Below are 57,671 nucleotides of genomic sequence, written 5' to 3'. Positions count from 1 at the left end.
CCGTCGTCAACGAATTGCTGACGGCCACGCGCTATGTCGATATTATTATTCCGCGAGGGTCCGATTCGTTGATTCAGTACGTCCGGCAAAATTCACTCGTGCCCACCATCGAAACCGGTGCGGGCGTTTGTCATACCTACGTTGAACGGACGGCTGATCTGGAAAAAGCGCGTGATATGGTTGTGAATGCCAAGGTGTCGCGCCCGTCGGTTTGCAACTCGCTGGATTGCGTGCTGGTCGATCAGGCCATTGCGGGGGCATTTCTGCCGATGCTGGTGGCGGATTTTACGAAATGGAACGTGGAGGTTTTTGCGGATGAGGAGGCTTATCGTATCTTAGCGTCAGCCGGTTACCCGGCCCTTCAACCGGCTCAGTTGAGCGATTTTGGGCGGGAATTTCTGGATTATAAATGTGCCATTAAAGTGGTCGGCGGTTTAGAAGAGGCTTTGTCGCACATTCAGACCTATTCGTCCCGCCATTCCGAAGCGATTGTGTCCCGCGATCCGGCGGCTATCGACCGGTTTCTAAATGAAGTGGACGCGGCTGCCGTGTATGCCAATGCCTCGACTCGTTTCACCGACGGCGGGGTATTTGGGCTGGGAGCCGAAATCGGAATTTCGACGCAGAAATTACATGCCCGGGGCCCGTTCGCCCTCGAAAAACTCGTGACGGAAAAGTGGGTAGTGGTGGGTGATGGTCAGGTGCGCTGGTAGGGAAAAACCGCTTTTTTAGTTCGAAATGAGGAGGTTCATTTTTAATGAATTTCTAATCAAAGTACAATTATAAATGTAGTTCGATGCCGTAACTTGCGACGTATTCGTCGTAACACTTAAAAATGATTGGATTTCGGGAGTCTTTGCTATTCATGCTCTCCACACCGCTGTATGTGCTTATTATTGGCGCAGAGATGGTGTTGAGCTATTGCCAGCATCGACCTTATTACTCCATTAAAGGCATTCTTCAGAATTGTTACCTGACCCTGCTCAACATGGGCCTCGATTTGCTGGTTCGGGGGTTCTATGTTGGCGTTTTGGTCTGGGTTTACCAGTATCGTATTACGGAAATAACAACGCCCTGGCTGTACTGGCTGACGCTCCTGATCCTGGAAGATTTTGCCTTCTACTGGCTGCACCGCGTCGATCATTTCTGCCGCCTGTTCTGGGCCATTCACGTGACGCACCACTCGTCTGAGGAGTTTAATCTGACGGTTGGTTTCCGTTCCTCCGTCCTTCAACCGCTCTACCGGTTTATCTATTTTGTGCCGATTGCGTTGCTGGGGTTCCGGGCCGAGGACATTGTGTTTATGTATTCCGCCACGCAGATTTACGGCATTATCGTTCATACTCAGTACGTTGGCCGTCTTGGTTTTCTGGAATGGTTTCTGGTGACGCCGTCGCACCACCGCGTTCACCACGCGTCCAACGTCCGTTACCTCGACCGGAACATGGGCATGATGCTCATCATCTGGGATCGTCTGTTTGGCACTTTTGCGGAAGAAGAACCAACCGACCCCGTCCGCTATGGCCTAACCACCAACATCACCGACCACTCGCCGGGAAATCTGGTTTTTCACGAGTGGAAAAAACTAATGTCAGACCTTCGTATACCGGGGCCGTTCGGTCAGAAAATCAGATACCTGCTGGCTCCTCCTGGCTGGAGCCACGATGGCCGAAGCCAAACCGCCGACGAAATGCGGCAGGAATTCGGTATCGGGACGGAGTCGGAAATGGAATTCCAGATGGTCGGTGAGTTGCCGGAACGGCCGGGTGTTGGGAATCATCCGTCGATTTCTACGGAATCGCCAGCGAAGTGACAAAATAGATTGGTTGTCGTCTAGGTATTGAACGATAATCCCTATTTCTGCGATGTCACATTCCAAAACCAAAATCTGGATTCACGCCGTTTTCTCGACTAAAAACCGCCAGCCGCTTATTCAGAAAACCGTTCGGGATTTCTTATACCGCCATATCCGTCAGGAATTAACCGATGCCGACTGTATCGTCGATAGCATCAACGGCATTGAAGACCATGTTCACATCCTGTTTCTATTACAACCGCAACTAGCGGTTTCGGATGTCATGAAGCAGATCAAGGGCAGCAGTTCCCATCACATCAACGGGCTGGATATTATTCCGGACAAATTTGCCTGGCAAACGGGGTATGGTGCTTTTTCGGTGAGTGAATCCCAGGTTGAACGGGTTCGGCAGTACATTGCCAGTCAGGAACACCACCACCAGAAAATGACGTTTGCCGAAGAATACCAACGGTTTATGAAACAATATGGGTTGCTGAACAGCGGGGATGACGGGTTTCAAAACCGTTAAAACGGTTTTTGGAATTGAGGGAAACCGGTTCGTGGACCCACGGTTGAAACCGTTGGCTGGTGTTGACGTACTATTCAATCAGCCTGCGTTTTTATTCAGGGTTTGAATATTTTGCCATTCTGACCAACAAACTGGTTTGCTGCACCGGTATTTTACCAGCCCACGGTTTTAACAGTGGGTAAATCGGTCAATATCCCCATTTCCAAAACCGTTTTAACGGTTTCATATTCTGAAATACCATTAAACCACGGTAAAAAAACCGTTTCAACGGTTTGAAAACGCGGCCAACTCCATTGCCAGAAACTTCCCGGTATAGCTTCCTTTCGTTTTGGCGACTTTCTCCGGCGTTCCCTCGGCGATGATATAACCGCCCTTATTACCCCCTTCCGGACCCAAATCGATGACATGGTCGGAGACTTTAATCACATCCAGATTGTGTTCGATGATCAAAACCGTGTTGCCCTTGTCCGCCAGTTTGTTCAGCACGTCGAGCAAATGGGAAATATCCTGAAAATGAAGGCCGGTGGTCGGTTCATCGAGGATGTACATGGTTTTGCCGGTGTCCTTCTTCGACAATTCTTCCGCCAGTTTTACCCGTTGGGCTTCCCCGCCCGAGAGCGTCGTGGCGTGTTGGCCGAGGGTGATATAACCCAATCCAACATCGTTCAACGTTTGTACTTTTCGCAGGATCTTCGGCTGGCTGGCAAAGAACTCGAGCGACTGTTCAACGGTCATATCCAGCACGTCGGCGATGGATTTTCCCTTGAACCGTACCTCCAGCGTTTCGCGGTTGAAGCGTTTGCCTTTGCAGGTTTCACACATGACGTGAACGTCCGGCAAAAACTCCATTTCGATTTTCTTCATCCCCGCACCCTCGCATTCCTCACACCGACCGCCTTTGACGTTGAACGAAAACCGCCCCGGTTTATAGCCCCGGATTTTGGCTTCGGGCAGTTCGGCAAACAGACTGCGGATGTCGGAAAACATGCCGGTATACGTCGCCGGATTCGAACGGGGTGTCCGCCCAATTGGCGATTGGTCCACCTCGATTACCTTGTCCAACTGATCCAGCCCTTCGACCGATTTGAACGGCAGAGCCTCGCGTTTTGACTTGTAAAAATGCTTGTTCAACACCGGAAACAGGGTTTCGTGAATCAGCGACGACTTTCCGCTCCCCGACACACCCGTGATGCAAACCATCTGGCCCAAAGGCAGTTTGAGGGTTACGTTCTTCAGGTTATGTCCCGTAGCGCCCTTGATTACCAATTGATTTCCATTGCCTTTTCGGCGTTCTTTCGGAACTTCAATCGCCCGGCGACCGCTCAGGTAAGCCGCCGTCGTGCTGCCGTTTTTCAGGAATTGCTCCGGTGTTCCGGCACCAACGACCTGACCGCCGTGCCGACCGGCTCCCGGACCAATGTCCAGAATGTAGTCCGACTCCAGCATCATGTCCTTGTCGTGTTCCACCACCAAAACCGTATTGCCCAGATCGCGCAGGTTTTTCAGCGAGTCGATCAATTTGACGTTATCGCGCTGGTGCAAACCGATGCTGGGTTCGTCCATAATATACAGAACACCAACGAGTTGGGTGCCAATCTGCGTGGCCAGCCGGATGCGTTGGGCTTCACCACCGGAGAGCGTGCGCAGCGGCCGGTCGAGCATCAGGTAGTCCAACCCGATGTCCAGCAAAAAGCCGATCCGTTTGCGGATTTCCTTCAGAATCTCTTTGGCAATCACATTCTGGCGGTTCGACAGGCGGCTTTCCACATCCGTCATCCAGACGGCCAGTTCCGAAATGTCCATGCGGGCCAGTTCGGAGATGTTTTTGGTGTCCAGCCGAAAGTACAGCGATTCTTTTTTCAAGCGCGCCCCCTCGCATTCCGGGCAGGTTTTGATCACCGTAAAATCCTTTAGCCACTCCTGAATTTTATCGGAACGACCCGCCGAATCAGCGTTTTCCTGCTGGCGTTTCAGAAAGGTAATGACGCCTTCAAACTTGAAATTGTAATAGTCCTGGCCCGGATGTTTTTTCGACGGCATGGTCGACTCGTCCTCGGTTCCATAGAGCAGGGCATGTAGCAAATCAGGTGGGTATTTTTCAACCGGTGTCGTCAAGCTGAGTTTGTATTTTTTCAGGATGACTTCGATCTCCCGGAAAAACCAGAGTTCGCGGTATTCGCCGAGGGGAGCAATGGCACCCCGGCTGATGCTGAGCGATTTATTTGGAATTACCGACTCTTCTGTAATTTCTTCGATACTTCCCAACCCGTTACAAACCGGGCAGGCTCCGTAGGGCGAATTGAACGAAAACGTATTGGGCGACGGTTCATCGTAGCTGATGCCCGATTCCGGGTCCATCAGGTTTTGGGAAAAATACGTCAGGTGGTTTTTCTCATCCAGAATCTGCATGGCCCCCTTTCCCTGTTTCAAAGCCGTTTGCACCGACTGGCTGAGCCGGTAGCGGTCCTCCGGTTTGGGAACAATCCGGTCGATCACAATTTCGACATCGTGGACTTTGTAGCGGTCGAGTTGCATCTTTGGAACGATGTCCTGCACCTCGCCATCGACGCGAACTTTGGCGTAGCCCAACTTGGCAATCTGTACGAATAATTCGCGGTAATGCCCTTTCCGACCCCGCACGATGGGTGCCAGCAGGGTCAGCTTTTTATTGGCATAATGCGTCAGAATGGTGTCGATGATCTGATCCTGCGATTGCCGCTCCATTTTCCGCCCTGTGACGTACGAAAAGGCTTCACCGGCGCGGGCATACAGCAGCCGCAGAAAGTCGTAGATTTCGGTGGTCGTGCCGACGGTAGAACGGGGGTTTTTCGACGTCGTTTTCTGCTCGATGGAAATAACCGGACTCAAGCCGTTGATTTTGTCGACGTCGGGCCGTTCCATGTTGCCAAGAAACGAGCGGGCGTAGGCAGAAAAACTCTCCATGTACCGGCGTTGACCCTCGGCATAAATGGTATCGAAGGCCAGCGACGATTTGCCGCTTCCGCTGATGCCGGTTACCACCACCAGTTTGTTGCGGGGAATCGTAACATCAATGTTTTTCAGATTGTGTTCGCGGGCACCCAATACCTCAATCTGCTCGTAGCCCGTCAGGTCAATGTCTGTAAGCCCGGAATGCCGGGTAGTAGCGTTGTTTTCTGTCACGTTGTGATAGCCTTATTCTTCTAGCCTTACGCTTGCCGCCCCTAAATCCCCTAAAGGGGACTTTTGGAATCCGGATTGATCGTGTCCGAGTCCCCTTTAGGGGATTTAGGGGCGGCAAGCGTAAGGCCTATTCTTAAATCTAACAGAAAATTCAGGGATGAAGTTTCTAACGGGTAAAAGTAAAAGGAGTGGTTTGGTGCTGGAGGCCTAACCCTGTCAGCGGTCGAAGACCCTGACAGCGGTTAGGCTTCCAGCACCAAACCTTCCGACGCCGGATAGCCCGTGCAAGTCAGCACCCAGCCGTTGGCCAGGTCGCGTTCCGTCAGCACATCGTTGATCGTCATGTGCACTTCACCGGCTTTCATCCGGGCCGCGCAACTCGAACACCGGCCGCCTTTGCAGCTATATGGCAACGGAATGCCGTGATCCAGAGCTGCTTGCAATATGGATTTGTACGCCGGTACGTCGATGTCGTAGTCTGTTCCGCGATACCGCAGCAACATCCGGTGATCGCGCGCCAGCTCGGGCGGTGGCGTTCTCGTAACGGGTTCGATTACAAAATTTTCTTTCTTGATGTGATCGAGCCGAATGCCCGCATACACCAGCGTAAACTGCACCATCCGCATGAACGCAAACGGCCCGCAAACGTACCAATGGGCCTTGTCGCGCTGAAAACGTACCAGCTCGGGCAGCATGGTTTCCAGCAACCAGTTGTTCAACCGGCCCCGCCGGATGTTGCCCGCTTTCCGCCAATCGTCCGACGGCTGGCTGAGCAGGTGAATCAACTGAAACCGGTTCGGGTACTTTTTCCGCAAGGCTTCCAGTTGGTGGTAGAAAATGATACTCCGTTCGCTGCTGTTGCAATACAGCAGCGTAATGTGGCTTTTCGGTTCATCATGCAGGGCCTGTTTCAAAATACCGTACAGGGGCGAAATACCGCTTCCGGCCCCAATCAGCACCAGGTCCCGTTGCTGATCGGGATCGGTTTCGAGCGTAAACCGGCCCGTTGGCGGCAAACTGGTGAGCGTATCGCCTACCCGCAGATGATCAAGCAGATACCGGGAGATTTCGCCGTTTTCCACCCGTTTGATCGTTAGGCTCAACGGTTCTGCCGGATCACCACCGGGTGTTGAACTCAATGAATACGACCGCCGGACTTCGTGGCCGAGGTGGTGGAAGAGAAGCGTCAGAAACTGCCCCGCCCGATACGGAACAGGTTGCCCGTCGGTGGGTTGTAAAAGAAGCGTTTTCGTGTCGGGCGTTTCCGGAATTATTTCGGATACCTGAAGATGAATCAATTCCTCGTTCATGCGAGCGTGTTAACTTTGTACCAGGGTCTGCAAACTTTCCGTTATAGTTAGCGAACTTTGCATTTCGAAAACGGTTATCGTTTTACCCCTAAATCCCCTGAAGGGGACTTCCGGACCCGGAGGTTTTGCGTCCAAGTCTCTTTCAGGAGATTTAAGGGTAAAATGCAAAGTTCGTCAACCCAATCGGAAAGAACACCAAGTTTTGAAGTTGAACCACACATGCATGAATAAATTTACGTTGTTGAGTATCGTTTTGGGAGTCGTTGGGATCTTGACCCTTGGCGCGTCGGGAGTGGAACAACGAACTCGCCAATCCCAGGCTGTTGCCGATACCCTGATTGAAATCCGGAAGGACACGCTGATTGAAAAATACCTGAAAGACAGTCTGTATAAAGCCATTTTTCAGCGCGATACCACCATGCGCATCGACTCGGCGGCTATGCGTGCCCAGGCCGACAGCCACAAAGTGGCGCTGCCGGAAGTGATAACGGGTGACCTGAACGGCCTGGCGGTTTGTGCCGGATCGCCGGTTTCGGTGCCGTATACCTCGTCGGGTGGGCGGTTTTCGCCGGATAATCAATTTGTTCTCCAACTGGTCGATGCAACCGGAAAAGTGACCAACCTGAGCGAACCCGCCAAAGCCGGGCCGTTTGGCAACGGAACGCTGGCGGGCGTGATTCCGGTCACGACCGCAGCCGGAAGTCGCTACAGTTTGCGGGTCGCTTCCACCAATCCAGTCGTTAATGGCACGGTGCAGGCACTTCGGGTGTTGCCCGCGCCGGGTGCGCGCATCGAATTGGCCGACGGAAGCAATGCCGTAACGGTTTTGCCGGGTCAACCCGCTACGTTCCGCATCGCCCTGAGCGGCCATGGGCCGTGGTCGTTTATGCTCTCGGACGGAACCAAAGTGCAAAATACCACCACGACACCTTACGAAGTGACGGTAACACCCGATAAACCAACGATTTACAAAGTGGTAAACGTCAGTGGCCCCTGCGGAAGCGGAACGGTCTCGGGAGAAATCATTATCAATGTGAACGAAAATCCGAACCCGGAGATTGCCATTAAAGCCCCGAATGGCGGTTTTCGGATTTGTACGGGAACGCCTTTTCAGGTCGCTTTTACGGCCACCGGGAAATACCAGACCGGGAACGGTTTTGTGGCCCAACTCGCCGATTCCACCAACAACTGGACTACCATTTCGGCTTCCGGCACGGCCAGTCCGCTGATGGCGCGGTTGCCCTACGGGATTTCGCCCAGGGGAGCTTATAAAATCCGAGTGGTGGCAACACAACCTGCCATCAGCAGTAACGCCGAAAATCTGATTGTGGCGGCTCAGGCCGTGGCGGTTTTGCGGAACGATACCGTGAAGATCGAAGAAGGGAAAACCGCCGAACTGACCGTGGATTTTGGCGGAGGTGGGCCGTGGTTCGTTCTGTTGACGGATGGCACCTACGAAAACAACATTGCCAAAAGTCCGCACACCATCCGCGTGACGCCGAACAATCCGACACCTTACGCCATTACCTCGGCGGGTGGTGCCTGCGGGGTAGGCGAGTACAGCGGGCGGGCGTTTGTGAAAGTCAACATTCCACCCTCCACCATCACTACCGGCAATCTGTCGGCCCGGACGATTTGCCACGGTGCCGAAATTACGGTTCCGTTTACGACGGCGGGGCGGTTTTATGCCAACAACAAGTACATTGTGCAGGTGGCCGACACCAGCGGGCGGTTTGTCAATCTGGCGACCACCTACAAAGACGGAGTTTTGAAAGCAGCCATCAGTCCGGCTTATCTGAAAGACACGCTCAACACCGTTCGGCTGCGGGTGGCGTCGACCAGCCCGGCGGTGGCGGGTTCCGAAACGACGGTTAAAATCCTGGCACCCAATGTCAGTCAGGCCATCGTAGCGGGCGAGGGAACCATCCGGCCCGGCCAGACTTCCAAAGTGCGGGTAGCTTTCAAAAATGGATTGCCACCCTGGTCCTTTGTACTCTCCGACGGCACCCAGGTGAACGGCACCTTCCTCAATCCGTATGTGCTGACGGTGGCCCCCACGGCTTCGACAGAGTATACCATTACGTCCTTAAAAAGCTCCTGCGGGGCAGGAATTCCAGCGGGAAGCGCCCGGGTAACCGTGGAGCGGAATTAATAAAACAGCCGGATTCATATTTGGCTTATCAGCCCACTGCTTTAGCTGTGGGTAAATTGTCATGAAATCGAATCATTCCGGAACCGTTTTAACGGTTTCATCGTCCGGCAAACCGTTAAAACGGTTCGGTTAGCAGGGGGTTACTCTTCGCTTTACCCACAGCTAAAGCAGTGGGCTGATAAAAATTTACTTCGGCGGTCATTTGATTTAAACCAATGAACCGGGGCTATTTTTATTTTTCAAATTCACTTGCACGTAATTACGAAATATTCGTAGATTTACGAAAAAATCGTAGAAGTGAATAAGCTGACCGTACAGGAAGAAGAAGCCATGCTGGTGATCTGGAAAAGCCAGGGCGGTTTTGTCAAAGATTTTCTGGATCAACTGCCGGAACCCCGCCCGCCCTACACGACCCTGGCGTCCACGATTCGGAATCTGGAGCGGAAAGGGTTTCTGGAGAGTAAAAAATGGGGCAATACGTATCGCTACGAGCCGCTGATTAGCGAAGAGGAGTATAAGAAACGTTTCATGAGCGGTTTTGTGAGTGATTATTTCAGGAATTCCTTCAAAGAGCTGGTGGCGTTTTTTGCCGAAGACCAGAAAATCAGTGCCGATGAGCTGAAGGAGATTATCGATATGATTGAAAAACGCAAACCCGATTGATATGCCCCTGGTTTTGATATACCTGCTTCAGGCCAACACGGCTTTACTGCTGTTCTTTCTGGCATATTATCTGGTCCTTCGTCGGCTGACTTTTTATGGTCTGAATCGTCTGTCTCTGCTGTTCGGGATGGTTTTTTCCGTCATTTATCCTGTTATCGACTTTCCGGATTTAAGCAGCAGCAAGCCGGTGTTGGTTAGTTCGATTCAACGGATGGTAAGTTGGACGGTGCTGGAAACCATTCCGCAACAAACCGCTGACGGGAGTCAGTGGACGTGGCTGGTGGTTGTGTTCTGGTCCGGTGTTGGCGTGATGGCAGTCCGGCTGGCAGTGCAGTTGCTATCGCTCCACCGCATTCACCGGAGTGCGCAGCCGACAACGTACAAGGGGTTCCGTTTTCGGGCGGTTCATGAAAATTTCAATCCGTTTTCGTTCGGGCAAACGATCTACCTGAATCCGTCCCGACATTCGGAAGAAGAACTCGCGCCGATTCTGCAACACGAGCGGGTTCACGTTCGGGAATGGCACACGTTGGATGTCCTGCTGGCGGAATTGAGTACAATATTTTTCTGGTTTAATCCCGTAAGCTGGTTGCTAAAACGGGCCGTCAAAGAAAATCTGGAATTCAGCGTCGATCGGCAAATGCTGCAAACCGGTTTTGACGCTAGAAACTATCAATATATGCTGGTACGCATCGGCGGTTTGCGGGCGACTCTAGCCACTAATTTCACCGAACTGACCATCAAAAAGCGCATCGGGATGATGAACCGTAAACCGTCATCACGGCGATTGATGGCCAGTTATAGCCTTTTGTTGATGATTTTGGTCACGCTGAGTCTGCCAAAAATTCCGGGAGCATCAGTGAACCGGGAGCGAGGAATAACAACGGATGCCGGAAACTTTTCAATCGATCCGAAAAACGCATTTGCGGTAATTGATACGCCCAATGGAACGCTGAATCTGATCCGTAACATCCAGCTTAAACACCGAAAAGCCGGGTCGGAACCGCCAACTGAACTGATTCTTTTTTCGAAAAATAGCGAAGGCCGAGGCATGGACGTCTACGTGAAAATAAAGGACGATCAGATTGAACAGATAAAAATTCTGGCGCTGGCTTCTCCCCATTTTTCCGCAAACAACTTCTCCAAAAAACCGCTGGCTAGCTTGAAGTAACCTTTTCCAACACGTCTAAATTTCTCCATAATCTTCCTTCCTCCCTACTGCGATGAAATCATTGATTTTCAGTGGCATTCTTATGCCCTTTTTTCTGGTAATTACAACCCAAACGCCCGGTTTTGCGCAGTCTGGAACCGTTTCGGCGGAGGATGTACTTCGTAAAACTTCGCAAAAACTGAACAGCCTCGAAGGGCTCCATTACCGCTATCACCGGGAGCTGAATTATGTTTCGGAAGGCATCCACAACGAGATGAGCGGAGCGTGCTTTCTGGATTTTAGCAGTGTAAACCCGGTTTTGGACTTTCGCTACCAGTTCAGCAACGCGGATATACTGGCGGTTTTTAATGGTACCGAAAAGTTTGAATGTGACCGAAAAAGCAAGACGTTGCGGGTTACCGGCCAACCGGCCCGCCGGAATTTTGAGTCGCTTTCGTTCTTCTACGATTCGCCGGTCACGTATCGAAATGCGTTGCCAATACTTCTCACGGATGCGTCGGTTCCTAAAACCGTGCTGGATACCGCGGTGGACGCGAAGCCTTTTTATGCAGTGACCTTCACCCTGAAACAGAAAGTGATCGATTATCTGGGCGCTTACCGTCCCATTACGGCAGACCGATCGATCCGATACCGTTTGCTGATCGATAAGGCGACGCATTTGCCCGTTGAAGTGATACAGTCCAACAACCGCAACCAAGATTTTACAAAAACCCGCTTTCAATACCTCGATGCGACAGCTTCGCCGGTTGATTCGTCCTGGTATTTTTCCAGTTACCGGAATGAGTACAAGCTGGTGAACCCGGAAGATGAAAAGCTGCAAATCATTCCACGCGGCCAAACCGCCCCGGATTGGACCTTGCCGGTTTTTGACCGCACGACCGAACTTACGCTGAGTCAGTTGAAAGGGAAGGTCGTTTTGCTGGAATTCTGGATTCGGAATTGCGGCTACTGTGTGGCGTCTGTCCCCGACTTAAATGCCCTTTATAACCACTACAAAGCCAACGGTTTCGAACTTTTGGGCATCAATCCGCATGATTCGAAGAAGATTATTGCGGTTTTTAAACAGAAAATCCAGCCGGAGTACCCGCTGCTATACGATGCGCAGGACGTGGCGAAACACTACGGGGTCGGTATGTTTCCGATGGTTGTATTGCTTGATAAAACCGGAAAAGTGCTCTATTCCGGCGAGTTCAAGCGGGAAAACGTGGCGAAACTGATTGAGGAGAATTTGTAATGGGTTGGGTGGTTGTTAGTAGTGTAAAGCACTACTAACAACCACTATGTTCTGAGAGAAAGACGGTTTATTACTCCCCAGCCGCGTCCCGATCCACCCAAACATACCCCTTCGGATGCGTTTGCATGATGCTGGCTGGAAACTCTTCCGTCACCGGGCCTTCCAGGGCGGTTTTGATCACCGGGGCTTTTTTGCTGCCGCTGGCAATCAGAATGGCTTCCCGGGCGTCCATCAATTGCTGCAGGCCGGTCGTGACGCCCAGCGTCAGGGGTGTTGGCGTCGTGAAATATTTTTGCCCGACGGTGATGGTCGTTTCGGCCAGTTCGGAAACGTGGGCTTTGAGGGTAAAGGGTGTTCCGGGTTCGTTCAAGGCAATGTGGCCGTTCAGACCGACGCCCACCAGAATGAGGTCAAAACCGCCCCGGTCATCCACAAACTGCGTCATCGACGCACATTCAGCTTCCAGATCATCGGCTTTGGCATCGAACAGGCGGTATTGATCGGACGGAATGTTGAGGGGTCCGAAGAGTTCGCGCTGGAGGTAATTCGCGCAACTTCCTTCACTTTCCGGTCCTAAACCGACCCATTCATCCAGACCTACAAACGTGCAGCGGTCGACGCTGGTTTTTCCTTCTTTGACCAGTTGAACCAGCGCCCGGTAGGTGCCCACGGGCGTGTCGCCGGAAGCGGCACAAATCAGGGCATCGGGTTTGCGGTTCAGTAAGTCGGCAATGTGTTGGGCAGTATGACGGGAAAGCGTTTCGTAGTCGGCGAAAATCTGGAAGTTCATGAGCGGGGTTTAGCAGTTTGGCCGCTAAAATACGGCGAAGCGGTCTATTTCCCTGCAAAGGGCTCAAAATCTATTTCCGAAAGTCATTCATCCGGATGGCCAACCCGCTCAAAACCCCTTTTTTCAGGAGTTCACTAAACCGCCAGCATCGTCTGCAAATTCGTCACCTGGTTCCGATGGCGGTCGATATGAAACCGCAGAAATTCAAACCGCTGTCCGATATCCAGCGGTCCCGAAATCGGGTGCGGGTGAATAATCGCTTCAAAATCTTCGTCGGCCAACTCCTGACTCAGCTGCGTCAAGGGCTGTTGCAGACTTTCCAGAGCCGCCAGCCAGAAAGCCACGGAACCACCCATGCGGGGCGCAGCAATGGGCGGCACTTTCTCCTTCGGCTGCCAGGTTCGCGCGATGATTTCTTCAATCGACAGTCCCCGGTGGATGAGTTCCCCTGCGTAAACGGGCGGTTTTCCGTCTCGTTTGGCCTGCAAAATCTTCCACATGCCCCAGATGCCGCCGTGTTCGGCCCAATACAGATGCTCGGTATTTTCTACGGCGCTCCACGTTTCCGGATCGGGTTTCCAATGCGCCTGCTCTTCCGTCAGTTGCTGCACGCAATGAATGTAGCGGTTTCGGGCGGTTCCGACCGACTGGAGTAGTTCTTCGAGGGCCATGCGGTTTAGGTTTTACGAGTAAGGGTCAGCGAAAGTAACAAAACCCCAGTGGTTTTCTACCGTTACTTCAAGTCGTGCAGGTATAAATAAATGGCTTTCAGTTCGTCGTCGGTGTACACGGTGGCGAAATACTTCCAGGGCATAAAATCGTTGATCACGCGCCCATCGGGGGTTTTACCTGTCCGGATGGCAGTAACAAAATTTTCCGACGTCCATTTTCCGACTTTGCCTGTTTGGGTCAGGTCCGCAATGTGCGGTTCGCCGGGACCGTGGCCAGGCCCCCCTTTGAAACTAGCACCGTGGCAGCCGGAGCAGGTAGCGGCCAGGTATTTTCCGTAGACTGCATCCACAGCAGCCGGTACATTTTCGGCGGGTTGGGCTTCGTGGTCAATGACTTCAGCCGGAAAAAGCGGCAACTCGCCGGTAAACGCTAAAAACCGCCCCAAAGGTTTCACTTCTTTGGCCGGGTGGATTTTATCGACGGGTGGCTGACTTTTCAGGTAATGAATCAACGCACCCATATCCCGGTTCGACAGCGGAGCACTGACTTCCGGTGCCGGCATGAACCACAACGTTTTGTTGTCTTTTCCCAAACCATGCCGCAAGGCGCGAACCCAGTCCTGATTCGTATAGGAAATGCCGCCTTTTCCGGTAGTCAGGTTAGACGTATACAAAATACCGATTGGTGTGCTTGCGTCGAAGAACGGTCTGCCACTGAAATCGGCACCGTGGCATTCCGCGCACCCCCGAATGCCGGCAATGTGTTTGCCCAGCGCGTAAGAAGCCGAGTCGTTCGGAATGGTGAGCGGCTGCAATTTGACAGCATACACCTTGTTGGCGCGTGACTCGGTCTGAAAATAAACGACCACGTAAAAAACCAGAAGTAAAGCTACCACAGCGCCAATGACAATGCCGGCCCATTTTAAGACTTTCCTGAACATGATGAATTGTGCGTTAAGAGGGAGTGAGTTGTGTGATCCATAACCCCGGTTTTCGAAAAACCGGCCTTCCAGTGCTGGCTGAAAAGCGTTATCTGACAATAAGTTAGAATCGAATGGGTTTGGTACTCACAACTATTGAGCAAGTGGTAGAAAGAGCCTTTTTAATTGATTATTCGGTTACAGTATACGGTATACGGTTTTCAGTTTACGGTGGCTGACGCGTTAGCCTAAATGCGCTAGCCACCGTAAACCGTAAACTGAAAACCGTAAACCTATTTGTGCTGAAGGTCAATCAATTCCAGAAACATCCGGGCCGCGGGTTCGATCAACTCATCGTTAAAATCGTAGTCGTCGTTGTGCAGAGCCGGGGTGTTTTCGCCCGCGCCGATCCCGAACATGGCGCCCTGGAAATGTTGTGTGAAAAGACCGAAATCTTCGCCCCATTTAAACGGTTCCTGTTTTTCCACGAACGAGTACCCCAATTTCAGTGCGCTGTTTTTGACCTGGTCAAACGCATCGGCATCGTTTTGGCTGGCAAAAAAGACCTCCGTGATGGCGGTTTCTATGTCAACACCGGTTCCGACGCTGAGGATCGACAAGACGCTCAGCAATTGCTTGGTCAGCCGTTCCATGTTCTGGCTGGTTCGGGTTCGGAGCGTCAGATGCACTTCGCCGTAACCTGCCGAGATACCGTACGATTTTTCGCCCAGCGTGGTGTAAACCGGGGTGACCAGTGCAAAGTCGTCGGATCGGCTGTCGGGGTGCATCAACTGCCTGGTTTTTAGTACAAAATCTGCCATCAGATACGCCGGATTGATGCCATTTTCGGGTTCTGCCGAATGCGACACTTTGCCCCTAAACGTCACGATCAGGCTTTGAACGGCTGACGTAAACGGGCCGGGTTTGCAGACAATCGTGCCTGAACTGAAACCGGGCAGATTGTGCAGGGCAAACACCCGGTCGGGGCGAATCGCGGCAAAGGCGGGGTCGTCCAGAACGGCTTTGGCACCTTCACCGGTTTCTTCAGCGGGTTGAAAAAGCAGATACACCCGGCCTTTCAGCGACGGTTTTTCGGCCAGATGAGCCGCCAGCCGGGCGAGAATGGCCGCGTGGCCGTCGTGGCCGCACTGGTGGGAAACCCCTTCGATCCCGGATTTGTGTGCAAACTCGTTGACTTCCTGAATCGGTAAAGCGTCGATGTCCGCCCGGATCAGGGTGACCGGCCCCGTAACATCCGCTCCGTATTGCAGCAGCAGCCCGGTTTTTCCTACTTCGATCAGGCTAACCGGATTAAACCGGCTCACAAATTCCTGAATCCGTCGCTGAGTTTCAAATTCCTGCCCGGAAACCTCCGGGAAACGGTGAAGTTCCCGTCTGAATTCGGTGAAGCGGCTGGTTTTTTCTGAAGACATAGGTTGCTGAAAGGAATTTACAACGAAATTCGGGAGCGATAAAAGTAAGCGAAATTTGCAGTAGGTTGCACCCCAATCCATAAAAATACGATGATTCATTTCAAGCGGTTAGACCACATTCTGATTTCCATTCCGGAAGGGAAAAAAGCAGAAGCGAGAACATTTTATGGCGATGTGCTGGGCCTGGAAGAAGTCCCGGGTGAGCATCCCGGTGGTGCGCTCTGGTTTTCGATTGCCGATATTCAACTGCATTTTCGCGAAGAAGCCGCCGGGCCGTATTCCAAACGGCACCCGGCTTTTGAAATTGCGAACCTGGAGGAAGCCAAACAGCAACTGGAAAACCACGGCATCGCGATCACCTATTCGTCCGAGATCGACGGACGGCAGCGGTTTTTCTTCCACGATCCGTTCGATAACCGCATCGAGTTATTGCAATTTGCTGATTAGAAGCTTCCTGTTAAATTTCTATATTTGCTATCGAAAAGATACCAGACTCCAAACGGATACCGGTATTTCTAAACAGTTTCGGACGGTTATGGTCAAGCAAAAAGATAAGGTCATTCATACCAAAAGCGCCTGCGACCGCAGCTTAGCCGGGGTGCGGGATGCGCTTTATGTCCTCAATGGCAAATGGAAATTGCCCATCATCATTGCCCTGTCCGAAGGCCCGTCGCGGTTCAAGGACCTGCAACGGCGGGTGGAAGGCATCACGCCCAAATTGCTCTCGAAAGAGCTAAAAGAACTGGAGCAAAACGAGTTTGTCGTGCGCCATGTTTATCCGCAAACCCCGGTTTTGGTCGAATACGAATTAACGGAATACAGCCGTTCGCTGGACGACATCATTCAGGCGATGGCAGACTGGGGTTTTCAACACCGGGCGCGCATTCAGTCCCGGTAATGAAAGACCTTGCCCCGTTCCCTAAAGGCCGGGCTGTTGATTTCTTCGACTTTTGCCCTCCAGCTCCCTAAAGGGGGAGTTTTCCCGCGTTCCAGGCTCCCCATTTAGGGGGTTGGGGGGCAAAAGCGGAAGAACCCAACAGGCCTGCCCTTCAGGGGCAAGTTATCAGAACTGAAAGTAAATGAACGAGTTGCTGCTTTTCTGAGTCAGAATCAGTAAAATCAGCATGACCGCCCAGACCAGGCTGAGCAGCCACCACGGCAGTCGCGCCCCAAGTTTCACCAGCGACGAATTGCGCATGGCCCAGTGACAGGCAATCAAAATCACCGTGACGGAACTGACTTTCAGGATGTCGAGAGACGTGAGCAGGGCCGCTCCGTTGGGAATGACGCCAAACATCGACAGCAGAATTCGCATCGCGCTGCCAAAATCGGGGGCGCGGAAAAACACCCAGGTGATATCGACCAGAAACAGAGTCAACAACGCTAGACCGAAGTTGCCGAGCCTTCCGTTCCACGAAATTGGTACCATCGACGCCTGCGCAACGGTTCCGGACAGCACCTGGTCGGAGCGGTTTTGTTCGGCAAAACTCCGCTGCCGCTTGCCGGACCAATCCCGGATCAGTCGCTCGGCGCACAGAAAAATGCCGTGCAAACCGCCCCAGATCACGAAGTTCCAGGACGCTCCGTGCCACAAGCCGCCCAGCAACATTGTGATCATCAGGTTGATATAGGTCCGGGCAGCGCCCTTGCGGTTTCCGCCCAGCGGAATATAGAGGTAGTCGCGTAGCCAGGTTGAGAGCGTGATGTGCCACCGGCGCCAGAAATCCGAAAAACCGATGGCCGCGTAGGGGTACCGGAAATTGTCGGGCAGCACGAAGCCCAGACACAGCGAAATGCCGATGGCGCAGGTCGAATAGCCCGCAAAATCACAGAAAATCTGCCCCGAAAACGCCATCACACCCATCCAGGCATCCAGTGGTTGCACCGGAAAGGGCACCCCAAAAACCGTATCGGCCGAGTCGGCCAGCAGCGTATCGGCAACAACCACTTTCATGAACAGGCCGAGTGACAGCAGAAAAAGCCCCCAGGTCATCTGTTGGGTCGTGGCGCGGTGGGGTTCCTTAAACTGCGGAATCAGGTCTTCGGGCCGGACAATCGGTCCCGCAACCAGGTGCGGAAAAAACGTAACAAACAGCGCAAAATTCAGAAAAGACGGTTCGGGTTCGGCTTTCCGACGGTAGACATCCAGCGTGTACGAAAGCGTTACGAAGGTGTAAAACGAAATACCGACCGGTAGGATTATATCGGGTTTGGCGGCCTGGAAGGCAATGCCCATCGCCGACAGCAAAGCCGTAAAGTTTTCCAGTAAAAAACCGCCGTATTTAAAGTAGCTCAACATGCCCAGATTCAGCAGCAGGCTGACGGTCAGGAGGAGTTTTCGGGGTGCCGACCGTTGCTCGCGGGCAATCAGCCGGGCCATGTAAAAATCCACCACCGTCGAAAGCCAGAGCAGCAAAATGAAGGGCGGATTCCAGAGAGCGTAAAATAAGTAACTGGCCAGCAGCAAGTTGATCTTTTTTGCCTTCCAGGGCAGAGGAAGGTTGTGCAGCACCAGCAGCAGAACGAAGAAGAGGGCGAAACTGTAGGAGTTGAAAACCATGATCGTCAGGAGCTATTGGTGGGGAGGAAGGGAAGCCGTAAGGGCGGGCTTTTGAGTAGGCCGGATCGGGATGGGCCAGCCGGTTTTCTGCTTCAGAATCGGGATAAAATCCTGCGTGAACGTGACCGCATCCTTCGGTGCCAGGTGCGACCATTCCGGACAGCGGTATTTGGACAATGCCGGGTAATCCGCAAAATAAATACCGGGCGTCCGGGTATGCGCCAGCAGCCGATCCCAGTATTTTTCCCGCGGGTGGCTCATTTTTTCGGCTTCGTAGAAAGGGCCGTCCGAAGGCATCCGGACAAAAACCACCTGGCCACCCCGCGCCCGAATCTGGTCTACCGACTTCTTGACCGAATCCAGAATGCCCGTAACCATCGCATCCGGCATGGTTTGCTTCGGGCTGTGGGCGCCAATGTCCAGCCAAACCGCCTGCACTTGGTGCTGAATGGCGGTGTCGGCCACCATCGCGTCTGTCATCACATCCTGCCGGTCGAACTGGATGATCGAAAACTCTTTTGGGAATTTCGGTCCACCCCAGGTGCCGGGCCGGGGCGGAATCGGCAGGTTGGTCAGCAGGGGACGCAGGGCCAGCCGTTCTTCATCCAGAAAATACAGCCAGGGTTCCAGCACCCGGTTGATGTGGAAGCTGATCTGCTGGGAAAGCGACCACCTGGGATAAAAATTGACCCGTTTCGTGGCCTCCCGTTCGGGAAAAGAACCGTCGGGCGCGAAGAAAAGGCCTTCGGTGACGCCAATGATGAGTGTTCCTTTGAAGTTCGGATCTTTGGCCAGATCCGTCAGCAAAGGCCGGGGGGCCGTACCGACCAGCGCCAGTTGGATCGGTTTTTCGCCGGTTGTAGCCTCCCAGGTCGCCAGATCGAGGTCGAACTTGACGCGCGACGAGCCAATGATCACGGGCCTCGACGGGCTGCTCCGGTAAATTTCTTTCCGGGTGTGGGCCCACAGGCTTTCGTCGTCGTTGTAGGAAAGCCCGAGGTTCTGACTGCGCCAGTACCATTCCCAACCAACGACAAACGTCAGAACCAGGACCAGCGTCAATAGGCTCGATTTTAGAAGTGGGGTCATTTGTGTAAAGGTTATCGTATTGTGTATCAGTTTGTTCGGTATAATCTACAAAAGCTGGATCTGAAAACCGGCGGGTTATTTATTAATTGGTCGAACATCGAAGAATTTTACCAGATTTTGTCTCAGAAATGATGTTTTGAAGAGAATCGGTCATTTTTGCGGTTTTTTGCTTCGGCCAATAGCCCATCTGATTTTCTTTTCGTAGTTATCTGGAACAAATCGACGGATGATGAAAAAGACGACGGGGTATGCGGGTGAAATACGGACGGGCGTGCTGTTGACAGCGGCCTTGTTTGCGCTTTTCCTCTATTTCAATGGGCAACTTCCACCCGCCGAACTCCTGCTGGCGAGTCCGTATTTCATCGGGTTGTATTTCCTGACGTTCACCCTGGGGCAACCGGCTCTTTTCGAATCACTCCGTCGGACCGTGAGCACCAGCCTGGAGCGGGCCCTTGTGTTTCCGGTGTTGCTGATTGTTATTCTGTATTCGTATCTGGGATTCCACGGGCATTCGCCGTTCAAAGGGTCGGCTGCGCTGTTTCCTTTCTATTTACTGTTTCCGGTCCTCGTTTTTTTAGCCTACCCAAAGGGCTACCAACCGATCAAATGGACGGATTTTGCGGTTTATTTTCTCTTTCTGATTCCGGCCACGTCCATTTCCTTCGGCGTTAAAACCAACTTGCCTTTCAACGGCGCGGGCTTCAGCAATGTGTTGCGGTTTGTGCTGATTCTGACGGCGGTCTACGGTTTTGGCACCATCCGAAAGCTGCCCGACATCGGTTTTTTCCCGACTTTTAACTGGCGTTATCTTAAAACCGCCGTCTGGGTTTGGCTGGCTTTTATTGCCTTAACCGCCTTGATTGCGTACGTCAGCGGTTTTCTGAAAACCAGCGGTTACGAACCGCTTTCGATGGCGTTGATTCCCCTGGCCGTTGGCGAGATGGTGCGGATTTTTTTTGGTACGGCCTTATTCGAAGAACTCTTTCTGCGGGGCATTTTGCAAAACATGCTGGCCCGGAAAATTACGGAATCGGGTGTCTGGAAGACGTACTGGACGTGGGGATTTGCGGTTTTTCTGCTGCTCTCGCTGCTCACCGGGTATCTGATGCACGCGGCCCTTCTGTGGGTTCCGGTTCTGATCACGGTTCTTTTATTCCTTGCCGCTTACTGGATTGAGAAGAAATCGATCGAGTTGAATGGTCCGTATACGGCCCTGGCGATCACAAGTATCTTTTTTGGCCTGGTTCATTTTCACGCGGGTTCGCTGGTCTTTGTGGGCCTGGCCAGCATTGCGGGCTGGGGCTATGGCTACACGTACATGAAAACGAAAAATGTCTTTTACGCGGCTCTGGTTCACACGCTCGTCAATTCATCGGAGTTTCTGTTCAATCTGGAAACGCTGAAGTGAGGAGCGATTTAGACAAGAGAGGATAGACAAGAGAGTAAAGACTAGTGCTCAGAAAACAGTCTATCCTCTCTTGTCTATCCTCTCTTGTCTCTTTAAACACCCAATTGTTGCTGGAAGCTGGCGTGATCCCAGTCGATGGCCACTGCCACGATCTTGTCGTCTTCGTTGAAACGAAAAATGAAGATATGGTCGCTGTTAAAGTGCAAACCTTTGTTCGTAATGCCGGCAAAATCAGCGGTTTGGGTTCCGAACAATGCCACATTACAAATGATTTTGTCGCCATCGGCCGTCACTTTATCGACGGTATTGTCGATGTCCGGGAAAGCGCCGATGACGCCCGTCCAGAAATTCCGACCTAAATCGCCAATGGTTCCCTGCGGATCGGGGCCGAGTGGCATGAGCCAGAATTCGCCGGCGGGGTCGAAGAGGGCCATCATCCGCTCAATATCCCGTTCCTGGTAGGCTGAGAAAAATTCAATGCTGGTGCCTTTGCGGGTCAGGTCGGTCAGGGAGTCTGTTTGTGTCGTTTTCATGAAAAATCGTGGTTATATGATACACCAAAAGTACCTGACCCCCGGGCGGCTTTATTGTACAAATGCGACATTTTGCAAGAGACTCATAAACCGTCATTCACGATCGGAGAAAATTCGCCAGCTCGACGTTATCCCGTACGTACAGCGATGGAATCCGGCCCGTAAAACCGGTAAACTCACGGATGAAATGCGACTGGTCGTAATACCCCGCCCGGTAAATGACGTCGTGCCAATCGTCCACGTTCCAGTGTTTGCTGGCCAGTTGAGCACACAAGTAACCAATGCGCCGGATGCGGGCGTAATATTTTGGACTCACCCCGACTTTGGTCAGAAATTTTCGTTCAAACTGCCGTCGGCAAACGTACAGTTCGTCCATTAATTCATTGATGTTGATGATGCCCCGCTGGTCTACGATCAGGTTGGCAACGTAGTCCGTGCGGTCGGTTACAGCATTGGTGCGGGTCATCTGATTGCTCAAAAAGGCTTCCAGCAGCCGAATCCGACCGGTGGCACTGTTGGGTTCGACGATGCGTTCCTGAACGGTTCGGATGCCATCGCCCAGAACGGCGGTCAGATCGATGCGTTCATCGGCAAATTCATACATCGGTAACCCAAACAGACTGTTCAGGCCCGCCGGACGAAAAACCGCCCCGACCATGCCGATTTGTCCCTGCAACTGCAATTGGTAGCTGCGGGTCGACTGCCCGCTCAGGAAGGACGCGGGCACCACTTTCGTTCCGTTTTTCTGCGTTTGAAGCCGGTACGGATCACCATAATTGAACACCAGCGAGCCGTAGCCGTTCGGGGGCGACTCGACGGTCATCGGCTGGGCCAGCGACAGCCCGTTTTCCCAAACGTAGTAGCACTCGACAAACGGGCGCAGATGGGGAGCCGGTTGATACTTTTGGTAGAGCATGGGACAAGCAGGGAAACAAAGCAAGATATGCTTTTTTCCCTGTAAAGCGGCCCAACGATTTAGCGAAAGGTAAGTCGGGGCCTACTTTCGCTCCGGCACCAGCAACAACTTGATAAAATTCTTGCCAAAATACTGATTGGCAGCCTGTTTCGTACTTTCGGGCGTCACCTGTTTCAGAAAATCCGCTTCGTGCAGGATTTCGTTCGGGTCGTCCTGGTTGAAATACTGGTTGGACAGATACCCCAGCCAGAAATTGTTCTGCTTCAACTGAACTTCCGTTTCGCGCCGGGTTTCAGCTTTGAACTTGTCGATGTCTTTGGAATCGGCACCGTTCTGCTTCAGTTTTTCGATCTCGGCCAGGGTTCGCGCGATCAGTTTATCGACGTTTTCGGGGGCGCAACTGAAACCGACGCGGAACGTATACCGCTGCGCCGGAATTTTGGCATAAGCTCCGTTGACGCCCACACCGTAGACCCCGCTTTCTTCTTCCCGCAGCGTTTCGGTCAGTTTGATCTCCAGCACTTCGGCCAGTGCGTCGACCTGAGTGGCATTTTCGGCATTCCAGACAAAATCACCGCTGAAAATCAACTGCACCGTACTCCGGGGTTCCAGGCCCTTGGTGACGGATTTCTCGATTTTCCCGGCCGGAATCCGGATGCCCAGGTCGCGGTAGGTTTCCTTGCGGTTGGTGGAAGGTAAACCGCCCAAATATTTCTCAATCAGCGGTTTAATATCCTTTTCTTTGAAATTTCCGACGAAGAAGAATGTGAAGTCGCTGGCGTCGGCAAAGCGGTCTTTGTAAATCGCCCCGGCCCGGTTGACGTCCACTTTATCCAGCCGTTCGGGCGTCAGGGGCAACCGGCGGTAGTTATAGGCCCCCAGCAGCGACTGAACCGTATCCTGAAAAACCTTCTGGGGCGTTGGGGTGGCCAACTGATTTTGCAGCAGGCTCCGCTGGTTCGACAAAAAGCCCTTGATCACGTCGGGGTCCTGACGCGAGGCCGTGAAGTAGGCATAAACCAATTGCAGGGCCGTTTCCAGATCGTCAGGCGTGGTGCTGCCGCTGATGCCTTCGGTCGTTTCACCGATGTAGGGCGACACGCTGACGGTTTTTCCGGTCAGGTATTTACCCAACTGAATCTGGTTATATTCGCCAATACCGCTCATGTGCGTCAGCGTCGAGGCAAACCGCGCCGATTCAAAATCCTTGTCGGGGTAGAGAGACGTTCCGCCTGGACTGTTGGCCGAAAAAATGATCTGATCGTTTTTAAAATCCGTCGGTTTCAACACCACCTTCACGCCGTTGCGGAGCGTCCATTCCGTGACGTTGATGTCCTTGATTTCTTTTTCGCTCGTTACTGGACCGCCAACGGGAAGCGTCGGCAACAGCGGTTTGTCCATTGTCTTATCGACATACGCCGTCAGGTTTTTACCGGCATTGTCGATCAGGGCCAGCACCTGCTTTTCGGTCGGGAGTTTGGCTTTGTCTTTTTCGGGAGCCATGATGACCACGGCCCGGTTTTCGGTCGTAATGAACTGTTTCGCCAGGTTGTTAACGTCGCCAACGGTGATTCCACCGATGTATTTTTTCAGAAAATCATTGTAAAACGAGATGCTTACCGGAATGTCGCCTTTCAGGAAGTTCTCCACGTATTCGCCGACGTAGCTCGTGGAACGGGTTTTGTCGCGTTCCCGGTAGATGCGGTCGACGGCTTTCAGATACTGTTTTTTGGCCCGATCCAGTTCCGTTTCCGTAAATCCGAAGCGATCGACGCGGGCGTTTTCGTCCAGAATGGCCGTGACGGCCCGCGCCACGTTTCCGTCTTTGGCAATCACGTACGAACTGAAAGCGTCCTGATCGCCCAGAAAACCGCCGTAATTGCTGTAACCGGCCAGAAACGGCGGGTCGGCCTGCTGCGTGAGTTCATTGATGCGGTTTCCGATCATGGAGTTGAACAACACCCGTTTTACCGCTTCGCGGATGTCATACAGGGTTTTCTCCTTGATTTCGGGGCGTTTATACATAATCTGCACCATCGTGTTTGGTTGTTCGGGATCGGTCACGATGGCAATTTTCGTGTCTTTGTGGGGCGGAACCGGGTATTGCGGGCGCGGTTTCGGGTTCGTTGCCGCCGGAATCCGTCCGAATTTTTCCTTGATGATGCTTTCAACCTGATCCACATCGAAGTCGCCCACGGCCACCACCGCCATCAAATCCGGGCGGTACCAGTCTTTGTAAAACCGTTGCAGCACTTCGGGTTTGAAGGTTTTGATGATGTCATCTTTTCCGATGGGCAGACGGCTGGCGTAGCGGGAGTTGTTGAGAATCAGCGGAAAATACTTCTCGCGCATCCGCTGACCCGCCCCGCGACCCGACCGGGCTTCTTCCAGAATCACCCCCCGTTCTTTTTCGATTTCAGCCGGGTCCATCGTCACGTTATGTGCCCAGTCTTCCAGAATCTGAAACGCCCGCTCAAAAAGCCGCGCCGAGTCGGTCGGAACGGGCAGTTGGTAAACCGTCTCGTCAAAACCGGTCGACGCGTTCAGGTCGGCCCCAAACCGGACGCCCGACGATTGCAGGAAGCTCACCAGCTCGTTTTTCGGGAAGTTCTTCGTGCCGTTGAACGCCATGTGTTCCATGAAGTGGGCGAGCCCCTGCTGGTCGTCCGTTTCCAGAATCGACCCGGCATTGATCGCCAACCGCAGTTCGGCCCGGTTTTTGGGCTCGGCATTTTTGCGGATGTAATAGGTAATCCCGTTCGGCAGTTTCCCCACTTTAACGCCCGGATCGAACGGAATGGGTTCTTTCAGTTCGGCGGGGATTCCCGCCGAGACGACTGCTTTGGAAGGAACAGCGGCTTTTTTGGTGCCGGTTTTGGCGGGTTGCTGGGCATTCGCACCGGTTACCAACAGAGAAATGGCAAGGCCGGTCGCAAGAATCTTGTTCATTAGGTCGGTTTTGAAAACACAGCGGATTACGTGTCTGCTGTGTTAACTCAAAATTAGCGGCATTATTTATACTTTAATAATGATTTTTTGTTGATACATCCAGCCCAGAATCCCGAACCAGATCAACACAAAGGTCAGCGCCCCGGCCAGCGACGCATTGTACGGACTTTCGAAATACGGCACAAACAACGTTTGGTACAGCCACTCCTTCGCGCCGATTTCCGCGCCATCGGGCTGCTGCACTTTGATCATGTTCAAAATGCGCGGAATCAGACCGGAGAGAAAGAAAACCGTGATGGCATTGACGCCGAAGGCCACGAACGGTTTGGTCCATTTTTTATAACCCTGCACGTCGATCAGCCAGTAGCACAAGGCCAGTCCCTGCAACGCCAAACCGGAAGTGAGCAACACGAACGAGCTGGTCCAGAGGGATTTGTTGATCGGAAAAAAGCCATTCCAGACGTAAGCCCCCAATAAAGAGAAACAACCCGCTACGAACAGCCAGACCGCTTTTTCTGCTTCCGGTCGGCGGGATTTCAGGAGCGTTCCGGCCAGAATTCCGGACAGGCCGGTGGCAATGGCGGGCAGAGTGCTTAGTAGTCCTTCGGGGTCCCAGATTTTCGAGGTTTTCCATAGGTGTCCGCTCAGCAAAGTTCGGTCGATCCAGGCACCGAGGTTGGTTTCGGCTTCCAGATTGGCCGGGCCAAAATCCGGCACGGGAACGAACGACATCAACAGCCAGTAGCCGACGAGCAAAATCCCGACCAGCCAGCCCTGCGTTCGGGTGTCGGTTTTGATGTAAATCAGCGAACAGGCCAGATACACCAGCGCAATCCGCTGCAAAACGCCCGGAATCCGGACGGTCGTGAAATCAAATTTCGGAAACAGGTTCAGAAACAAACCCAGACTAAACAGGATCAGACTTCGCTTCACAATTTTTCCCGCCAGTCCGGCCCGGTCCTTCTGCTGCAGCGCATACGAAATCGATACGCCAACAATGAAGAGGAAAAACGGAAAAATGAGGTCGGTGGGCGTCCAGCCGTGCCAGTGGGCGTGTCCCAGCGGGGCGTAGATGTGGCCCCAGTCGCCGGGATTGTTGACCAGAATCATGGCCGCAACGGTGATGCCCCGGAAGGTGTCGAGGGAAAGAAGCCGGGAGGAACTCACCGACCGAAGAGTGTCCCGGTTTGGGTCGTTTGTGTGCGAAGTAGACGTTGGTTGCATGAGTCGCTACAGGAACTGGAATGGATGAATACGACGATTCTTCAACTTTTTCGGCGGGATAAAGATCCTTAAATACCGTACTTATACCGGTTGATCATCTGCCGCAGCAAACTTGGTTTGAAATGTCGTTTGAGGTTTTGAACCACCTCCGGGTTAACCTGAACATCTGCTGTTAGTTTGATTTTGCCTTCGTGAAGCGCCGTGTTCTGAAACCGGCTGAACCGGCCAAAGTTGGTGCCGGCGTCGTAGCCAATGTGTTCGACTTTCGACCGGATCGGATACAGACAATACCGCTTTTGCCTGAAATGCGTGTAACTCCAGCGGATGGCCCAGGAACTGATCAGGCCCTTTTGCTGCTTGGCAAACATCGGAATCAGGTCGCTGCCACTGGCCGAAAAAGCCTGCCGGGCTTTCGAATCCTGGATAAACTGGTTATAATCCGCCACCGACCAATCGGACAATTCCCAGCGGTTTTTCCAGGTCGACCAGCCGAGCGACGACGCGCGCGGCAACAGTAAAACGTCCTCGGAATAAGTGGACGGAATGGAAAACGGATACAAGTAGCCAGAAATCGAAAAAACCAGCGGATGGTGTTCGTAAAAATCCAGAGCCGCATTCTGAAAATCGAGGAAATCGGTCGTACAGATGATGTCATCTTCCATGACAATCACGCGGCCATGTTGCGCAATCACCTCCGAAACGCCCCGGATTACGGAGTTGGCCAGGCCCTGATTCGTTTCGGCTTCCTTGATGCGGACGTCCGCAAAGCCTTCAATCGTCGGCAAATAGGAACGGACTTTTTGCACCCGTTCTGCGTCTTCTTTCCCAACCGCCGGATTCGTTTTTGGCCCGTCTGAAAAAATATAAAGGATACTTTCTCGGGCTAATGGGTTTTTAGCCAGATAGTTAATCGTTTCCCGCAGGTGATCGACGCGGTTATAACAAAATAAAACGATGGGGGAGAGGGGCATTATAGTATTCGGTTTACGGTATTCGGTTTACGGTATTCGGTTTACGGTTTTCTGTTTACGGTGGCTGACGCGTGCTTTTAAACGCACGATCAAGTATGTGTAGGTATCTTGCGCCAGCCACCGTAAACAGAAAACCGAATACCGTAAACTAATTACAAGATTACTTAATTATTTGCATCGTCTCTGCTTTCTTTGTGTTTACAATGCCAATACGCACCACAAATCGTACGCGTATCAGGGCTGATTTGGTTGGTATTTCTGAAAATCAGCCGGTTTCCGTTCAAACCGGGCCGCACCACGACGTTTCTATTTCATTATGACAACAATCCGCGCTGAAGCGATGCCGGACGATCCGTCTGAGCATTACCGGATTAAACCTCCACTGACCAATCCCCGGCGGTATTATCTGATCAAACTCAGGGAGTTGGTGCAGTATGCCAGAACCACGTTCATCGATCCGCTGACGAAAACCGGGCGGATCAAACTGGCTGATTACGGCTGCGGAACCAAACCCTACGTGTCGCTTTTTCCGCCCGAACAGGTGCAGTACATTGGCATCGACCTCGACTGGAACCCGCACGCCGATGTCTACATTGGCTCCGACAGCCGCATTGGCATGGACGACGCGCAGGTGGATGTGGTGTTGTCGACGCAGGTGCTGGAACACGTCGAAGATCCCGAAGGCTATTTGCAGGAAGCGTGCCGGATTCTGAAACCGGGCGGTTTGTTGCTGCTGACGACACACGGGTACTGGATGTATCACCCCGACCCTACGGATTACTGGCGCTGGACCTCCGCCGGTTTACAGAAAATTGTGGCCCGCAACGGTTTTGAAATCGTCTCGTTTCGGGGCATTATCGGACGCTCGGCAATGGGTTTGCAACTGTTTCAGGACGGTTTTCTGTTCAAAATACCGCGCTGGCTGTGGCCACCGTTTGCGCTCATCATGCAGGCATCAATCAGCCTGTTTGACAAAACGACATCTCAGGAAACGAAGGACAAGGACGCGTGTACGTATTTGGTCGTCGGCCGGAAGCTATGAAAATCTGCATTGCCTATCCGAACAAAAACAGCTATTCGGAGACCTTTATTCACAACCATATCGCGTATTTGAAGCCCGAATTGACGCTCTCCGGTGGTTGGCGACCGTATCGCACGCCGGACGGCGACACGATCATCCGGATGCCGCTGGCCGAGCCGATTCGGGTGGGTATCAAGCGGGTGGTGTCGGCGCTCTACCCGGCTTTTTACACCCATTTTCTAACCCGGTATTTGAAAAAAAACCGCCCGGATGTGTTGCTGGCAGAATACGGCCCGACGGCTTGCCATGTGATGGCCGCTTGCCGAAAGGCAAATGTGCCGCTGGTCGTGCATTTTCACGGCTTCGATGCGGTCGAGAAAGAAACGCTCAGAAAGCTCGAAACGCCATACCGCCAGCTCTTTGCGCAGGCCAAAGCGATTGTGGCGGTTTCCAACGATATGGTGGAACAACTCGTCCGTCTGGGTGCTGATCCTCACAAAGTTCACCGAAATCCGTACGGCGTTGAAACGGACTTATTCGCCGGGGCCGAGCCGGAAAAAGCGGAAAAGCTGATTGTAACCGTCGGACGGTTTACGGCCAAAAAAGCGCCACAACTGACGATTCGGGCGTTTGATAAAGTACTGGACCGGCATCCGGATGCCAGGCTGGTGATGATTGGCGGGGGTGAATTGTTCGAAGCCTGTAAAAAGCTGGTCGATGAACTGCAGTTGAAATACGCTGTTCAGTTGGTCGGGGTCAAAACCGCTGCGGAAATTGCGGAATGGCACAAAAAAGCCCGGCTTTTCGCCCAGCATTCGATGGTGAATCCGGTGAACGGCGATTCGGAAGGAACGCCCAATACGGTGCTGGAAGCCTCGGCCGCCGGTTTGCCGATTGTCAGCACCCGCCACGCGGGCATCAAGGAAGCCGTCGAACACGGCGTGACCGGTTTTCTGGTCGAAGAAGGTGATTACCAGGGTATGGCGAAGTACATGGTTCAGTTGCTGGACGAGCCCAAACTGGCTGGTGAACTGGGTCGGAATGCCCGGCAAAAAATGATCAATGAATACGAAATGCGTGACCGCATCCAGGAATTAAACCGTCTATTGGAACTATGACCGTACGCTCACCGCTCACCAACTCGCCCGCGGTTTCGCCCGTTCGGAGCCTGAACGCCCGCACCATCGAACAACGGTATCGCGATCAGTTCGGGATGGACGTCAGCCGGTATTTTGCCGGGATGGACGAGGTGATGATTTATGAATGCAACCAGTCGAAACTGCGGTTTTATTACCCGTTTTCGCTGGCGGGTGATGCGGATTTTTACGCCGATCTGGGCAAGCATTACAAAGGGTATTACAGCCCGTGGAAGTGGGAGCATGAGCTGGTGTTTCAACACCTCAAATCGGGCGACCGGGTGCTGGAAATTGGCAGCGGCAACGGGTACTTTCTAAAGCGGCTGCCCGAAAAAGGAGCGAACGGTTTGGGGCTGGAACTGAACGACGACGCAATTGCGTACGGCAAGAAAATCGGGGTCAACATCATCAACGAAGATTTGAAAATTCACGCCCAACAGCATGAAGGCCAATACGATGTCGTTTGTGCGTTTCAGGTTTTCGAGCACGTCAACAAGGTCGGCGATTTCTTTCGGCAGGCGGCTCAGTGCGTCAAACCGGGCGGTTTGCTGGCCATTGGCGTTCCGAATAATGCCTCGTATTATTTCCGGGAAGATCCGTACCATACGCTGAATCTGCCGCCCCACCACACCCTGCTCTGGGACCCGGTTTCGTTGAAATATGCCGGTGAGTGGATGGGGCTGACCGTGGTTGAAATCCGAAACGAACCGGCTTCAGTGACGCACCGGAGTCTCGGCTATCGCCTGTGGCTGGAAAAACACCTGGGCCGAAATCTGTTCGCGTCGCTCGTCTATAAATCGACCCGGTTTGTGGCCAAACGCCTGCCGATTATGTCCGACGGGGCCACGGTGGTCGCCATTTATCGAAAGGGAGCGTAACCAAAACACATGGGAATTGTCATTCGTCAAAGCCTGAAAGCCAGCATCGGTTCCTACATCGGAGTCGGCATCGGGATCATTAACCAGTTGTACGTTTCGCTGCACTTTCTGTCGACCGACCAACTGGCGATTTCGCGTTTGTTACTGGAAAATAGCCTGCTTTTTGCCGCTTTTGCCCACCTCGGTGCGCCGTTTATCACCGACCGGTTTTTTGGCTATTTCCGCGATGACAAAACGCAGAACAACGGCTTTCTGGGTTTCCTGCTGGCTTTTCCCCTGATTGGAATCAGCCTGTTTACGGCGGCTTATTTTCTGTTCGAACAACCCATTCAGGATTATTTTGCCGAAAAATCAGCGGGGCTGATTCCGTATCATGTGCTGGTGGTGCCGCTCACGATTTTCTGGATTTATATCTCCGTGCTGGAAGCCTACTGCCGTAACAATGCCCGCATTGCCATCCCGACGTTCATTCGCGAAGTGTATCTGAAACTGGCGAATGTGCTGGTAATTCTGCTGTTCGGACTGGGCTGGTACAATTTCGACTGGATGCTCTACCTGATGGTTGCATCGTACGGTCTGGCGGTGGTGATTCTGCTGGTGTATATTTATCAGTTGGGTAAATTAAAGTTGCGGTTCGATGTGACGCGGTTGAAAGACGGCATGTTTCGGCAGATGATTTACTTCGGTCTGTTTGTCGTCATGGGGGGCGTCGGCACGCAGGTGGTGTATTTCATCGACCGCACGATGCTTTCCGGTGGCGAAGGACTGACCAATGCCGCTATTTTTATCATCGCGACCTACATTGCCGGCATTATTGAAATTCCCCGAAAAACCATCACGCAGATTTCGACGCCACTGGTTTCCAATTCCTTACGACAGAACGACATGGCGCACGTTCAGGAACTGTACCACAAGTCGTCGCTGAATCAGTTGCTGGCGGGTGGTCTGGTTTTTCTACTGATCTGGACCAATATCGATGGTATTTTCAGCCTGCTGCCGAAAGCCGACATCTACCGGCAGGGCAAACACGTGGTATTGTTGCTGGCGTCGGCGAAGCTGTTTGAGATGGCTACGGGTGTGAACGGCGAAATTATCAATTACTCCAAATACTACCGCTACGCCACGTTGCTGATGATTGTGATGGCCTGCCTGGCCATTGGCGCCAACGCCTACCTGATTCCACGCTACGGCATCGACGGAGCGGCTTTTGCCACCACGCTCACCACGCTGGTTTTTGCGCTGAGCAAAGTGGGGTTGGTCTGGGTGTTTTTCCGAATCCTGCCGTTCACGTTTTCGGGTGTTAAGGCTCTGGCGGTTTTGGTGCTGGTCTACGGCGTGTCGCTGATTCTGCCGGAGTGGAACGGTTCGCTGTGGCTGGTGTTGCTCAGCATTATCGGACGCTCGCTGGTGCTGGCGGGCCTGTTTGCCGGGCTGATTCTGTGGTTCCGGGTGTCGGATGATATGAATGGCTTAATGGGGTCAGTGCTGGGGCGTGTGCGGGGCTTTCGACGGCGGTGATCACAATGATCAGAACATCCACAGATTCTTTAATTAGATACCTCTAAATTGTCTCGACGGTAAACAGGTCGCGTTAGCGACTGGATGTTTGTAGCTCGATAGAATCTGTATCTCCATTTTGGTCGCGTAGCGATCTAACAAACAGGCGAAGGTTGGATCGCTACGCGACCAAATTGTAAGTGGAGACGTTTACTACAAACATTTGATGCCTAACGGCATCTCAGAAAATGATAAAACTACAGGCTTATGGAGTGAATATGGGAAATTATGTTAAGTGATGCACATCAGGCAGGTAAACCGTAGTCCAGCCGACCTAAGACATCGTTGACCAACGTAAAACCGCTAATCCTATCCATCAACTGAAGCGGAGTCTGATCGTTTAATTCCCGAATTGGCGTTTTTAGCCAGCTTAAAATGGTGGCGGTGCGCCCTTCAAACGTGTCTAATGCATGTACTAAAACGTTTGTTAGTAGCAAAAGCCGTTCTGATGCTTCAATATTTAAGTTTTGTTCAGAGAGAAGCCGGTGGAGATTGCGGGGTGTCAGACCCAAAACATAAGCCATTTCTTTATCTGTAAGGCCAACTAAAGCAGCGATTTCGTTGACTTGAGTAGGTAGTACCATATTTTATACGTAGAATTTGTGATTAAGTAAGAAGAATTATTTCACTCCCACAAATATTGTCTTACCACAAAGTCTATATCAAAACCGCATCTCAAACACCAGCTTCGCCGACTCCACCGCGCCCAATTGGCTTTTAAACCGAATTAGTCCCTCGTTCCGAATGCCATGGCTGGTCGAAATGCCCAGATCTAGCAACGGAACCTGGTGTTGCTGGCAATGGGTGTACAGATTTTCGACCAACATCACCGAAGGGCTAAACTGTTGATAATCTTCCTGATCGGCGGGCAGGAAGTAATAGAGAATACCGGGCGCAACGCGAATGCCCAGGCAGGCGGCAATGAGTTGGTCGCCATCACACACCGTAAAAACCGGGCAGACTTCCCCGAAATTCGAGAGAAGATTGGCAAGCTCTTTGCTGCTCATTGATAAAGGCAGGTTTTTCCGCAACCGCGCTTTCCGGATGAACGCAAACAAAGTGTCCGCGTCTGGTTTTTCCCAGATTTGAGTCGTAAAACCGGCCTGCTGGCATTTTCGAAGGCGCCGTCGTTCGGCGGCATGCAGGTGTTCAGTAAAGGAACGTGCGCTGACCGGCAGGTGTTGATTCAGTTCTTCATATTTCACCGCAAAACCGGCGTCCAGCAATATCGCACGAAGTTGCTGGGAATGAACCGGCAAATAACAATCCGGGTAGTTGACTATTCGAAGGCCCTGGACTAGTAATTTTTTACTAGTTGTTACTACGGCGTCCACCAGTCGGACTAGTTCTTCGTCCGGCAACTCATCCGAAAACTCAATGGAACCAAACGATGCGGCCGACGGGCTGATGGCCCAGTCGTCGCGGATAAAAACCGCACAACGGGCGTCGGCCCGGCCGGTTTTGGGGTTGAGAAGGGCAAAATAGTGGAGCGGTCGATCCGGCTGGTTGAGCAGGTGACGGACCTGAAGGAACAGAAAACCGTCCTGGCAGAACGGCGGAATCTGTTCCGGAAGCGGGTTTTCTACCTGGAGAAGTTCGTACACAGCCGGTTCACTGCTTGAATGGTTCGGGAACTAAGGCTTTTTTTTCGGCTGCTTTTTGCCCCAGCGTTCATACACCAACTGAAGAATACCGTCTTTCAGGCCCAGGTCAGGCACCACAATGGTATCGGCTCCGGCCCATTTCATGACCGAAATGTAGATGTCTGCCGCCGGAATGATGACGTCGGCCCGGTCGGCATTCAGACGCAGTTTGTTGATGCGGTCTTCCAGGCTGTAGCCCGAAATGTAATTCCGCATCCGTTCAATTTCCGCCAGGGTGGTCGTGTCATTGACTTTCGCCACGAGGTTGAAAATCTTGTTGATGTTTCCACCCGTCCCCACGGCGACCATATCCTGCGTTTTCAGCACGTTTTCGTCCACCCAGTCTTTCATTTTGTTCCAGGCCCCTTTGGTTTCTTTTCCTTCCAATGAGCGCACGGAGCCGATTTTGAACGACTTCGAGTTGACCTTTTTCCGGTTCAGATACAGGTTCAGTTCGGTGCTGCCACCGCCCACGTCGATGTGCAGAAACTGCCGTTCGTCGAGGGCCTGCACCACCACATTATTGATCAGTTCGGCTTCTTTCTGACCGTCGATGATGTTGATTTCGATGCCGGTCAACTCTTTGATGCGAGTCGCCACTTTATGGCCATTGACGGCTTCCCGCATGGCCGAGGTGGCGCAGGCCATGTAGTCTTCCACTTCGTGGAGTTCCATCAACAGCTTATACACCTGCATCAATTTGTTGGTACGAACTTCGCTTTCGGGCGTAATTTCTCCAAAATTAAATACATCGTGACCCAGCCGAAGCGGAAACCGGACGTATTCAACCTTCTTGAAACTAATCACGTCGTCCACGTGCAGAACCGTTGAAATCTGGAGACGGGCCGCGTTGGAGCCGATATCGATGGCAGCAATTTTCAAAATGAAGTTGGGAAAAGTGGTACTGAAACGCCCAAATATACTCAATTTACATCCCCAGATGAAATACGGCGGCTTTTCTATAGAACGGTCGGGCGAATGGGCCTACCTGCTAAAATTTGGGGTACTTTTGAATGAACAGGCGTACCTTTAACACCGATTGACCCTTACCGGTTTTGCCGGGCCTGCCCGACACAGACATGACGATTCTCGGAATTTCCGCTTTTTACCACGATTCGGCTGCGGCTTTGGTCGAAGACGGGCGGATTGTGGCGGCTGCGCAGGAGGAACGGTTTACGCGCAAAAAACACGACGCCGGTTTTCCGGCCAACGCCGTTCGTTTCTGTCTGGAATACGGCGGAACGAGCCTGAATGAGCTGGATGCCATTGTGTTCTACGACAAACCGCTTCTGAAATTTGAACGATTGCTGGAAACCTATTACGCCTTTGCTCCGCGTGGTTTGCGGTCGTTCCTGACAGCCATGCCGGTCTGGATGAAGGATAAATTATTCCTGAAACGACTCCTGCGGGACGAGCTGAAAAAACTCGGCTACGATTCTGGAAAACCGGTAAAACTGCTGTTCCCCGAGCATCATTTGTCGCATGCCGCCAGTGCGTTTTATCCTTCCGCGTTTGAAAAAGCCGCCATTCTGACCATCGACGGCGTGGGCGAATGGGCGACGGCTTCCATCGGGTTGGGCGACGGAAAGGCGATTACGGTTTTGAAAGAACTGCATTTTCCGCATTCGCTGGGCTTGTTATACTCCGCTTTTACGTATTTTCTGGGCTTTCGGGTCAACTCCGGGGAGTATAAATTGATGGGTTTGGCACCGTACGGAAATCCGAATTCGCCGGACGTGGACCGGTATGTCGAGCTGATCAAAACAAAGCTGGTGGAGATCAACGACGACGGTTCTATCTGGCTCGACCAGAACTACTTCGATTATGCGACCGGTTTGCGGATGGTTCACGAAAAAAAGTGGGAAGTGCTATTCGGTATGGCCAAACGGCAGCCGGATGATGAACTGAAACCGGAACACGGTAATCTGGGTCTGGCGATTCAGCGGGTGACGGAGGAGGTGGTCATCCACATGGCGCGTGAGGCCCGGCGATTGACTGATACGGATAATCTGGTGCTGGCGGGTGGCGTGGCGCTCAACTGCGTCGCTAACGGAAAACTCCAAAAATCCGGCATTTTTAAAAATATCTTCATTCAACCCGCAGCCGGTGATGCGGGTGGGGCCCTGGGCGCGGCTCTGGCGGCCTATCACATCTACTTTGACCGGGAACGCATCATCGATTACCCGCATGACGCCCTGCAAGGGTCGTTTCTGGGTCCGGCGTTTTCGGATCTGGACGTTGAGTTGATGGCAAAAAAGTACAAAGCGGTTTTTACCCGGTACGACGATTTTGAAGCCCTGTGCGAGAAAACCGCCCGGGTGCTGGCGAATGAAAATGTGGTGGGCTGGGTGCAGGGGCGGATGGAATTTGGACCCCGGGCGTTGGGCGGTCGCAGCATTCTGGGCGATCCGCGGAGTGCCGACATGCAGAAAAAACTGAACCTGACCATCAAATACCGCGAGTCGTTCCGGCCTTTTGCGCCCTCGGTGCTGGCCGAAGAGTGTTCCGACTACTTCGATTGCGACGGGCCCTCGCCCTACATGTTGCTGGTGCATCCGGTTCTGGAAAACCGCCGAAAACCGCTGCCCGCTGAGTATGACAGCTTTCCCATGCGGGAAAAATTGTATGTTCAACGCTCCGATTTACCGGCCATTACCCACATCGACTTCTCCGCCCGGATTCAAACCGTTCAACGGGAAACGAACCCGCGCTACTGGCAATTGATCGATGCGTTCAAACGACAGACGGGTTGTGCGGTTTTGGTCAACACGAGTTTTAACGTGCGGGGCGAACCCATCGTCAACACGCCGGAGGACGCATATCGGTGTTTTATGCGAACGGAAATGGAGTATCTGGTCGTCGGGAAGTATGTGTTTGATAAAAAACAGCAACCAGCGTGGCCGGAAAAGGGCGAGTGGAAGGAGGAGTTTGGATTGGATTGACGCTTTTGCCCCGTAGGACCTTTCGCCCCAGACCCCTAAAGGGGTACGGACGCAGCTTCATCCGGATGGTTCGACGTCCGTGCCCCTTTAGGGGTCTGGGGCAAAAGCGGGAAAATATGTATAATTACTTTACAGACATCGGCCTATGAGTCAAGTAGATCGCGTCAAGGCCCAGTTGGTGATCGTGACCGGGTTGGTCGTTTTGTACTTTGTTTTTAAGTCCGGTTATTGGCTCTATGCCGCAGCAGCTGTCGGATTGCTCAGCATCTTCATTCCGGCGGCTGGCAACGGCATTGCCTGGCTGTGGTTCAAACTGGCTGAAATCCTGGGCATCATCAACAGCAAAATCATTCTGACGGTATTATTCTGGGCGGTTTTAGTCCCGATCGCGTACCTCTACCGGCTCCGGGCGAAAAACCCGTTGACCATCAAACGAACACCGAATGCGTCGCTTTACCACGAGCGGAACCACACCTATACCAAAGAAGATCTGGAACATACCTGGTAACGGAATCTTTTGGGAAAACCGCCTGTTTCTCCCCGGAGGGAATCGGTTTGGCGAAGACCGGCTCTTTTTCTATTTTTGTAAACCGCTTATCGAGAAAGACGGAGGGATTGGACCCGATGATGTCTTGGCAACCATTCATACTCCCTGAAAAAGGTGCCAAATTCCGCCCCGGCAACGGGGACAGATAAGTTGAAAGCTTGCACCCTGCTTCCTTTCTTCGATAAGCCGTGTAACCGTATTTGCGCCGTTCTGCTATAGGCGGTGGTTTGCCGGGTAGGTAATCCTAATCAATACAAGAACTTGGAAAAAATAACTGACCTTCTTCAACAGCGTATCCTGATTCTCGATGGAGCCATGGGTACTATGATTCAACGGTATAAACTGGAAGAGGAAGATTATCGCGGGACGCGTTTTGCCGATTGGCCCCACGATTTAAAGGGCAACAACGATTTGCTGTCGCTCACAAAACCGGACATCATCAAGGAAATCCACCGCCAGTATCTCGAAGCCGGATCGGACATCATCGAAACCAACACCTTCAGCGGAACGTGGGTGGCGATGGCCGATTACCACATGGAAGAACTGGTGTATGAACTCAATTACGAGTCGGCGAAAATCGCAAAGGAAGTGGCGGAGGAAGTAACCCGCCAGAATCCTGACAAACCCCGGTTTGTGGCCGGTGCAATGGGGCCGACCACCCGGCTGGCCTCCATGTCGCCCGATGTGAACAATCCGGGGTACCGCGCCATTACGTTCGATCAACTGGTTGAAGCGTTTTACACCCAGGTTTCCGGGTTGGTCGAGGGCGGATCGGATTTGCTATTGATTGAAACCATTACGGACACGCTCAACGCCAAAGCCGCGTTGTTTGCCGTGGATAAATATTTTGCGGATAAAGGCCTGGAACCGTTGCCAATCATGGTTTCGGGAACCATTACCGATGCTTCGGGCCGGACGCTGTCGGGCCAGACCACGGAAGCGTTTCTGTATTCGGTGTCGCATCTGCCGTTGCTCAGCATTGGGTTGAACTGCGCGATGGGGGCCGAACTGCTGCGGCCGTATGTGCAGACGCTGGCGAAAGAAGCCCCGTTTTTTACGTCGGCCTATCCGAATGCCGGATTGCCCAACGAAATGGGGGAATACGATCAGTCACCCGACGAAATGGCGGCCCAGATCGAGGGCTTTGTGCAGGACGGTTTCGTCAACATCGTCGGCGGTTGCTGCGGTTCGACGCCGGATCACATTCGGGCCATTGCCCAGGCGATTGCAAAATACCCGCCCCGTCCGAGACCGCAGGCCGAATCGTATCAGAAGCTGAGCGGTTTGGAACCGTTGAAAATCACGGAGTTGACCAACTTTGTCAACGTCGGTGAACGGACGAACGTAACGGGTTCCAAGGCATTTGCGCGTTTGATCAAAGCCGGGGATTACGATGCGGCCTTGTCTGTAGCGCGTCAGCAGGTGGAAAACGGTGCGCAGGTGATCGACGTGAACATGGACGAAGGTATGCTGGATTCGGTGGAGGTCATGACGACCTTCCTGAACCTGATTGCCGCCGAACCCGACATTGCCCGCGTGCCGATCATGATCGACTCCTCGAAGTGGGAAGTGATCGAAGCCGGTTTGAAATGCGTACAGGGAAAAGCCATTGTGAATTCGATTTCGCTGAAAGAAGGCGAAGAAGCGTTTATCGAACGCGCCAATCTGGTCAAACGCTACGGCGCTGCGGCCGTGGTGATGGCGTTCGACGAAACCGGTCAGGCCGATAATTTCGAACGGCGGATTGAAATTTGCGAACGCGCCTACCGGATTCTGGTGGATAAAGTCGGTTTTTCGGCGCAGGACATCATTTTTGACCCGAACATCCTGACCGTTGCCACGGGAATCGAAGAACACAATAATTACGCCGTCGACTTCATCAATGCAACGCGCTGGATCAAGGAAAATCTGCCGTTAGCCAAAGTCAGTGGCGGGGTGTCCAATATTTCGTTCTCCTTCCGGGGCAACGAAGTGGTGCGGGAAGCGATGCACTCGGTTTTTCTGTACTACGCCATCAAGGCCGGGATGGACATGGGGATTGTGAACGCCGGTAATCTGGGCGTTTATGACGACATTCCGAAAGACCTCCTCGAACGCTGCGAAGATGTGCTGCTCAACCGCCGTCCGGATGCGACGGAGCGGCTGGTCGATTTTGCCGAAACCGTTAAAGCCAAAGGGAAAGTCGTTGTTCAGGATGAAAGCTGGCGGCAGGAACCGGTTCAGGAACGCTTGAAACACGCGCTGGTGCGGGGCATCACGGATTACATCGACCAGGACACGGAAGAAGCCCGGCTGCTGTATGAGCGCCCCATCGAGGTGATCGAAGGGCCGCTGATGGACGGCATGAACGTGGTGGGCGATCTGTTTGGCGAGGGGAAGATGTTTCTGCCGCAGGTGGTGAAGTCGGCGCGGGTGATGAAAAAAGCCGTTGCCTATCTGTTTCCGTTCATCGAAGCCAGTAAAGCGGTGGGCGCGCGGGCGGCCGGAAAAATTCTGATGGCGACCGTCAAAGGCGACGTTCACGACATTGGAAAAAACATCGTGGGTGTGGTCTTGGGCTGTAATAACTACGAAATCATTGATTTGGGCGTGATGGTGCCGACCCAGAAAATTCTGGAGGAAGCCAAAAAACATAACGTCGATATCATCGGCCTGAGCGGTTTGATTACGCCCTCGCTGGATGAGATGGTGGGCGTGGCGAAAGAAATGGAGCGTCAGGGTTTTACGATGCCGCTGCTGATCGGCGGGGCTACGACCTCGCGGATTCACACCGCCGTCAAAATCGACCCGCATTATTCGGGGCCGGTGGTTCACGTGCTGGATGCCAGCCGGAGCGTGCCGGTGGCCGGACGGCTCATCAGCGAGCAGGAAAGCACGCGCGATCTGGTTTTCCACGAATTCAAAGACGAGTATACCAAACTCCGCGCCGATCACGCCAAGCGGAAACAGGACAAAAAGACCCTGACGATCGACGTGGCCCGGAAAAACAAAACCGTCATCGACTGGTCGGAATTTGAACCGACCAAACCGCAGTTTCTCGGAAACCGCTATTTTCAGGACTATTCCTTGAAAGAAATTGCGGAATTTATCGACTGGACGCCGTTTTTCCAGACCTGGGAGCTGCACGGAAAATACCCCGCGATTCTGACCGATGAAGTGGTCGGCGTTGAAGCAAAAAAGGTCTTTGAAGATGCCAAGCGGCTTTTGCAGAAAGTGATCGATGAAAAACTGCTGACGGCCAAAGCCGTAGTTGGTTTTTATCCCGCCAACGCCACCGAAGACGATGTGCTGCTCCACGACTTTGAAGAAATCGTCCGCGAGATTCCCTGTGAACGGCACGGTTCGCACGCGCATATTGAATATAAACTCAGCCACATTGCCGATCACAAGTCGGCGGGAGAACTGATCTACGATACCAAAACCGTACTCCACTTTCTGCGTCAGCAGAATCAGAAAGCACCCGGTTTGCCCAACTTCTGCCTGGCGGATTTTGTAGCTCCGATGGAGACGGGCCATACCGATTACATCGGCGGTTTTGCCGTTACGGCGGGCATTGGCATTGAAAAACTGGTGGAAGAATTCGAACGTGATCACGACGATTACAACAGCATCATGATCAAGGCCATCGCCGATCGGTTAGCCGAAGCGTTCGCTGAATTGATGCACAAACGGGTTCGGACGGAATTCTGGCCGTATGCGACGAATGAGAAATTGTCGAACGAAGAGTTGATCAAGGAAGAGTATCAGGGCATTCGGCCTGCTCCGGGCTATCCGGCCTGCCCCGACCATACCGAGAAAGCGACGCTGTTTGAACTGCTGGATGCCGGACAGATCGACATCCAGTTGACGGAGAGTTTTGCCATGTATCCGGCGTCGTCGGTGAGCGGTTTTTACTTCTCGCACCCGTCGTCGCGGTATTTTGCGGTCGGAAAAATCAACAAGGATCAGGTGCTCGATTATGCGCAGCGGAAGAACATGCCCCTCGATGAGGTCGAACGCTGGCTGTCTCCGGTTCTGTCATACGACGTGTAAAGAACCGAACCGCCCCCCACACGTCCCATCACCCCGCCCCAACGGGGCCTCATCATTAACCCCGGACATTGTCCGGGGTTAATGATCATATCCGCGTCCTCGCAACCCTGAACGGGTTGAATATCGATCTAATTATCCAACCCTTTCAGGGTTATAACCAATTCGCCCATCCCCGTATTCCCCGGACGGTGTCCGGGGCTAGTGATGGTGCCCCGTTGGGGCGGGGTGGCGGTGCGACCTCCCCGTATTCCCCGGACGATGTCCGGGGCTCATGATGATGCCCCGTTGGGGCGGGGTGGCGGGGCGTGGGGGATTTGAAAAAAATCCGGGAAAGATTTTGTTTATATATTGGAATCTTTTATATATTTACTTCATACAAATAAATTAACATTCTATTTCTGCACAGCATGGAACCATCAGGCAATGAATTTTTGCGGGGAACCCTGAAGACAATCGTGTTGAAACTGCTGACCGAACGGGGCCGGATGTACGGATACGAAATCACGCAGTCGGTCAAAGAGCGGACGCAGGGGGAAGTTATTCTGACGTTCGGGGCGTTATACCCGGTTTTGCACAAATTGCAACAGGAAGGTTTACTGATTACGGAGTCGGTGGAAGTGGACGGGCGGTTGCGTAAATACTACACACTCACCCCCAGTGGCAACGAAATGGCCCACCAGAAAGTCTCTGATTTCGAGCGATTTGTTGAAGTAATGAAAGCCCTTTTACAACCGGTGCCAGCCTTGTCGCTGGGCCACTAAAATCCGAACCGATCAGCCGCTAAACCCGATAGTCCTATGGAAAAGCTCAACCCGCAACAAGTAGAAATCCTATACCGCCATCTGGTCTGGAACGGCACCGACGAAGCGCTGTTTGAAGAACTCCTCGATCACTTGGCTTGTGAGGTCGAGCATTACATGTGGATTGGTCTGCCGTTTGAAACCGCCCTGGAAAAAGTGCAGCTCGAAGCGAACGCCAAAGCCGTAAAACATTTGCGCAAAACGTATCAGATCGAGCTGACCATGAACGAGGAGCAGCTTCGGAAGGCGGATCTGGACGATATTGTGTTCCAGTTTCGCAACAAAGCGTACGGCGCGTATGATCTGCGGCAGGAATACCGGAATTCCCTGCGCACCGCCCTGCTGATGACCGTCGGAATGGTTTTGATGATGATGGCTCTGCTAACCACCGTCAGTACCGGGAAATGGACGTATCTGAGCGTTTGGGGGCTGGTCTGGACCGTTGGGCTGCTCAGTTTCTCGTATGCCGTCGGCACCTGCATTCGCCAGCGAATTCAGCAGCGATACCGGATTGTGCGGTAGAAGAGTGCCTGGAGCGATGGTTAAAGAAATTGGAAGTGGCCGGGAAACGAGAACGTTTCACACGGTTTCCACTCCCAATCGGCTATTTATTCAACGCTAGGATTAAATCAGTCGGTAATAGGTTGCGAGGTCCTTCATAACCAGAACATTGTCGACCTTGAGCTTGTCGAAAATCCGGGCTTTGTGGGTGCCAACGGTCGACGTGTGAATGTTGAGTGTATCGGCAATGTGGCTGACGGATTTGCCCCTCACCAGGTGAAAAGCAATTTCCAGCTCCCGGTTCGACAACGCATCGAACGGGTCCAGGTCTTTCCTGAAGTGGTTATCATCCTGCATTTTTTCCAATAAGTCGGGGCACACGCACGGTTTTCCGCACAGAATGGCGTGAACGGCTTTCCGAATTTCCGGGTCCTCGGCCTGCTTGCTGATGTACCCCTTGACGCCCAGTTGCAGATACCGCTTGGCGAACGCGTATTCGGTCATGATGGTAAAGATCATAATCGGCAAGTCCGGTGCCATCGTTCGAACATTCTGGAGCAGACTGAAGGTGTCTGTGTTGGGCATGTTGATGTCCATGATGACCAGATGATAGGTGTTATCCATAATCTTGCCGAAAGCAGAACTGCCGTTTTTGGCCTCATCAATCTGAATGGCGCCGTACTGTTCCTTCAACAACAAACGGATGCCCGAACGTACAATGGAGTGGTCGTCCACTAATAAGATCCTGTACATAACTTTCCTGGTTTTAGCGTTAGTATTTCATCATTTTACAAGAGCCCGGGTTCAGTAATCCAGGGCGGTAAAAACGGAGTTGTTACTGATGTACTCGGGAATCAAGCGTTTTAGGGTTCCCACCAACTGGTGATCGCTGCCATTGAGCATCAGGTGCCGCAGTTGGCCGAGCGTCGCTTTCATTTCGTCCGCGTCGGGAATGACCACCTGCGCAATCATAATTTTGGGATGATGGGTCGGCAGCGTGCTTTCGTTGTCATTGAGGAGTTCTTCAAACAGCTTTTCGCCCGGCCGCAGACCCGTGAAAACAATTTTAATGTCTTTGTCTACGGCATAACCGGACAGGTGAATCATCTTGCGGGCCAGCTCCACGATCTTGACCGGATCGCCCATGTCGAACACAAATACTTCCCCGCCTTTGCCCATGCCGCCCGCTTCGAGCACCAACTGGCAGGCTTCCGGAATGGTCATGAAATACCGGATGATGTCGGGATGGGTGACCGTAACGGGGCCGCCCGACTGAATCTGCTGTTGGAAAACCGTCACCACCGAACCGTTGGAGCCCAGTACATTCCCAAACCGGGTAGCAATAAACCGGGTGCGACGCAGGGCTTTGTCGGGGTGATTCAGGCTCTGAACGTACATTTCGGCCAGCCGCTTGGTGGCTCCCATGACGTTGGTGGGGTTGACGGCCTTGTCGGTCGAAATCATGACGAACGTGCGGACGCCAAATTTCAGCGACAGATCGGCCACGATTTGCGTACCCAGCACATTCACCCGCACGGCTTCGTACGGATGTTCTTCCATGAGCGGAACGTGCTTGTAGGCTGCCGCATGAAAGACAATCGTCGGGCGGGTTTCCCGGAAAATAAGCCGCATCCGAAACTCGTCGGAGATGTCCGCAATTTTCACGATCACGTTGACCTCACTCGCCATCGCCTGGTATTCCCGGCGCAGCTTGAACTCCAGGTCGAACAAGGCCGATTCCGCCTGATCGACCAGCACGACGGTGTGGGGGCGGTGGCGCAACACCTGCCGGATGAGTTCGGCACCAATTGAACCGGCGGCCCCCGTCACCATCACGACCTGATCGCTGAGTTGTTCGCGGATGGCTTTGTTTTCCAACTGGATAGGCGACCGGCCCAGCAGGTCTTCAATCCGGATGTCGCGGATCTGGAACGAGTTTAGTCGCCCGTCGATCCATTGTTCAACGGTGGGAATGGTTTTGACCGGGACATGGTATTGCAGGAAGAAATCGGTGATTTCTGTTTTTTTCTTCGGGCTGATCGCGCCCATCGCCAGCAAAATCTGCGGAGGAATCGTTTGTTTCCGAATATAGCGCTTGTAAGCTTCCTGCCGCGAAACGACCGGCAAGCCCTGAATGACTTTGCTGATTTTGTACGGATTGTCGTCGATGAAGGCCAGAACCGTATACCGTTGCGTGGGGTCCTGCGCCAGCGCATTGCGGGTGAGCAAACCGGTTTTGCCGGCTCCGTAGATCAGAATCGGCTGCAACGGCGTGCCCCGCGTAATCGACCGCAGGTGCCAGTAAAACGCTTTGACCAGAAACCGGCTCAGCGACAGGGCCACCAGAATGCAGCAGTAATCGATCATCAGAATCGATACCGGTACGTAGTATACGAGGTAACCGGCTTGCCAGCCGAAATAGGTTCCGAAGGCTGTAAGCGTGCTGCTGGCGGTAACCGCATACAACAGCAATACAATGTCTTCGAGGCTGGTGTGACGGATAATGCCCTGGTGGGAGCGAAACAGTACGAAAAATAGCGACCGGAGGCCGACTGTGAAACCCAGGCAGTACAGGAAGTAATCCGCATAAATGGCCGTAACGTCGAAATTAAACCGCAGCAAAAAGGCAATCGCGAACGAACCGATGGAGATACAAACATCGGCCAGCAGCACGAAATAGCTGGAGACAATGCGGTTTGAATGGATTTTTAAATAGTGCTCTATCATCACTTTATAAGCTAGGATGAGGGATTCGCTGCATAATTTGTTGGCAATACGGAGCCCGGTTCCGCGGTTTTCAGGACGGCGGTACCGAAAAAATCAGTGCTTTCAGATCTGTCAGTTCAGCCGGTTACTGAACTGCCACTTTTACGAACTTCGGCTGCACCAGCGACGGGTTCTGCAACGAAATCACGTACAGGCCGCTGTGTAGCGACACGCCCTGAAACTGCACGGTATTCCGGCCTTTCTCCAGCAAAACCGATTGTTTGCCGACGGTTCGGCCCATGTTGTCGACCAGAATCAGATTCGCTTCCCGGGAGAGGTTTTCGTCGCCATAATCGACATACGCTTTGATGGTGCCGTTGGTAACCGGATTGGTCGACAGTTTCAGTTCGATGCCCACGTAGCCTTCAAACGTCAGGGAGCGCAGGAAGCTGAATTCGTATTTACCGTCCGTATCCACCTGCCGCAAGCGGTAATAATGAACCACCGCCGGATCGGGATATTCCTGCGTGAAGCGGTAATTCTGGGTTTGATACGTTGTTCCGTGGCCTTTTACGGTGCCCAGCACCTCAAAATCGCGGGCATTGGTCGAATGCTGTACTTCGAAATACGCGTTGTTTTTCTCCGATGAGGTAGTCCATTCCAGCACCGCGTGTTTGTTGACGTCTTTGGCGTTGAAGGACGACAGGGTGACGGGCAGGGCCGAAGTGCCAACGGACGTCTCCCGGTTGCTGGTGTTGTTGTTCGTGATGTTTTCGGAGAGATCCGTCGGTTCCACCAGCGAAGCCGTGGACGTAATGGTCGTAGCCGCAACGGTTTGAACCGCTAGTACGTTGATCTCCAGAACAATGGGTGATCCCGCTTCCGTAATGGGAATGGTGTTGATCAAATATACGCTGGTCGTGCTGGTGTTACTGGGAACCACGGCAAAACCGGGAATGGACGAAGCCGACACGTAGTTGACATACTGATTGAGCGTTATTACAACCGACATTTGCCCCGCCGGAATCGGAGCGGGGTTGTTGTTGCCCACTGTCACCCGCACCACCCCGGGATGATTGGGGCCGGCAAAGGTTGACGTATTGTCATCGGAGATAACATCCGTTGGGGTAGCATAAACGTCAACCACCTGGGCCTGGCTCTGGTGCGAAAGCTGGATGACGGCCAGGAAGATGAACGCGATAAGTAGTTGCTTTTTCATGGAATTTGTGTTGGTTTCGTGGAAGAGATGAAAGTCTGGGGGGCCTGGCCCCCCAGACTGGTTGATTTAGAAGGTAATGTTGACGGCTGTAACCGCGGTATTGTTTTCGTTATTGACCTCACCGCCCGAGCCACTCTGGATGCGGGTATTGATCAGGCTGGCTCCCGAGTTGGCCCCTGCGGTCAGGGTCAGCGTCAGCCCGATGCTTTTCGCATTGGCGGCTAATCCCGCGATGGTAACACCCGGTTTTGATACCAATCTGAAGAAGCTTCCCGAATCAGTGAGCGTCCATTCATCACCCGCGGAGCCTGAGAAGGCAACCGTCATGTACTGAGTCGGTTTGGTCACCGTCACCGTAATCGTTCCGTTGGAAACCGAGTTGGCCGGAATGTTCCGTACGGTGATGGTCAGACTGCGCGACTGGCCAACGGCCGTAAAGCCCGCATTGGGCATCAAATTCGTCGGGGTCAAATCCACGTTCGGGTCGGTATAATCCGGGTTGTTATCCGTATCACCGTCGGGCAAAGTGGGGCTGTTGGCATCGCCATAGGCATTCGTTGCGCCATCAACCGATTGCGGAATACCGTCATTATCCGGCTCATCGGCATTGTCGATAATGCCATCTCCATTGGTATCTAATGTGGCCGGGTTGGCAATACCGCTTTCGTAGAGATCCTTGATGCCGTCATTATCACTGTCCAGATCCAGGTAGTTCGGGGTGCCATCATTGTCCGCATCGGGTGGGGTCAGACCGTTGCCTGCTGAAGCCGGAATGCCCGTTGAACCCGGTGCGCCGTCGGCAATGCCGTTGTTGTCGGCATCGGTGCCACCGCCTTCGATCACATCGTTGATGCCGTCGTTGTCCGAATCCAGGTCGATGTAATTCGGTTTGCCATCGCTGGTGCCGCCCGAGTTGGTGTCGCTGTTGGTGGGGTTTGTCCCATCTGCTCCACGTTCCACCGAATCCAGAATGCCGTCGTTATCACTGTCCAGATCGCGGTAGTTGGGATTGGCATCGCCGTCCGTGTTTGGCAGGGTCGGACTGTTGGCATCGCCGTAGCTACCGGTTGCCCCATCAACCGACGTTGGAACACCGTCGTTATCCGTTTCGGAGGCATTGTCGATAATACCGTCTTTGTTGGTATCGAGCGTACCCGGACTCGGAATGCCGCTCTCGTAGAGATCCGGTATTCCATCCCCATCGCTGTCAACGTCCTGGAAGTCTGGTTTGGCGTCGCCATCAGTATTGGGCGGAGTCAGACCGCTGCCTGCCGAAGCCGGAATGCCCGTTGCGCCCGGCGTGCCGTCGGCAATGCCATTGTTGTCGGCATCGGTGCCATTGCCTTCCACCACGTCGTTGATGCCGTCGTTATCAGCATCCAGGTCGATGTAATCCGGTCGTCCGTCGGGGTTGCTGCCGGTGTTGGTATCGCTGTTCGTCGGGTTGTTGCCGTCAGAGCCTTTTTCCGTCGTGTCCAGAATACCGTCATTGTCACTGTCCAGATCGAGGTAATCAGGCAGTGCATCGCCATCCGTGTTGCGGGGCGTATCGCCGTTGGGACCCGCTTCCACCGAGTCGGGAATGCCGTCGTTGTCGCTGTCGGGATCGCGGTAGTCGGGAACGTCCGTACCGTCCGTATTGGAGGGATTGTTGCCATCCGGACCTTTTTCAACGGAATCCGGGATGGTATCGTTGTCGCTGTCCAGGTCGTGGTAATCTTCAGAACCGTCGTTGTCGGTATCGCGTGGTGTTCCGGGCGTGGGATTTTCTACCGTGTCGGGAATGCCGTCGTTGTCGTCATCCGGATCGCAGGTGTCCGGAATGCCATCGCCGTCGAAATCGAGGAGGTCATTGCCGGTTCCGGTGCCGCAGACGTCGTTGCAATCGGGTATGCCGTCACCATCGGCATCTTCGATGACAAAGGCATCGTAAATCCGGTATTCCCCGAGCAAACCGACGACGCTGCCAATGTCGATCTGTACCATATCAAAGGCCACACTGGGCGTAAACCCTACGACGGATTGCTTGGAGCCACCGGAAAGAAGCGCGGCCCCCAGCAAATTGGCCGAGGTCGATGTCTCGACGGGGGTTGCATTGCCGTCTTTGTAAACCCGGATTGTAATGCCGTTGAGTAAGCCTAAATCGACCAGACCGGTTTCGGTGGAAATGTGAAATCCGACGAACGTTTTTCCCGCCGTAAAGTCCGTGCCATCATTCTTGACGGTGATTCGGGCACCGGCTCCAACCGAAATGCCGGTATTATAGGTCGCGTAATCACCCAGGGTCGTATTGGTAACCCGATCGGTGTTTGTCAAACTTGAACCCAGGGACAGTATTCCGTAGAGTTCTGTAAACGAATTGGTACATAAAATTCCGCAACTCGTGTTTTGCTGAATGGTACCGCTGTATTTACCGGTGCTGTTTGCATCCAACGCTTTTTCACAATTGGTACAGCTTGATGCTTCCACAAAAGCACCATACAGCCGGATAGGCCCAATGACGGTTGCCAGTGAGTTGACTTTGATTCGTACTTCGTTGAACGGCAATGTGGTTACAAACCCCAGTTTCTGTTTGGGAATGGTCGTGTTGACGCCCAGTAGTGACAAATTGAGCACATTGGTAGGGTCGCCCGGGGATTTGGCTTCCTGTAAGGTTCCAAATAAATAGGTCTCAATCGTAATGGTATTGAGCGCATTGGCGGACAGAAGCGCGTTGGCTGCTTCCTTGGAAATGACAAAACCGGCCCGTTGACCGCTGGCATATACTTTTTTGGTGTCGATGACGCCTACGGATGCCGTTGGAGCGGCTCCGGCCACGACGGAAAGAGTCGCGTAGTCGGCGTTATTCCCATTAACCAGGTTGGCCCGGTCGGTCAGCGAGCAGCCTACGCAGGTCACCGAACCGTAGTAGGTGGCATCGGTCCCCAATCCGCTGATGTAATCACCACAAACGGTGGTAGACACCGGCGACGAGCAGGTGGTTGGGAAGGCTACTGCGGCAAAAATTCGCAGATTGCTGAACACTTCGGCACTCAACAGGCTGGTATTCAGGCGAACTTCGTCAAATTCCTGATTCGTCGTGAATGTCGCATACATTTTCTCCGTACTTCCTAATACAGAGCCGGATACCAGCGAACTGATGGGCTGTGCCGCCGAAACGGGATTGCCGTTCAGGTAGGTTCGGATGGTCACGCTGCTCAGAACCGACACATCGACCAGCGCACTGCGCGACAGGATAAAACCGACTACATTACTTCCGGTATACGTGCCGCTGGTTCTTTTCACCGAAATCCCCTGCGCAATCTGAGCGGCAATGGTCGTATTGATAGTGGCAAACGTCTCGAGGCTGTTATCGGTTATTTTTTGCAATTCATTGTAGGTGCCCGTTCCCAGGCAAAGCGGGCCTGCGCAAACCGTTGCACTAATCACCCCGCCCACCTGCACCGCCGTACCTGATATGGGGGCATAGCACGACTGCGCATACGCGGGTAGTATACTGACCAGCATACTGATTCCGGCCAGCAAAACGGTCAGACGGTATCGCTGTCGGGAGAGCTGGTTTTTAATTCGCTCGGTTAAACAGTAATGTGGAGTCATAGCGAATTGGTTTTAAATGGATGGATTGTTGATTAAAATTTTGATCATAGGCACACACGCATCACTCACAGCTATTTTTTATAAAAAATTAGCTGTCCATTTCTGTAATTTAACGGGCATATTGTCCCTCAGCAGAAATTCATTTTTTTGAATTTCATGACGAGAAATTGCCGTAAGTACAGGTTACATAAAATCATTATTACCTGTCCCTGATGATTGATTGTAGAGGAAATCAATTCTGGTTATCGCATCGAAAACCAGACAAGAATAGCGCGTAAAGCCTGGAGGGGGCTCGCGTTTGTATTCTTGACAGCAGGATGATTGAAGCTTAAATGCGAGTTACAGAATTAAGCATGCGAAGGCAAAGGTCGCTTAATCCGGCCGTTTCCAACTCTGACATCTAAATGGGTAACTCTTTGTTTTTTGCAATCACAACAGCATTCGGAGGTAAATGCTGGCTTATTTGATTGTTAATTTGCCCACCCTGAAGAGAATGAAGCAAAAGAATAATCGGGAATACCTGGTTATGGAGGATTGGACCAGGCCTAGTTGCTCTTTTTTAAAAAAGCTTTTTTTTCATAGGATGCTTCACAATAAGGAAAGACAGAGAATTTGTATGCGCAACTTTAAACTGTTTTTTCATGAATGTCAAATTTTAAATACCGTTTTGTCTGTCTATTTATTATACGGTATATTGTAAAAAATTTAAATTAAATACATTCAAAATTTTGAATAAATAGACGGGTAAACACATTTAACGCATAGCAAAAATTTTGCCACCGCATCTACTAATAAAAAAATTTTTTGTCTGATAATTAATTTAAATATTTAATTTAAAAAGATAATCTCGTGCCTCACACAAGTAATCAGCGTATTTCTGAATATTACTTTTACCTTATTTTCCGAACCCCTTCGCGGATAAATTGTATTTTCTGGATTTAGCACTTTATGAATAGCTACGCTATGGGCTTATTCAACCCGGTAGTCTTGAATCTGTAGCCTAAAAGATAGCTTAACCCGGGCCTTTTCTTGGAAACCCGCCTGTAGTGGCAGATAGAATTATTTTGAGATCAAATTTGAGCTTTTTTACGATAGGCAACCTGACAATCAGATTGCGTACCGCTCGATTCAAAGTGCCGCCCCTGATTACGTCCCGGCCCTCACAAGGGAACCCGAGCCAAAAAAAAAGTTTTTTTCGGCTCGGGTCACAAAAAATGGCATAGGTTTATCAGGCCGGTTTTTAATTAAGAATACGGACGGGAAGGCGCTAACGTTTGGGGTGTACGTGAAAAGGATTACTTTCCAATACAGAACTTACTGAAAATCGTCGCCAGCAGGTCGTCCGTCGTAATCTCCCCCGTCAACTCGCCCAGGTGGTGCAGGGCGTCGCGGAGTTCGATGGCGATCCAGTCCTGGGTCGTTCCGGCATCCAGCCCGTCGAGGACGCGGATAAGGGCCGCGTCGGTTTGGGTCAGGTGTTCGTAATGGCGCAGATTCGTGACGACGGTGCTGCCGGGAATGGCGTTCGTTTTCACGAAACCCACCAGGCGTTGCGTCATCTGGTCCAGATTTTTGCCGGTATTGGCCTGAATTGGCACCAGTTCCGACCCGAATGAAGCCCGCCACTGATCGATTTCGGTATCCGCCAGCTTATCCATCTTGTTGGCAACGAGCAGATACGGCACCGTCCGGTTTTTCAACTCCGCTTCAATTTCGGCAATTTCGGCCAGCGTGGTTTCAGCCGCGTCGAATAGGTAGACGATGATGGCGGCTTTGTCCAGTTGCTGCCGGGTGCGTTCCACACCAATGGCCTCGATGGTGTCGGTGGCTTCGCGGAGTCCGGCGGTGTCGATGAGCCGGAAGCGAATGCCGTCGAGAAATAACTCATCCTCGATTACATCCCGCGTGGTGCCGGGAATGTCGGAAACGATGGCTTTTTCCTCGTTCAGCAGCGCATTCAGCAAGGTCGATTTGCCGGCATTGGGTTTGCCCGCAATCACCGTCGCCACGCCGTTTTTGATGGCATTTCCAACCGAAAACGAGTCAATCAGTGGCCGCAGCACGCGCTGAATGGCATACACGAGCTTCCGTAAGTCGTCGCGTTGGGCAAACTCCACATCCTCTTCGCCAAAATCCAGTTCGAGTTCAATCAGGGCCGCAAACTCGATCAATTGCTGGCGAAGTGCCTTGAGCTGTTTCGAAAAACCGCCCCGGAGTTGGGTCAGGGCGGCCCGGTGGGTGGCTTCGGAGTCGGCGGCAATGAGGTCGGCGACGGCTTCGGCCTGCACCAGATCAAACTGGCCGTTCAGAAAAGCCCGCTGCGTAAATTCCCCCGGCTGGGCCATCCGCACGCCTTCTTTCAGCAACAGCCGCAGAATTTGCCGGATCACATACTCCGAACCGTGGCAGGAAATTTCGACCACATCTTCCTTCGTAAACGAGGACGGGCTGCGGAAAATAGTCACCAGCACCTCGTCGATGATCGCGTTTTGCTGATCCCGAATGGTGCCGAAATGAACGGTATGGGAAGCTTGCTGGTTGAGGTCTTTGCCGCGAAAAATCCGGCTGGTCAGCGCAATGGCGTTGTCGCCCGATACCCGAATAACGGCAATGGCACCAATGCCCGGCGCCGTCGCCAGAGCCGCAATCGGTTCCTGTTGTAAAATAGTCATTTATAATCTCTGATAACCTCTGATGTTCTCTGATAATCTCTGATTAACAATGAGTTATTTCTCAGAGTTTACCAGAGGAAATCAGGGTTTATCAGAGACTGGAATTCAATAATTTGGGAAAAATGGGCAGCGATGTTGCCAGCCCGACCAGCCGTTTTTCCAGCGGCACCGCCGGAAGATTCAGCAAATCGGCCAGTTCGTCGCCGAGGAAGAAACGCATTTGGGCTGCCGGGAGGTTCCGCAGGGCGGGTGGTGCCAGGTTTTCGAGGGCCTGAAGCAGCGACCGTGTCAGGCCGGTTCCCTGCTCCGAAGGTCGAAACTGCCGCCGGGCAATGGTGCGTTCGAGGTGAAAGGCTTCGCGCAGATTCCGGGGTAACAGCTCGTCTGCAACGCCCAGCAGCGAACCGGCCACATTGATCTGGTGCAGGTAGGCGTCTTCTTCTTCAGGCGTCATCGGAATACCGGCTTTTCGCAGCCCCCGAATCACAATGTACGAAAACGCCAGATTGGTAGCCGCCATGTCTTCCTGGTTGATCGGATAACCCCAAACCAGATCCCATTGCCCGCCGTGCCGTGTAAACCAGCGGATCGACGCGTGCAGCAGGCGGATTTTCAGGGTTCGGCGAAGGGCCTTCCCACTCTCCCAGTCGCGGGGCTTCATGATTCCGAACACCCATTCGCCGGTTTCTTCCAGCCGCTTCCGGGTGTCGTTGTGAATTCGCTGCGAGAGCCAGAGCACCCGCGCGCCGTCGGCTCCGGCGTAGCAATAAGGCAGGGAATAACACCCCAGGGTCAAGCCTACGGCGACTTCGTTTTTTTTGAAAAACCGCATAGCCACGTCCATCTTCCGGCGGTCGGCCCAGTCGGGGAGGTGGGCCTGGGTCATCATAAAGGCCTGAACGACTGAGGGTTGTTCAAGGCCGTCCATGTCGGCGGTATTGCCGAGCCAGCGCATCAGCAAACCGACGCTTTCACGGCCCTGTTGGGCGGCCACCGAGGCAATAACGGCATCGGCCTCCGGATCCCCCTGTTGCCGATATTGGTCCAGGAGTTCGTCCGGAAAAATGCGTTGAAGACTGACGGTTTTTAGCATAGTTAGCAGATACCCACGTTACAGTGTATCCCTCCGTACGGTATCGATCGGTGCGGGCACCGCTTGGGGGGCAGGCGGTGTTGACGGAGCGGGTTGGTTCGGATACACCGGTTGGCCCGGTACGCCGTAGCGGTATTGCGGTGCCACAATCTCAACACCGGTCACAAAGTATTTGGTTTCGCCATTCCAGGGAAGTTTGACCAGTTTTTCTTCGTAATGCAGCGTCACGCGCTCACCGGTTTTCACGGCCTGGTTGATTTGCTGGGCCACGGAATCGTCTTTCACCGAGAAATCGAAGTACTGTGGCGTAAGCGAACCGGTTTCGCCCGAAAAACCGCCAACGTTCAAAACGCCTTCCCAGGTCTTGAAAACATAGCCCCGGCGGCTGTATTTGGAAATGGTACCGGCCCGTTCGCCGTCGCTGTAACTCCAGGCGGTCAGGTAATAAAATACGCCGAATATAAGCAGAAGAATGATCAGGGGAATCAGAATGCGTCTCATTGAATAATGCTTAGGTTTGGTATGTTAGTCATACAAATGAATGGGTTTTGGGTGGCAATTGCAATCCGGTTATTTGGATCGGATGGCAATGACGGGGTCCATCCGGGCGGCCACCAGGGCCGGCAAAATACCGGAAAGCGTACCAATGATGCTCGATACGCCCAACCCCAGCATGATGTTGGCCGGCGACAGGATAATCACCAGACTGCCCAGCTTCATAAATGACAACAAATAAACGAGCAAAATGCCGACGCTGCCGCCAATTAAACTTAAAAAAACGGCTTCAAACATGAATTGAAACAAAATAAAGTAGTTTTTAGCCCCCAGCGATTTCTGAATGCCGATCAGATTGGTGCGTTCTTTGACCGACACGAACATGATGTTGGCGATGCCGAACCCGCCTACCAGGATCGAAAAACTGCCAATGACCCACCCGGCCACCGTCAGAACGGCAAAAAGGCTGGAAATGGCTTTGGCGGCTGCATCGGGCCGGTTGAGCGAGAAGCTGTCTTCCTGCAACGGTTTCAACCCGCGCCGGGCGCGGAGCAGACCCCGGATTTCGCTTTCCAGTTCGAGCAGGCCTTCGTCCTGATCGAACCCTTTTACGGCAATGTCGATGCTGGGATTGATGGAATGGTACATCTTGGCAAACGCGCCAATCGGAATGATGCATTTGTTGTCGGGATTTCCGCCAAAGTTGACCAGACTTTCGCCTTTTCGTTCCTGAACGCCGATCACGACATACTTTAACCCATTCAGTTTGAATTCTTTGCCGACCGGATTCTGGCTCGGAAACAAGGTTTCGGCAACGTCGGCACCCACAATGGCCACGTTGCGGGCGGCATCGATTTCCTGCTGGGAAAAATACCGTCCCTGCTCAACCGGCACCTCCGAAATCTTGTTGTAATCCATCGTTGTTCCCTGAATCAGCGCCTGAATGCTGTTGTTGCCGTTTTTGACCGTCACCTGGCCTTTGAAATCCATCGCCACCACGGCCTGGGCGTTTTCCAGCCGGTCGGAGAGAAACCTGAATTCGTTGAGTGAGGGCTCCGGGCGTTGGAAATACTTCCACCACTGAAAATTACCGTCGAAAACCCAGGGCCATTTCTGAACGTACAGCACCTTGTCGCCAATGCCCGACAGGCTCTCCTTGATGTTCCGTTCGAGCGAGTCTACAATGGTGAAAACCGCAATGATGGCGAAGATGCCGATGGTCACGCCCAGCAGCGAGAGCGTGGTCCTGAGGAGGTTCGAGCGCAGGGCCTGCCACGCGAACCGGAAGCTTTCGTACGTCTGACGGATGAATTTCAAGGGATTGACGGTTTACAGGAGACTAAAGGTATCAGACCCGTCGGAATCTACCAAACGATTTGAAGGCGAAGGTCGTTTGGGCGGATGTTTGGTTAGTTTTTGTAGTTTAGTGGTTTACGAATTCCTGAATAATGAAAAAGAAAATTCTATCTATCAATAATACCATAATTCTGGCTTTGGTTGTTCTGGGTGCCTGCCGAACGGGTTCAAAGACACCGGGCGTTCGTCAGAGTTCCGGTGTATATCAATACGATAACGAAAAAAAAACAACCGCCCAGCGTAAATCCGGACCGTATTATTCGGACCGCCAAGCGGTTACCGGCAGGAACGGAATGGTCGCATCGGCACACCCGGTAGCCTCGCGGGTGGGTGTCGACATCCTGAAAGCAGGTGGCAATGCGGTCGACGCGGCCGTGGCGGTTCAGTTTGCGCTGGCGGTTGTTTATCCTGGAGCGGGCAACATTGGCGGGGGCGGTTTTATGGTTTTTCGGGACAAAGCCGGACAGGCTTACACGCTCGACTACCGCGAAAAAGGCCCCGAAAAAGCGCACAAGGACATGTACCTCGATTCGGCCCGGAACGTCATTCCCCGGCTTAGCATCACGGGCCATCTGGCCAGTGGAGTGCCGGGTTCGGTCGCGGGCATGGTGGAAGCGCACCGGCGGTTTGGCAAGCTGACCTGGGCGCAGGTGCTGCAACCCGCCATTGAGCTGGCCGAAAAGGGCGTGGTCCTGACCGAACGCGAAGCCCTGGGCCTGAACCGCACGAAAAAGTCGTTTTTGCAGGTGAACCCCGACAAACGGTATTTCATGAAAGCCGACACGACGGACTGGAAAACCGGTGAAGTACTGATTCAGAAAGACCTGGCACAAACGCTGCGACGGATTCAGCAGGAGGGGCGTGCTGGTTTTTATGAAGGCGAAACCGCCCGGCTGCTGGTGGCCGAAATGCAACGGGGGGGCGGCATCATCACGGAAAACGATCTGAAAAGTTACCAGGCCGTCTGGCGCGATCCGTTGGTAGGCACGTTCCGAAACTACAAAATCATTACCATGCCGCCGACCTCCAGCGGGGGCGTGGCATTGTTGCAATTGTTGCGATTGGTGGAGCCGTATCCGCTGCGTCGCTGGGGCTGGAACAGCGATTCGACGGTGCAGGTGATGATCGAAGCCGAGCGTCGGGTGTATGCCGACCGGGCCAAGTTTCTGGGCGATCCCGATTTTGTGAAAGTGCCGGTCAGTCAACTCGTTGATAAAGACTATTTGAAAACCCGCTGGTCTGATTTTACCTTTGCCAAAGCAATGGACAGCAAAAACGTGAAAGGCGGTGTGTTGCCGGGTTACGAAAGTCTGGAAACCACCCACTTTTCGGTGGTCGATCAGGAAGGCAATGCGGTTTCGATCACGACCACCCTCAACGGGGGCTACGGCAGCCGCGTGGTGGTGGGCGGTGCCGGTTTTCTGATGAACAACGAAATGGACGATTTCAGCGTGAAACCGGGCGTCCCCAACATGTTCGGCCTGATTGGCAATCAGGCCAATGCCATTGCGCCGGGCAAGCGGATGCTGTCGTCGATGACGCCGACGATTGTGGAACAGGACGGAAAATTGTACATGGTGGTAGGGACGCCGGGCGGCTCGACCATCATCACCTCGGTGTATCAAACAATCCTGAATGTGCTGGAACACGGCATGACAATGCAGCAGTCGGTGAACGCCCTGAAGTTTCACCACCAGTGGTTGCCTGATAATACCCTTTTTGAAAATGGCGCTTTTTCGGAGGAAACGATTCAGAAACTTCAGGCGCGGGGGTATAAACTCGAACAACTGACCAATTCACTGGGTCGCATGGATTGCATTTTGCTTCGGCCCGACGGCACCCTCGAAGGCGCTTCGGACCCGCGGGCGGATAATACGTCGGTGGGGTATTAAAAAAATTAAACCTTGTGAGCCGAAAAGCGGTTTTTACCAAATCACCCGTTAGTAAGCGACTGATTAACAATTATGAAAACGAAATTCCTTTCTCTCATTCTTTT

Annotated in this window: 45 protein-coding genes and 1 riboswitch (2 of these 46 only partly in view); of the genes, 21 read left to right on the top strand and 24 right to left on the bottom strand. The window is 52.8% G+C overall.

All coding sequences use genetic code 11. The annotated features are described in order from the left end of the window. The 3 genes from F0P93_RS11220 to tnpA all read left to right on the top strand — a co-directional run. On the top strand, positions 1-713 hold the 3' portion of the coding sequence (locus tag F0P93_RS11220) for a glutamate-5-semialdehyde dehydrogenase (RefSeq protein ID WP_150876424.1). Its footprint begins 538 nt before the window's first position; only the last 713 of its 1,251 coding nucleotides appear in the window; the start codon falls outside the window, past its left edge; its stop codon occupies positions 711-713. Between the two features lie 152 nt (positions 714-865). Beyond that, positions 866-1,813: a sterol desaturase family protein gene (locus F0P93_RS11215; RefSeq protein ID WP_225309451.1), complete on the top strand. Its 948-nt coding sequence runs from the start codon at positions 866-868 to the stop codon at positions 1,811-1,813. Between the two features lie 52 nt (positions 1,814-1,865). Further along, positions 1,866-2,324: an IS200/IS605 family transposase gene (gene tnpA, locus F0P93_RS11210; protein ID WP_150876422.1), complete on the top strand. Its 459-nt coding sequence runs from the start codon at positions 1,866-1,868 to the stop codon at positions 2,322-2,324. A gap of 264 nt (positions 2,325-2,588) precedes the next feature. Here tnpA and uvrA read toward each other — a convergent pair whose 3' ends face one another. Both uvrA and F0P93_RS11200 read right to left on the bottom strand, forming a co-directional pair. Continuing rightward, positions 2,589-5,486 (bottom strand): excinuclease ABC subunit UvrA, encoded by a 2,898-nt coding sequence (uvrA, locus tag F0P93_RS11205; RefSeq protein ID WP_150876421.1) that lies wholly within the window; start codon positions 5,484-5,486, stop codon positions 2,589-2,591. 242 nt (positions 5,487-5,728) lie between these two features. Continuing rightward, positions 5,729-6,796, bottom strand: a complete 1,068-nt coding sequence (locus tag F0P93_RS11200) for a ferredoxin--NADP reductase (protein ID WP_150876420.1) — start codon at positions 6,794-6,796, stop codon at positions 5,729-5,731. A 223-nt stretch (positions 6,797-7,019) separates the two neighbouring features. Here F0P93_RS11200 and F0P93_RS11195 point away from each other — a divergent pair, with 223 nt between their 5' ends. The 4 genes from F0P93_RS11195 to F0P93_RS11180 all read left to right on the top strand — a co-directional run bounded on the left by F0P93_RS11195 (position 7,020) and on the right by F0P93_RS11180 (position 12,016). Continuing rightward, positions 7,020-8,948: a hypothetical protein gene (locus tag F0P93_RS11195; protein ID WP_150876419.1), complete on the top strand. Its 1,929-nt coding sequence runs from the start codon at positions 7,020-7,022 to the stop codon at positions 8,946-8,948. A 297-nt stretch (positions 8,949-9,245) separates the two neighbouring features. Next, positions 9,246-9,611 (top strand): BlaI/MecI/CopY family transcriptional regulator, encoded by a 366-nt coding sequence (locus F0P93_RS11190; RefSeq protein ID WP_150876418.1) that lies wholly within the window; start codon positions 9,246-9,248, stop codon positions 9,609-9,611. A 1-nt stretch (position 9,612) separates the two neighbouring features. Continuing rightward, positions 9,613-10,782, top strand: a complete 1,170-nt coding sequence (locus F0P93_RS11185; RefSeq protein WP_150876417.1) for a M56 family metallopeptidase — start codon at positions 9,613-9,615, stop codon at positions 10,780-10,782. A 52-nt stretch (positions 10,783-10,834) separates the two neighbouring features. Further along, positions 10,835-12,016: a peroxiredoxin family protein gene (locus tag F0P93_RS11180; RefSeq protein WP_150876416.1), complete on the top strand. Its 1,182-nt coding sequence runs from the start codon at positions 10,835-10,837 to the stop codon at positions 12,014-12,016. 70 nt (positions 12,017-12,086) lie between these two features. On the opposite strand, the gene F0P93_RS11175 is transcribed toward F0P93_RS11180, so the two are convergent. The 4 genes from F0P93_RS11175 to F0P93_RS11160 form a co-directional block, all read right to left on the bottom strand. Further along, positions 12,087-12,806, bottom strand: coding sequence for a glucosamine-6-phosphate deaminase (locus F0P93_RS11175; RefSeq protein WP_150876415.1), 720 nt, complete (start codon positions 12,804-12,806; stop codon positions 12,087-12,089). A gap of 134 nt (positions 12,807-12,940) precedes the next feature. After that, positions 12,941-13,477 (bottom strand): DinB family protein, encoded by a 537-nt coding sequence (locus F0P93_RS11170; protein ID WP_150876414.1) that lies wholly within the window; start codon positions 13,475-13,477, stop codon positions 12,941-12,943. A 62-nt stretch (positions 13,478-13,539) separates the two neighbouring features. Further along, on the bottom strand, positions 13,540-14,418 hold the full coding sequence (locus F0P93_RS11165; protein ID WP_150876413.1) for a c-type cytochrome: 879 nt from the start codon (positions 14,416-14,418) through the stop codon (positions 13,540-13,542). A gap of 272 nt (positions 14,419-14,690) precedes the next feature. Then, positions 14,691-15,830, bottom strand: a complete 1,140-nt coding sequence (locus F0P93_RS11160; protein WP_150876412.1) for an amidohydrolase — start codon at positions 15,828-15,830, stop codon at positions 14,691-14,693. Between the two features lie 90 nt (positions 15,831-15,920). Between F0P93_RS11160 and F0P93_RS11155 the strand changes: the two genes are divergently transcribed. Further along, positions 15,921-16,277 carry a VOC family protein gene (locus F0P93_RS11155; RefSeq protein WP_150876411.1) on the top strand — a complete coding sequence of 119 codons (357 nt, stop codon included), beginning with the start codon at positions 15,921-15,923 and terminating at the stop codon, positions 16,275-16,277. 88 nt (positions 16,278-16,365) lie between these two features. Further along, the gene (locus tag F0P93_RS11150; protein WP_150876410.1) at positions 16,366-16,728 is read left to right on the top strand and encodes a winged helix-turn-helix transcriptional regulator; all 363 of its coding nucleotides are present in this window, start codon (positions 16,366-16,368) and stop codon (positions 16,726-16,728) included. Between the two features lie 165 nt (positions 16,729-16,893). Here the strand turns inward: F0P93_RS11150 and F0P93_RS11145 are convergent, their stop codons facing one another. Next, a complete protein-coding gene (locus tag F0P93_RS11145) occupies positions 16,894-18,390 on the bottom strand; it encodes an MBOAT family O-acyltransferase (protein ID WP_150876409.1) in 1,497 nt (498 codons plus the stop codon). A gap of 12 nt (positions 18,391-18,402) precedes the next feature. Then, positions 18,403-19,479 (bottom strand): hypothetical protein, encoded by a 1,077-nt coding sequence (locus tag F0P93_RS11140; protein WP_150876408.1) that lies wholly within the window; start codon positions 19,477-19,479, stop codon positions 18,403-18,405. A gap of 229 nt (positions 19,480-19,708) precedes the next feature. Between F0P93_RS11140 and F0P93_RS11135 the strand changes: the two genes are divergently transcribed. After that, a complete protein-coding gene (locus F0P93_RS11135; RefSeq protein ID WP_191908781.1) occupies positions 19,709-20,887 on the top strand; it encodes a CPBP family intramembrane glutamic endopeptidase in 1,179 nt (392 codons plus the stop codon). A 92-nt stretch (positions 20,888-20,979) separates the two neighbouring features. On the opposite strand, the gene F0P93_RS11130 is transcribed toward F0P93_RS11135, so the two are convergent. The 5 genes from F0P93_RS11130 to F0P93_RS11110 all read right to left on the bottom strand — a co-directional run bounded on the left by F0P93_RS11130 (position 20,980) and on the right by F0P93_RS11110 (position 27,480). Then, the gene (locus F0P93_RS11130; protein ID WP_150876406.1) at positions 20,980-21,420 is read right to left on the bottom strand and encodes an ester cyclase; all 441 of its coding nucleotides are present in this window, start codon (positions 21,418-21,420) and stop codon (positions 20,980-20,982) included. Positions 21,421-21,517: 97 nt separating this feature from the next. Beyond that, positions 21,518-22,336, bottom strand: coding sequence for a helix-turn-helix domain-containing protein (locus tag F0P93_RS11125; RefSeq protein ID WP_150876405.1), 819 nt, complete (start codon positions 22,334-22,336; stop codon positions 21,518-21,520). An 81-nt stretch (positions 22,337-22,417) separates the two neighbouring features. Then, positions 22,418-25,285, bottom strand: a complete 2,868-nt coding sequence (locus F0P93_RS11120) for a M16 family metallopeptidase (protein ID WP_150876404.1) — start codon at positions 25,283-25,285, stop codon at positions 22,418-22,420. Between the two features lie 66 nt (positions 25,286-25,351). Beyond that, the gene (locus F0P93_RS11115) at positions 25,352-26,509 is read right to left on the bottom strand and encodes an acyltransferase family protein (protein WP_150876403.1); all 1,158 of its coding nucleotides are present in this window, start codon (positions 26,507-26,509) and stop codon (positions 25,352-25,354) included. A 68-nt stretch (positions 26,510-26,577) separates the two neighbouring features. Next, complete coding sequence (locus tag F0P93_RS11110; RefSeq protein ID WP_150876402.1) at positions 26,578-27,480, bottom strand: glycosyltransferase family protein; 903 nt, start codon at positions 27,478-27,480, stop codon at positions 26,578-26,580. 316 nt (positions 27,481-27,796) lie between these two features. Between F0P93_RS11110 and F0P93_RS11105 the strand changes: the two genes are divergently transcribed. From F0P93_RS11105 to F0P93_RS11090, 4 genes are read left to right on the top strand one after another with little or no spacing between them, the layout of a single operon-like run. Next, the gene (locus F0P93_RS11105) at positions 27,797-28,522 is read left to right on the top strand and encodes a class I SAM-dependent methyltransferase (RefSeq protein WP_114405314.1); all 726 of its coding nucleotides are present in this window, start codon (positions 27,797-27,799) and stop codon (positions 28,520-28,522) included. Next, entirely contained in the window at positions 28,519-29,619 is a 1,101-nt protein-coding gene (locus F0P93_RS11100) for a glycosyltransferase (RefSeq protein ID WP_150876401.1), read from the top strand. The genes F0P93_RS11105 and F0P93_RS11100 overlap by 4 nt, the downstream gene beginning before the upstream one ends. Continuing rightward, entirely contained in the window at positions 29,616-30,515 is a 900-nt protein-coding gene (locus tag F0P93_RS11095; protein ID WP_150876400.1) for a class I SAM-dependent methyltransferase, read from the top strand. The genes F0P93_RS11100 and F0P93_RS11095 overlap by 4 nt, the downstream gene beginning before the upstream one ends. Before the next feature lie 9 nt (positions 30,516-30,524). Next, complete coding sequence (locus tag F0P93_RS11090; protein ID WP_150876399.1) at positions 30,525-32,033, top strand: lipopolysaccharide biosynthesis protein; 1,509 nt, start codon at positions 30,525-30,527, stop codon at positions 32,031-32,033. Between the two features lie 284 nt (positions 32,034-32,317). On the opposite strand, the gene F0P93_RS11085 is transcribed toward F0P93_RS11090, so the two are convergent. The 3 genes from F0P93_RS11085 to F0P93_RS11075 all read right to left on the bottom strand — a co-directional run bounded on the left by F0P93_RS11085 (position 32,318) and on the right by F0P93_RS11075 (position 34,597). After that, a complete protein-coding gene (locus F0P93_RS11085) occupies positions 32,318-32,656 on the bottom strand; it encodes an Xre family toxin-antitoxin system antitoxin (protein WP_150876398.1) in 339 nt (112 codons plus the stop codon). Positions 32,657-32,734: 78 nt separating this feature from the next. Further along, positions 32,735-33,676 carry a GNAT family N-acetyltransferase gene (locus tag F0P93_RS11080; protein WP_150876397.1) on the bottom strand — a complete coding sequence of 314 codons (942 nt, stop codon included), beginning with the start codon at positions 33,674-33,676 and terminating at the stop codon, positions 32,735-32,737. A gap of 30 nt (positions 33,677-33,706) precedes the next feature. After that, complete coding sequence (locus F0P93_RS11075) at positions 33,707-34,597, bottom strand: Ppx/GppA phosphatase family protein (RefSeq protein WP_150876396.1); 891 nt, start codon at positions 34,595-34,597, stop codon at positions 33,707-33,709. 197 nt (positions 34,598-34,794) lie between these two features. Here F0P93_RS11075 and F0P93_RS11070 point away from each other — a divergent pair, with 197 nt between their 5' ends. The 5 genes from F0P93_RS11070 to F0P93_RS11050 all read left to right on the top strand — a co-directional run bounded on the left by F0P93_RS11070 (position 34,795) and on the right by F0P93_RS11050 (position 42,558). Beyond that, positions 34,795-36,657, top strand: a complete 1,863-nt coding sequence (locus tag F0P93_RS11070) for a carbamoyltransferase family protein (protein WP_150876395.1) — start codon at positions 34,795-34,797, stop codon at positions 36,655-36,657. A gap of 145 nt (positions 36,658-36,802) precedes the next feature. Further along, on the top strand, positions 36,803-37,165 hold the full coding sequence (locus F0P93_RS11065) for an SxtJ family membrane protein (protein WP_150876394.1): 363 nt from the start codon (positions 36,803-36,805) through the stop codon (positions 37,163-37,165). An 83-nt stretch (positions 37,166-37,248) separates the two neighbouring features. Further along, a riboswitch (SAM riboswitch) is annotated at positions 37,249-37,356 on the top strand. Positions 37,357-37,465: 109 nt separating this feature from the next. Next, positions 37,466-41,236, top strand: a complete 3,771-nt coding sequence (gene metH / locus F0P93_RS11060; RefSeq protein WP_150876393.1) for a methionine synthase — start codon at positions 37,466-37,468, stop codon at positions 41,234-41,236. A gap of 407 nt (positions 41,237-41,643) precedes the next feature. Further along, positions 41,644-41,997 carry a PadR family transcriptional regulator gene (locus F0P93_RS11055; RefSeq protein ID WP_114405302.1) on the top strand — a complete coding sequence of 118 codons (354 nt, stop codon included), beginning with the start codon at positions 41,644-41,646 and terminating at the stop codon, positions 41,995-41,997. A 36-nt stretch (positions 41,998-42,033) separates the two neighbouring features. Further along, positions 42,034-42,558, top strand: coding sequence for a hypothetical protein (locus tag F0P93_RS11050; protein ID WP_138989961.1), 525 nt, complete (start codon positions 42,034-42,036; stop codon positions 42,556-42,558). 102 nt (positions 42,559-42,660) lie between these two features. On the opposite strand, the gene F0P93_RS11045 is transcribed toward F0P93_RS11050, so the two are convergent. The 8 genes from F0P93_RS11045 to F0P93_RS11010 all read right to left on the bottom strand — a co-directional run bounded on the left by F0P93_RS11045 (position 42,661) and on the right by F0P93_RS11010 (position 55,636). After that, on the bottom strand, positions 42,661-43,290 hold the full coding sequence (locus tag F0P93_RS11045) for a response regulator (protein ID WP_150876392.1): 630 nt from the start codon (positions 43,288-43,290) through the stop codon (positions 42,661-42,663). Positions 43,291-43,341: 51 nt separating this feature from the next. Beyond that, positions 43,342-45,264 carry a polysaccharide biosynthesis protein gene (locus tag F0P93_RS11040; RefSeq protein WP_150876391.1) on the bottom strand — a complete coding sequence of 641 codons (1,923 nt, stop codon included), beginning with the start codon at positions 45,262-45,264 and terminating at the stop codon, positions 43,342-43,344. 124 nt (positions 45,265-45,388) lie between these two features. Further along, positions 45,389-46,462 carry a hypothetical protein gene (locus F0P93_RS11035; protein WP_150876390.1) on the bottom strand — a complete coding sequence of 358 codons (1,074 nt, stop codon included), beginning with the start codon at positions 46,460-46,462 and terminating at the stop codon, positions 45,389-45,391. A 66-nt stretch (positions 46,463-46,528) separates the two neighbouring features. Then, positions 46,529-50,059, bottom strand: coding sequence for a hypothetical protein (locus F0P93_RS11030; RefSeq protein WP_150876389.1), 3,531 nt, complete (start codon positions 50,057-50,059; stop codon positions 46,529-46,531). A 1,295-nt stretch (positions 50,060-51,354) separates the two neighbouring features. Beyond that, a complete protein-coding gene (gene mnmE / locus F0P93_RS11025; protein ID WP_150876388.1) occupies positions 51,355-52,731 on the bottom strand; it encodes a tRNA uridine-5-carboxymethylaminomethyl(34) synthesis GTPase MnmE in 1,377 nt (458 codons plus the stop codon). Between the two features lie 91 nt (positions 52,732-52,822). Next, complete coding sequence (locus tag F0P93_RS11020) at positions 52,823-53,824, bottom strand: oxygenase MpaB family protein (RefSeq protein WP_150876387.1); 1,002 nt, start codon at positions 53,822-53,824, stop codon at positions 52,823-52,825. Positions 53,825-53,842: 18 nt separating this feature from the next. After that, complete coding sequence (locus tag F0P93_RS11015) at positions 53,843-54,325, bottom strand: DUF8785 domain-containing protein (RefSeq protein WP_150876386.1); 483 nt, start codon at positions 54,323-54,325, stop codon at positions 53,843-53,845. 69 nt (positions 54,326-54,394) lie between these two features. Beyond that, positions 54,395-55,636 (bottom strand): ABC transporter permease, encoded by a 1,242-nt coding sequence (locus F0P93_RS11010; protein ID WP_150876385.1) that lies wholly within the window; start codon positions 55,634-55,636, stop codon positions 54,395-54,397. A 131-nt stretch (positions 55,637-55,767) separates the two neighbouring features. Here F0P93_RS11010 and ggt point away from each other — a divergent pair, with 131 nt between their 5' ends. Both ggt and F0P93_RS11000 read left to right on the top strand, forming a co-directional pair. After that, the gene (ggt, locus tag F0P93_RS11005) at positions 55,768-57,567 is read left to right on the top strand and encodes a gamma-glutamyltransferase (RefSeq protein ID WP_150876384.1); all 1,800 of its coding nucleotides are present in this window, start codon (positions 55,768-55,770) and stop codon (positions 57,565-57,567) included. Between the two features lie 72 nt (positions 57,568-57,639). Next, positions 57,640-57,671 carry the 5' portion of a DUF6624 domain-containing protein gene (locus F0P93_RS11000; protein WP_150876383.1) on the top strand. The gene runs 580 nt beyond the window's last position, so 32 of the gene's 612 nt are visible here — the first part of the coding sequence; its start codon is at positions 57,640-57,642; its stop codon lies off the right edge, out of view.

This window comes from Larkinella humicola (genome assembly GCF_008727875.1).
In the GTDB taxonomy this organism is placed as follows: domain Bacteria; phylum Bacteroidota; class Bacteroidia; order Cytophagales; family Spirosomataceae; genus Larkinella; species Larkinella humicola.
Note: the sequence above shows the minus strand (reverse complement) of the source record. Positions and strands in the feature narration are given on the sequence as shown.

Excerpts from the sequence above, each read along its gene's own strand:
- F0P93_RS11215 (WP_225309451.1), top strand. The coding sequence starts at position 866 with ATGCTCTCCACACCGCTGTATGTGCTTATTATTGGCGCAGAGATGGTG.
- tnpA (WP_150876422.1), top strand. The coding sequence starts at position 1,866 with ATGTCACATTCCAAAACCAAAATCTGGATTCACGCCGTTTTCTCGACT.
- F0P93_RS11200 (WP_150876420.1), bottom strand. The coding sequence starts at position 6,796 with ATGAACGAGGAATTGATTCATCTTCAGGTATCCGAAATAATTCCGGAA.
- F0P93_RS11195 (WP_150876419.1), top strand. The coding sequence starts at position 7,020 with ATGAATAAATTTACGTTGTTGAGTATCGTTTTGGGAGTCGTTGGGATC.
- F0P93_RS11185 (WP_150876417.1), top strand. The coding sequence starts at position 9,613 with ATGCCCCTGGTTTTGATATACCTGCTTCAGGCCAACACGGCTTTACTG.
- F0P93_RS11180 (WP_150876416.1), top strand. The coding sequence starts at position 10,835 with ATGAAATCATTGATTTTCAGTGGCATTCTTATGCCCTTTTTTCTGGTA.
- F0P93_RS11175 (WP_150876415.1), bottom strand. The coding sequence starts at position 12,806 with ATGAACTTCCAGATTTTCGCCGACTACGAAACGCTTTCCCGTCATACT.
- F0P93_RS11170 (WP_150876414.1), bottom strand. The coding sequence starts at position 13,477 with ATGGCCCTCGAAGAACTACTCCAGTCGGTCGGAACCGCCCGAAACCGC.
- F0P93_RS11165 (WP_150876413.1), bottom strand. The coding sequence starts at position 14,418 with ATGTTCAGGAAAGTCTTAAAATGGGCCGGCATTGTCATTGGCGCTGTG.
- F0P93_RS11160 (WP_150876412.1), bottom strand. The coding sequence starts at position 15,830 with ATGTCTTCAGAAAAAACCAGCCGCTTCACCGAATTCAGACGGGAACTT.
- F0P93_RS11155 (WP_150876411.1), top strand. The coding sequence starts at position 15,921 with ATGATTCATTTCAAGCGGTTAGACCACATTCTGATTTCCATTCCGGAA.
- F0P93_RS11150 (WP_150876410.1), top strand. The coding sequence starts at position 16,366 with ATGGTCAAGCAAAAAGATAAGGTCATTCATACCAAAAGCGCCTGCGAC.
- F0P93_RS11145 (WP_150876409.1), bottom strand. The coding sequence starts at position 18,390 with ATGGTTTTCAACTCCTACAGTTTCGCCCTCTTCTTCGTTCTGCTGCTG.
- F0P93_RS11140 (WP_150876408.1), bottom strand. The coding sequence starts at position 19,479 with ATGACCCCACTTCTAAAATCGAGCCTATTGACGCTGGTCCTGGTTCTG.
- F0P93_RS11135 (WP_191908781.1), top strand. The coding sequence starts at position 19,709 with ATGAAAAAGACGACGGGGTATGCGGGTGAAATACGGACGGGCGTGCTG.
- F0P93_RS11130 (WP_150876406.1), bottom strand. The coding sequence starts at position 21,420 with ATGAAAACGACACAAACAGACTCCCTGACCGACCTGACCCGCAAAGGC.
- F0P93_RS11125 (WP_150876405.1), bottom strand. The coding sequence starts at position 22,336 with ATGCTCTACCAAAAGTATCAACCGGCTCCCCATCTGCGCCCGTTTGTC.
- F0P93_RS11120 (WP_150876404.1), bottom strand. The coding sequence starts at position 25,285 with ATGAACAAGATTCTTGCGACCGGCCTTGCCATTTCTCTGTTGGTAACC.
- F0P93_RS11115 (WP_150876403.1), bottom strand. The coding sequence starts at position 26,509 with ATGCAACCAACGTCTACTTCGCACACAAACGACCCAAACCGGGACACT.
- F0P93_RS11110 (WP_150876402.1), bottom strand. The coding sequence starts at position 27,480 with ATGCCCCTCTCCCCCATCGTTTTATTTTGTTATAACCGCGTCGATCAC.
- F0P93_RS11105 (WP_114405314.1), top strand. The coding sequence starts at position 27,797 with ATGACAACAATCCGCGCTGAAGCGATGCCGGACGATCCGTCTGAGCAT.
- F0P93_RS11100 (WP_150876401.1), top strand. The coding sequence starts at position 28,519 with ATGAAAATCTGCATTGCCTATCCGAACAAAAACAGCTATTCGGAGACC.
- F0P93_RS11095 (WP_150876400.1), top strand. The coding sequence starts at position 29,616 with ATGACCGTACGCTCACCGCTCACCAACTCGCCCGCGGTTTCGCCCGTT.
- F0P93_RS11090 (WP_150876399.1), top strand. The coding sequence starts at position 30,525 with ATGGGAATTGTCATTCGTCAAAGCCTGAAAGCCAGCATCGGTTCCTAC.
- F0P93_RS11085 (WP_150876398.1), bottom strand. The coding sequence starts at position 32,656 with ATGGTACTACCTACTCAAGTCAACGAAATCGCTGCTTTAGTTGGCCTT.
- F0P93_RS11070 (WP_150876395.1), top strand. The coding sequence starts at position 34,795 with ATGACGATTCTCGGAATTTCCGCTTTTTACCACGATTCGGCTGCGGCT.
- F0P93_RS11065 (WP_150876394.1), top strand. The coding sequence starts at position 36,803 with ATGAGTCAAGTAGATCGCGTCAAGGCCCAGTTGGTGATCGTGACCGGG.
- F0P93_RS11055 (WP_114405302.1), top strand. The coding sequence starts at position 41,644 with ATGGAACCATCAGGCAATGAATTTTTGCGGGGAACCCTGAAGACAATC.
- F0P93_RS11050 (WP_138989961.1), top strand. The coding sequence starts at position 42,034 with ATGGAAAAGCTCAACCCGCAACAAGTAGAAATCCTATACCGCCATCTG.
- F0P93_RS11045 (WP_150876392.1), bottom strand. The coding sequence starts at position 43,290 with ATGTACAGGATCTTATTAGTGGACGACCACTCCATTGTACGTTCGGGC.
- F0P93_RS11040 (WP_150876391.1), bottom strand. The coding sequence starts at position 45,264 with ATGATAGAGCACTATTTAAAAATCCATTCAAACCGCATTGTCTCCAGC.
- F0P93_RS11035 (WP_150876390.1), bottom strand. The coding sequence starts at position 46,462 with ATGAAAAAGCAACTACTTATCGCGTTCATCTTCCTGGCCGTCATCCAG.
- F0P93_RS11030 (WP_150876389.1), bottom strand. The coding sequence starts at position 50,059 with ATGACTCCACATTACTGTTTAACCGAGCGAATTAAAAACCAGCTCTCC.
- mnmE (WP_150876388.1), bottom strand. The coding sequence starts at position 52,731 with ATGACTATTTTACAACAGGAACCGATTGCGGCTCTGGCGACGGCGCCG.
- F0P93_RS11020 (WP_150876387.1), bottom strand. The coding sequence starts at position 53,824 with ATGCTAAAAACCGTCAGTCTTCAACGCATTTTTCCGGACGAACTCCTG.
- F0P93_RS11015 (WP_150876386.1), bottom strand. The coding sequence starts at position 54,325 with ATGAGACGCATTCTGATTCCCCTGATCATTCTTCTGCTTATATTCGGC.
- ggt (WP_150876384.1), top strand. The coding sequence starts at position 55,768 with ATGAAAAAGAAAATTCTATCTATCAATAATACCATAATTCTGGCTTTG.